The organism is Pseudorhodobacter aquimaris, assembly GCF_001202025.1.
Classification (GTDB): domain Bacteria; phylum Pseudomonadota; class Alphaproteobacteria; order Rhodobacterales; family Rhodobacteraceae; genus Pseudorhodobacter; species Pseudorhodobacter aquimaris.
This window is the reverse complement of record NZ_LGHS01000076.1, coordinates 57,672-114,003: the sequence shown is the minus strand read 5'-3', so window position 1 is coordinate 114,003 and position 56,332 is coordinate 57,672. Positions and strand designations below refer to the sequence as shown.

The 56,332-nt window shown below is 60.9% G+C and carries 54 protein-coding genes and 2 pseudogenes (2 of these 56 only partly in view); 17 read left to right on the top strand and 39 right to left on the bottom strand.

The genetic code is table 11. The annotated features are described in order from the left end of the window. Positions 1–584 carry the 3' portion of a cation diffusion facilitator family transporter gene (locus AKU94_RS17405; protein WP_050528518.1) on the top strand. Its footprint begins 298 nt before the window's first position, so only the last 584 of its 882 coding nucleotides appear in the window; its start codon lies beyond the left edge, outside the window; its stop codon occupies positions 582–584. An 85-nt stretch (positions 585–669) separates the two neighbouring features. Next, positions 670–915: a DUF6455 family protein gene (locus tag AKU94_RS17400; RefSeq protein ID WP_157056599.1), complete on the top strand. Its 246-nt coding sequence runs from the start codon at positions 670–672 to the stop codon at positions 913–915. 50 nt (positions 916–965) lie between these two features. Here AKU94_RS17400 and AKU94_RS17395 read toward each other — a convergent pair whose 3' ends face one another. From AKU94_RS17395 to AKU94_RS17355, 9 genes and pseudogenes are all read right to left on the bottom strand, one after another. Next, positions 966–1,445 carry an Hsp20 family protein gene (locus AKU94_RS17395; protein WP_050528731.1) on the bottom strand — a complete coding sequence of 160 codons (480 nt, stop codon included), beginning with the start codon at positions 1,443–1,445 and terminating at the stop codon, positions 966–968. Between the two features lie 138 nt (positions 1,446–1,583). Continuing rightward, positions 1,584–2,408: a trypsin-like serine peptidase gene (locus tag AKU94_RS17390; protein ID WP_050528730.1), complete on the bottom strand. Its 825-nt coding sequence runs from the start codon at positions 2,406–2,408 to the stop codon at positions 1,584–1,586. 72 nt (positions 2,409–2,480) lie between these two features. After that, the gene (gene glcF, locus AKU94_RS17385) at positions 2,481–3,770 is read right to left on the bottom strand and encodes a glycolate oxidase subunit GlcF (protein ID WP_050528516.1); all 1,290 of its coding nucleotides are present in this window, start codon (positions 3,768–3,770) and stop codon (positions 2,481–2,483) included. Between the two features lie 28 nt (positions 3,771–3,798). Continuing rightward, a complete protein-coding gene (gene glcE / locus AKU94_RS17380) occupies positions 3,799–4,911 on the bottom strand; it encodes a glycolate oxidase subunit GlcE (protein WP_050528515.1) in 1,113 nt (370 codons plus the stop codon). Positions 4,912–4,942: 31 nt separating this feature from the next. Continuing rightward, the gene (locus AKU94_RS17375; RefSeq protein WP_050528514.1) at positions 4,943–6,373 is read right to left on the bottom strand and encodes an FAD-linked oxidase C-terminal domain-containing protein; all 1,431 of its coding nucleotides are present in this window, start codon (positions 6,371–6,373) and stop codon (positions 4,943–4,945) included. Between the two features lie 55 nt (positions 6,374–6,428). Further along, on the bottom strand, positions 6,429–8,501 hold the full coding sequence (locus AKU94_RS17370; protein WP_050528513.1) for a hypothetical protein: 2,073 nt from the start codon (positions 8,499–8,501) through the stop codon (positions 6,429–6,431). Further along, positions 8,498–11,263 (bottom strand): DUF4159 domain-containing protein, encoded by a 2,766-nt coding sequence (locus AKU94_RS17365; protein ID WP_050528512.1) that lies wholly within the window; start codon positions 11,261–11,263, stop codon positions 8,498–8,500. The genes AKU94_RS17370 and AKU94_RS17365 overlap by 4 nt, the downstream gene beginning before the upstream one ends. After that, positions 11,263–12,135, bottom strand: coding sequence for a DUF58 domain-containing protein (locus AKU94_RS17360; protein ID WP_050528511.1), 873 nt, complete (start codon positions 12,133–12,135; stop codon positions 11,263–11,265). The genes AKU94_RS17365 and AKU94_RS17360 overlap by 1 nt, the downstream gene beginning before the upstream one ends. Beyond that, positions 12,132–13,153, bottom strand: a pseudogene (locus AKU94_RS17355) (AAA family ATPase). Before AKU94_RS17355 ends, AKU94_RS17360 begins: the two are co-directional and overlap by 4 nt. Positions 13,154–13,238: 85 nt before the next feature. On the opposite strand from AKU94_RS17355, the gene AKU94_RS17350 reads away from it, so the two are divergent. The 3 genes from AKU94_RS17350 to polA all read left to right on the top strand — a co-directional run bounded on the left by AKU94_RS17350 (position 13,239) and on the right by polA (position 16,944). After that, positions 13,239–13,817: a DUF1285 domain-containing protein gene (locus AKU94_RS17350; protein WP_050528510.1), complete on the top strand. Its 579-nt coding sequence runs from the start codon at positions 13,239–13,241 to the stop codon at positions 13,815–13,817. A 102-nt stretch (positions 13,818–13,919) separates the two neighbouring features. After that, a complete protein-coding gene (locus AKU94_RS17345; protein ID WP_050528509.1) occupies positions 13,920–14,102 on the top strand; it encodes a zinc-finger domain-containing protein in 183 nt (60 codons plus the stop codon). Between the two features lie 61 nt (positions 14,103–14,163). Then, positions 14,164–16,944: a DNA polymerase I gene (gene polA, locus AKU94_RS17340; protein WP_050528508.1), complete on the top strand. Its 2,781-nt coding sequence runs from the start codon at positions 14,164–14,166 to the stop codon at positions 16,942–16,944. 4 nt (positions 16,945–16,948) lie between these two features. Here polA and AKU94_RS17335 read toward each other — a convergent pair whose 3' ends face one another. After that, positions 16,949–18,055, bottom strand: coding sequence for a polysaccharide biosynthesis/export family protein (locus AKU94_RS17335; RefSeq protein ID WP_232295803.1), 1,107 nt, complete (start codon positions 18,053–18,055; stop codon positions 16,949–16,951). 87 nt (positions 18,056–18,142) lie between these two features. After that, positions 18,143–19,015 carry a LysR family transcriptional regulator ArgP gene (locus AKU94_RS17330; protein ID WP_050528506.1) on the bottom strand — a complete coding sequence of 291 codons (873 nt, stop codon included), beginning with the start codon at positions 19,013–19,015 and terminating at the stop codon, positions 18,143–18,145. An 87-nt stretch (positions 19,016–19,102) separates the two neighbouring features. Here AKU94_RS17330 and AKU94_RS17325 point away from each other — a divergent pair, with 87 nt between their 5' ends. Together AKU94_RS17325 and AKU94_RS17320 are read left to right on the top strand one after the other, a co-directional pair. After that, on the top strand, positions 19,103–19,705 hold the full coding sequence (locus AKU94_RS17325) for a LysE/ArgO family amino acid transporter (RefSeq protein ID WP_050528505.1): 603 nt from the start codon (positions 19,103–19,105) through the stop codon (positions 19,703–19,705). A 39-nt stretch (positions 19,706–19,744) separates the two neighbouring features. Beyond that, positions 19,745–20,650 carry a DMT family transporter gene (locus AKU94_RS17320; protein WP_050528504.1) on the top strand — a complete coding sequence of 302 codons (906 nt, stop codon included), beginning with the start codon at positions 19,745–19,747 and terminating at the stop codon, positions 20,648–20,650. Here AKU94_RS17320 and AKU94_RS17315 read toward each other — a convergent pair. Next, positions 20,647–21,435 (bottom strand): 3-deoxy-manno-octulosonate cytidylyltransferase, encoded by a 789-nt coding sequence (locus tag AKU94_RS17315; protein WP_050528503.1) that lies wholly within the window; start codon positions 21,433–21,435, stop codon positions 20,647–20,649. The two genes, AKU94_RS17320 and AKU94_RS17315, sit on opposite strands and share 4 nt — an antisense overlap. Before the next feature lie 12 nt (positions 21,436–21,447). Then, positions 21,448–22,404 carry a KpsF/GutQ family sugar-phosphate isomerase gene (locus AKU94_RS17310; RefSeq protein WP_050528729.1) on the bottom strand — a complete coding sequence of 319 codons (957 nt, stop codon included), beginning with the start codon at positions 22,402–22,404 and terminating at the stop codon, positions 21,448–21,450. Between the two features lie 165 nt (positions 22,405–22,569). On the opposite strand from AKU94_RS17310, the gene galE reads away from it, so the two are divergent. After that, positions 22,570–23,556, top strand: a complete 987-nt coding sequence (gene galE / locus AKU94_RS17305; protein WP_050528502.1) for a UDP-glucose 4-epimerase GalE — start codon at positions 22,570–22,572, stop codon at positions 23,554–23,556. A gap of 22 nt (positions 23,557–23,578) precedes the next feature. Here galE and AKU94_RS17300 read toward each other — a convergent pair whose 3' ends face one another. The 4 genes from AKU94_RS17300 to AKU94_RS17285 form a co-directional block, all read right to left on the bottom strand. Beyond that, positions 23,579–24,325, bottom strand: coding sequence for a YebC/PmpR family DNA-binding transcriptional regulator (locus AKU94_RS17300; protein WP_050528501.1), 747 nt, complete (start codon positions 24,323–24,325; stop codon positions 23,579–23,581). 80 nt (positions 24,326–24,405) lie between these two features. Continuing rightward, positions 24,406–24,753 carry a hypothetical protein gene (locus tag AKU94_RS17295; protein WP_050528500.1) on the bottom strand — a complete coding sequence of 116 codons (348 nt, stop codon included), beginning with the start codon at positions 24,751–24,753 and terminating at the stop codon, positions 24,406–24,408. Positions 24,754–24,765: 12 nt separating this feature from the next. After that, entirely contained in the window at positions 24,766–26,481 is a 1,716-nt protein-coding gene (locus tag AKU94_RS17290; protein WP_408633711.1) for an SLC13 family permease, read from the bottom strand. Positions 26,482–26,646: 165 nt separating this feature from the next. Beyond that, entirely contained in the window at positions 26,647–27,459 is an 813-nt protein-coding gene (locus tag AKU94_RS17285; RefSeq protein WP_050528498.1) for a TIGR00282 family metallophosphoesterase, read from the bottom strand. Positions 27,460–27,575: 116 nt separating this feature from the next. On the opposite strand from AKU94_RS17285, the gene AKU94_RS17280 reads away from it, so the two are divergent. Continuing rightward, positions 27,576–27,989, top strand: a complete 414-nt coding sequence (locus tag AKU94_RS17280) for a PaaI family thioesterase (protein ID WP_198144940.1) — start codon at positions 27,576–27,578, stop codon at positions 27,987–27,989. Here the strand turns inward: AKU94_RS17280 and folD are convergent. From folD to ruvC, 16 genes are all read right to left on the bottom strand, one after another. Beyond that, positions 27,986–28,876: a bifunctional methylenetetrahydrofolate dehydrogenase/methenyltetrahydrofolate cyclohydrolase FolD gene (folD, locus tag AKU94_RS17275; RefSeq protein WP_050528497.1), complete on the bottom strand. Its 891-nt coding sequence runs from the start codon at positions 28,874–28,876 to the stop codon at positions 27,986–27,988. The genes AKU94_RS17280 and folD overlap by 4 nt on opposite strands. Positions 28,877–28,879: 3 nt before the next feature. Further along, complete coding sequence (locus tag AKU94_RS17270) at positions 28,880–29,194, bottom strand: chorismate mutase (protein ID WP_050528496.1); 315 nt, start codon at positions 29,192–29,194, stop codon at positions 28,880–28,882. A 66-nt stretch (positions 29,195–29,260) separates the two neighbouring features. Next, complete coding sequence (locus AKU94_RS17265; RefSeq protein ID WP_050528495.1) at positions 29,261–30,937, bottom strand: formate--tetrahydrofolate ligase; 1,677 nt, start codon at positions 30,935–30,937, stop codon at positions 29,261–29,263. 394 nt (positions 30,938–31,331) lie between these two features. Beyond that, a complete protein-coding gene (gene ftsH, locus AKU94_RS17260) occupies positions 31,332–33,239 on the bottom strand; it encodes an ATP-dependent zinc metalloprotease FtsH (protein ID WP_050528494.1) in 1,908 nt (635 codons plus the stop codon). Between the two features lie 74 nt (positions 33,240–33,313). Continuing rightward, on the bottom strand, positions 33,314–34,555 hold the full coding sequence (gene tilS / locus AKU94_RS17255) for a tRNA lysidine(34) synthetase TilS (RefSeq protein WP_157056598.1): 1,242 nt from the start codon (positions 34,553–34,555) through the stop codon (positions 33,314–33,316). After that, positions 34,546–35,361 carry a tol-pal system protein YbgF gene (gene ybgF, locus AKU94_RS17250; RefSeq protein ID WP_157056616.1) on the bottom strand — a complete coding sequence of 272 codons (816 nt, stop codon included), beginning with the start codon at positions 35,359–35,361 and terminating at the stop codon, positions 34,546–34,548. Before ybgF ends, tilS begins: the two co-directional genes overlap by 10 nt. A gap of 5 nt (positions 35,362–35,366) precedes the next feature. Next, positions 35,367–35,888, bottom strand: a complete 522-nt coding sequence (gene pal, locus AKU94_RS17245; RefSeq protein WP_050528492.1) for a peptidoglycan-associated lipoprotein Pal — start codon at positions 35,886–35,888, stop codon at positions 35,367–35,369. Between the two features lie 81 nt (positions 35,889–35,969). Next, positions 35,970–37,301 (bottom strand): Tol-Pal system beta propeller repeat protein TolB, encoded by a 1,332-nt coding sequence (gene tolB, locus AKU94_RS17240; RefSeq protein ID WP_050528491.1) that lies wholly within the window; start codon positions 37,299–37,301, stop codon positions 35,970–35,972. After that, the gene (locus tag AKU94_RS17235) at positions 37,298–38,347 is read right to left on the bottom strand and encodes a hypothetical protein (RefSeq protein ID WP_050528490.1); all 1,050 of its coding nucleotides are present in this window, start codon (positions 38,345–38,347) and stop codon (positions 37,298–37,300) included. The genes tolB and AKU94_RS17235 overlap by 4 nt, the downstream gene beginning before the upstream one ends. A 9-nt stretch (positions 38,348–38,356) precedes the next feature. Continuing rightward, positions 38,357–38,824 carry a protein TolR gene (gene tolR / locus AKU94_RS17230; RefSeq protein ID WP_050528489.1) on the bottom strand — a complete coding sequence of 156 codons (468 nt, stop codon included), beginning with the start codon at positions 38,822–38,824 and terminating at the stop codon, positions 38,357–38,359. Between the two features lie 3 nt (positions 38,825–38,827). After that, positions 38,828–39,523: a protein TolQ gene (gene tolQ, locus AKU94_RS17225; protein ID WP_050528488.1), complete on the bottom strand. Its 696-nt coding sequence runs from the start codon at positions 39,521–39,523 to the stop codon at positions 38,828–38,830. 121 nt (positions 39,524–39,644) lie between these two features. After that, positions 39,645–40,037 carry a tol-pal system-associated acyl-CoA thioesterase gene (gene ybgC, locus AKU94_RS17220; protein WP_050528487.1) on the bottom strand — a complete coding sequence of 131 codons (393 nt, stop codon included), beginning with the start codon at positions 40,035–40,037 and terminating at the stop codon, positions 39,645–39,647. Next, positions 40,030–40,665, bottom strand: coding sequence for a hypothetical protein (locus AKU94_RS17215; RefSeq protein ID WP_050528486.1), 636 nt, complete (start codon positions 40,663–40,665; stop codon positions 40,030–40,032). Before AKU94_RS17215 ends, ybgC begins: the two co-directional genes overlap by 8 nt. Positions 40,666–40,692: 27 nt before the next feature. After that, a complete protein-coding gene (gene ruvB / locus AKU94_RS17210) occupies positions 40,693–41,721 on the bottom strand; it encodes a Holliday junction branch migration DNA helicase RuvB (protein ID WP_050528485.1) in 1,029 nt (342 codons plus the stop codon). Positions 41,722–41,724: 3 nt separating this feature from the next. Continuing rightward, complete coding sequence (gene ruvA / locus AKU94_RS17205; RefSeq protein WP_050528484.1) at positions 41,725–42,405, bottom strand: Holliday junction branch migration protein RuvA; 681 nt, start codon at positions 42,403–42,405, stop codon at positions 41,725–41,727. Beyond that, positions 42,402–42,920: a crossover junction endodeoxyribonuclease RuvC gene (ruvC, locus tag AKU94_RS17200; RefSeq protein WP_050528483.1), complete on the bottom strand. Its 519-nt coding sequence runs from the start codon at positions 42,918–42,920 to the stop codon at positions 42,402–42,404. The genes ruvA and ruvC overlap by 4 nt, the downstream gene beginning before the upstream one ends. 312 nt (positions 42,921–43,232) lie before the next feature. Here ruvC and AKU94_RS17195 point away from each other — a divergent pair, with 312 nt between their 5' ends. Next, on the top strand, positions 43,233–43,448 hold the full coding sequence (locus tag AKU94_RS17195; RefSeq protein WP_050528482.1) for a DUF1127 domain-containing protein: 216 nt from the start codon (positions 43,233–43,235) through the stop codon (positions 43,446–43,448). 114 nt (positions 43,449–43,562) lie between these two features. On the opposite strand, the gene AKU94_RS17190 is transcribed toward AKU94_RS17195, so the two are convergent. The 3 genes from AKU94_RS17190 to AKU94_RS17180 all read right to left on the bottom strand — a co-directional run bounded on the left by AKU94_RS17190 (position 43,563) and on the right by AKU94_RS17180 (position 46,199). After that, a complete protein-coding gene (locus AKU94_RS17190) occupies positions 43,563–43,907 on the bottom strand; it encodes a hypothetical protein (RefSeq protein ID WP_050528481.1) in 345 nt (114 codons plus the stop codon). A gap of 107 nt (positions 43,908–44,014) precedes the next feature. Continuing rightward, positions 44,015–44,893 (bottom strand): 50S ribosomal protein L11 methyltransferase, encoded by an 879-nt coding sequence (locus AKU94_RS17185; protein WP_050528480.1) that lies wholly within the window; start codon positions 44,891–44,893, stop codon positions 44,015–44,017. 52 nt (positions 44,894–44,945) lie between these two features. Beyond that, complete coding sequence (locus AKU94_RS17180; protein WP_083445120.1) at positions 44,946–46,199, bottom strand: MFS transporter; 1,254 nt, start codon at positions 46,197–46,199, stop codon at positions 44,946–44,948. Between the two features lie 119 nt (positions 46,200–46,318). Between AKU94_RS17180 and AKU94_RS17175 the strand changes: the two genes are divergently transcribed. The 3 genes from AKU94_RS17175 to AKU94_RS17165 all read left to right on the top strand — a co-directional run bounded on the left by AKU94_RS17175 (position 46,319) and on the right by AKU94_RS17165 (position 49,640). After that, positions 46,319–47,380: a YeeE/YedE family protein gene (locus tag AKU94_RS17175; protein WP_050528726.1), complete on the top strand. Its 1,062-nt coding sequence runs from the start codon at positions 46,319–46,321 to the stop codon at positions 47,378–47,380. Between the two features lie 71 nt (positions 47,381–47,451). Then, entirely contained in the window at positions 47,452–48,708 is a 1,257-nt protein-coding gene (locus tag AKU94_RS17170) for a D-amino acid dehydrogenase (protein WP_050528478.1), read from the top strand. Then, positions 48,705–49,640: a glycosyltransferase family 8 protein gene (locus AKU94_RS17165; protein ID WP_050528477.1), complete on the top strand. Its 936-nt coding sequence runs from the start codon at positions 48,705–48,707 to the stop codon at positions 49,638–49,640. The genes AKU94_RS17170 and AKU94_RS17165 overlap by 4 nt, the downstream gene beginning before the upstream one ends. Here AKU94_RS17165 and AKU94_RS17160 read toward each other — a convergent pair. Further along, on the bottom strand, positions 49,635–51,806 hold the full coding sequence (locus tag AKU94_RS17160) for a primosomal protein N' (protein WP_050528725.1): 2,172 nt from the start codon (positions 51,804–51,806) through the stop codon (positions 49,635–49,637). The two genes, AKU94_RS17165 and AKU94_RS17160, sit on opposite strands and share 6 nt — an antisense overlap. Positions 51,807–51,907: 101 nt before the next feature. Here AKU94_RS17160 and fsa point away from each other — a divergent pair, with 101 nt between their 5' ends. From fsa to AKU94_RS17140, 4 genes are all read left to right on the top strand, one after another. Continuing rightward, positions 51,908–52,561, top strand: a complete 654-nt coding sequence (gene fsa, locus AKU94_RS17155; RefSeq protein WP_050528476.1) for a fructose-6-phosphate aldolase — start codon at positions 51,908–51,910, stop codon at positions 52,559–52,561. Positions 52,562–52,719: 158 nt separating this feature from the next. Then, a complete protein-coding gene (locus AKU94_RS17150) occupies positions 52,720–53,412 on the top strand; it encodes a DUF484 family protein (protein ID WP_050528475.1) in 693 nt (230 codons plus the stop codon). Further along, positions 53,409–54,332 carry a tyrosine recombinase XerC gene (locus AKU94_RS17145; RefSeq protein WP_050528474.1) on the top strand — a complete coding sequence of 308 codons (924 nt, stop codon included), beginning with the start codon at positions 53,409–53,411 and terminating at the stop codon, positions 54,330–54,332. Before AKU94_RS17150 ends, AKU94_RS17145 begins: the two co-directional genes overlap by 4 nt. Before the next feature lie 29 nt (positions 54,333–54,361). After that, positions 54,362–55,054 (top strand): CDP-alcohol phosphatidyltransferase family protein, encoded by a 693-nt coding sequence (locus tag AKU94_RS17140; RefSeq protein ID WP_050528473.1) that lies wholly within the window; start codon positions 54,362–54,364, stop codon positions 55,052–55,054. On the opposite strand, the gene AKU94_RS20955 is transcribed toward AKU94_RS17140, so the two are convergent. Continuing rightward, a complete protein-coding gene (locus AKU94_RS20955) occupies positions 55,051–55,500 on the bottom strand; it encodes a methylated-DNA--[protein]-cysteine S-methyltransferase (RefSeq protein ID WP_050528472.1) in 450 nt (149 codons plus the stop codon). The two genes, AKU94_RS17140 and AKU94_RS20955, sit on opposite strands and share 4 nt — an antisense overlap. A gap of 43 nt (positions 55,501–55,543) precedes the next feature. Further along, positions 55,544–56,332: pseudogene (gene ileS / locus AKU94_RS17130) on the bottom strand (isoleucine--tRNA ligase) (it continues 2,099 nt past the right edge of the window).

Genomic DNA, 56,332 nt, shown 5'->3' with positions numbered 1-56,332 from the left:
GGGCTGCCCTGCGCCGCCTGATCCTGGCCCAGCCCGAACGCCTGACCGCCGAAGGATCCGGCATCGTCGCGATGGTTCTATCCGTCTTGCTGACCTTGGCGCTGATTGGTTGGCAAACACGGGTGGCGCGGATCACTGGCAATAAGGTCATCAAGGCGGACCGGTTGCATTATCTGGGGGATTTGCTGCCAAATCTGGGAGCCATCGCGTCACTTTGGGCCTCCAGCCGGTTTGGGCTGATCCAGATCGACAGTATCATGGCGCTGGCAGCGGCCGGCATGTTGGCAATTGGTGCGCTGAAAATCGGGCGGGCGGCGTGGGATGCGCTGATGGACCGCACCGCCGACCCCGAGGTCGTGGAAGGCATCGCCACCCTTGCGCGCAACTGGCCGGGGGTAGAGGGGTTTCACGACCTCAAGACCCGCATGTCCGGCAGCAAGGTATTCGTGCATCTGCATATTGAGCTGGACGGCGATCTCTCGTTGCGCGCTGCACATGACATCGGGGCCGGTTTGCGCCGGACCATCCTGCTGGCCTATCCGCAAGCGGATGTGATCATCCACAAGGATGTCGCTGATCGGTAACACTTTTTACGATTCTCAGATATAAGCTTACAAATTGTTAACCGCGGACGGGTTATCACTGTGCGGTATAACAAGGAACAGACACATGGCGTCGCAACTATCTCAACTTGCGCGACTTATGGGGCTTGATTTAGATCAGCTCGCAAAACGTGAAATTCTGCCCAAAGAAATTGCATTGAAGATGCAGGAGAAATGCGGTGGCTGCACAAAGCGCGGAGCATGCCAGAACATGCTGGACGCTGCGCCCGAAAACCTTGAGTCCCCCCCGAAATTCTGCCCGAACAACCGCTTTCTACGCTTCTTGCAAACAACGCTGATCAAAGACGAATAAGCCCGTCTTGCGTTTGGCGCACCCCCTTTGGGGGATGCGCCGGTCCGCGCTTAAACCTCAACCGTTTCCGCGTGATTGGTGATTTGCGGATTGCCCGGCTGCGCGGTTCCGCGCGCAATCTCGATCCGGCGTGGTTTCAGTGCCTCAGGCACTTCGCGCACCAATTCAATATGCAGCATGCCGTGTTCATGCAAAGCGGCCGTCACCCGCATGTGATCGGCCAGCGCAAAGCGCCGCTCAAAGGCGCGGGTGGCAATCCCACGATGCAGGAAATGGCGATCCGCATCGTCTTCGCCACGGCGCGCGGCGATCACCAATGTGGCCTCCTTCACCTCTACCGTCAGTTCGTCAGGGGAAAAACCGGCCACGGCAACAGAAATACGATAGGCGTTTTCATCGGTCTTTTCAATGTTATAAGGGGGGTAGCTGGGTTGGTTGACATCAGTGGTCAAAACCCGGTCCATCATATCGGCGATCCGGTCAAAGCCGACAGTTGCACGGTAAAGCGGTGCTAGGTCAAAAGTTCGCATATCATCCTCCGTAAAGCGATGTTTCATCGGCCCTCCGATCAGGACGGGCCGCAGTGTCAACACGTCGGGCCCATTATGGCACCCGACCCAATAAATTTGGGAAGCCCCCTGCGGGATTTCAAGCCCTCAACGGTCGGCTTATGGTTTGATGAACTTCGCCGAATTGCCGGCACCGGCCTCTATCGCGCGCTGGCTCGGGTCCGACTTTTGGAAATGGCTGCTCTCGGCGGCAAGCGAGGCCCGCAGGGTTTGCAGCGGCCCTTGCAAAATCGTGCCAAGCGCCACATCGCGCCCGCCGAAATCGGCCTTGGAAGAGACCACCGAGACAACCCGAGCCACCCCGCCACGCACCGAAAAAATCGGCGCCCCCGAAGAACCGAAATCAACCGAGCAGGACAGGACCAAAAGCGCGGCCTCACGATTGAGCACATGGCACAGCTCTTGCAGGCTGGGGGCCTCGGCGCGATCCTTGGCATAAGAGACAACGCCAACCTCTGCCCCCTCAACCGGCAGGAAATCCGTTTCAAACGGGTGGATAGAGGGCAGGCGGATCGGCCGTTCCAGTTCCAGCAACGCAAGGTCATAGGACACGCGGGTCAGCTTATCGCCGCCGCCAAAGATATATTGCGGATGGGTCACCGTCCGCTTGATCCGACGATAGGCCGCGGCGCGACCATTGCGCCATCCCGCCAGAAACTCGATCTCTCCGGCGTCGATTCGCGCGCCGGTCGTGCTGTCGAACAGGCAATGTGCCGCCGTCAGCACAAGATTCGGCCCGATCAGGGCGCCGGTGCAAAAGCTGCTCTGCCCCATGTTCAACCGGCCCACAGCATCCCAGCCCCGGCTTTCATCGCCGGTATCAAGACGGCGCAGGTCCGATTCCTCGGCCATCGCCCCGCTGTATGTGCCCAAGGCAAGGGTCATCCCCATAGCCGCGCGCAAAAGGATAGGTAGAACAGGCATGAGACCTCCGAACATCGCAGTGATTGCGATAACGGGGCTTTTAGGCAGCTTTATGACGTTGCGCCAGCTTTATTAACCTTTGTTAATGGATGCCGGTTTCGGCCCGCCCGTGGCCCAATCCAGAAGTTCCACCGTATGCACCATCGGAATCTCGGTCCCCGAGCCGATCTGCATCATACAGCCGATATTGCCCGCCGCGATGATATCAGGGGTTTTCGCCTCTAGCGTCTTCACCTTGCGCGCCTTGAGCTGCTGGCTGATCTCGGGCTGAAGCAGGTTATAGGTCCCCGCCGAGCCACAGCACAGATGGCTGTCGGCAGGCTCCACCACCGCAAAACCAACCCGTTTCAGCAGGTCTTTGGGATAGGTCTTGATCTGCTGGCCGTGTTGCAGGCTACAGGCCGCGTGATAGGCAACCTTGATGCCCTTATCCGCGCCCTCGGGCAGGCCGATCTTGACCAAAAGTTCGGAAATATCCATCGCAAGGCCCGAGACCTCTGCCGCATCTGCCGCCAGCGGGTCATTGCGAAACATATGGCCGTAATCCTTCACGGTCGTCCCGCAGCCCGAGGTGTTGATGACCACCGCATCAAGCCCCCCTGCCCGTTTCTCGGCCATCCACGCCTTGATATTGGCCGCAGCCGAGGCGTGGGATTGATCGGCCTTGCCCATGTGATGGGTCAACGCCCCGCAACAGCCCATCCCCTTGGCCACCACCACCTCACAGCCCAAACGCCGCAAAATGCGGATCGTGGCATCGTTGATATCGGTATTCAGCGCCTTTTGCGCACAGCCGGTCATCAATGCCACACGGCACTTGCGCTCTCCCATCGGGGCAAAGCTTTGCGGATCATCGTTGCGGCTAACGGGGGGGATGGATTTCGGCGCCATCTCCAGCATCGCGCGCAGGCGTGCATCGGGCATCAAAAACGCAAAAGGCCGCCCGATTTTCGCGCCCAAAAGCGCCAGCCGGAACCGTGTCGGATGCGGGATGATTTGCGCCAACATCCAGCGCAGCACGCGGTCCGTCCATGGGCGCTTGTAGGTTTTCTCGATATATTCCCGTGCGTTATCGACCAGATGCATATAATGCACCCCGCTTGGGCAGGTGGTCATACAGGCAAGGCAGGACAGGCAGCGGTCAATATGTTTGACCGTCTTTTCATCCGCAGGCCGCCCGTTTTCCAGCATATCCTTGATCAGGTAAATCCGGCCCCGCGGGCTGTCGGCCTCATCGCCAAGCACCTGATAGGTGGGACAGGTCGCGGTGCAAAAACCGCAATGCACACAGGCGCGCAAAATCTCGTTGCTGCGCGCGATTGCGGGATCTTTGAGCTGTTCTGGCGTAAAACTGGTTTGCATCTTATTCTCCGCAACTGGCGCTTTGGGATCAGCCCATCAAGCCGGGGTTCAACAGGCCGCGCGGGTCAAATCGGGCGCGCAATCCGGCCGCCAGAACGGCCAGCTCGGGTGGTTCCGGCTGAAAAGCTGGCACTCGGGCATAGGTTTCATCGGACGCGCGTAGCAAGGTTGCATGCCCGCCGATCTGCGCCAAAAGCCCGCGCAATGCGCCTGCCATCACGTCCCCCTCTTCGGGAACCCGCGCCCAGATCAATCCACCGCCCCAGTCGCAAACCGTATCCGTGCCGACCAGTGCCAGCACCTTTGGCATATCGGACGGCTTGACCGAGACACGCCATACCGCCCCCGCCTGCCCGACCAAGGGATTCACATCGCGTAATTCGGCCCAAAGCGCAGCACTTTGCCCGGCCTCCGCCACATCCCAACCGGCCCCAAGCAGCTTGCCCAAGGCCGAGGTCCGATAGGCGACCGAGCCCGCCATCCCTTCGATCCGCAGGCGTAGCTGCCCGGCGACATAGCCCGCACCCGTCACCTGAAAGGGCGATCCCAGCGCCGCGGCCATCGCCTGCACGGCCTGCTCCGGCGTCAGGTCTGATTTAACCAAGGTGGCCTCCACCTCGGGGCGCGGCAACACCTTGAAGGCCACTTCGGTCAAGACCCCAAGCGTGCCATGCGCCCCCGCCATCAGCTTGACCAGATCATAGCCGGTGACATTTTTCATCACCCGACCGCCGTTTTTCACCACCGTGCCGGACCCATCGACAAAGCGCACGCCGATCAGGCTGTCGCGGCAGGCCCCCGCCTGAATGCGCCGCGGGCCAGAGGCATTGGCCGCAACCACCCCGCCAATCGTCGAAGCCCCCTCGCGCCCCAAAAGCGCACGCAGATCCGGCACCTCAAAGGGCAGGCGCTGCCCCTCTGCGGCCAAGGCGGCCTCTACCTCGGTCAGTGGGGTGCCCGCACCCGCAACAATGGTCAAGGCCCCCGGCTCATAAAGCGAAATGCCCGACAGCCCGCCGGTTTGCAACAGATCGCCCTTGGGCTGCGGCCCAAACCCGCGCGCGCCACCGCCGACAATGCGCAAAGGGCCGGTTGCCGCGCGGATCATCTGTGCCAGTTCCAGCTCACTCACAGGCTTCATGACCTTGGCCCTTTCATCTTGGGAAACACATTCATCCACGCCGAGAGGCCGTGACATCAAGCGGAAACACTTTGGCGGCATTCAAAAGCCATTTCGGATCAAACACATCCTTGACCCAAAGCTGCGCCTCCATATCCTCGGGGGCGAATTGCACCTTCATCAGATCGCGCTTTTCTATCCCCACGCCATGCTCGCCCGTCAGGCAGCCGCCGACCTCGACACAAAGCTTCAGGATATCGGCACCAAAGGCCTCGCATTTTTCCAATTCGCCTGGTTCATTGGCATTATAGAGGATCAGCGGGTGCATGTTTCCATCGCCCGCATGAAACACATTGCCCACGCCCAGCCCGTATTCCTTGCTCATCTCACCGATCCGGCGCAGGACATAGGGCAGGCTGGACACGGGGATGGTGCCATCAAGGCACATATAGTCATTGATCTGCCCCATCGCGCCAAAAGCGGATTTGCGGCCCAGCCAGATGCGTTTGGCCTGATCCTCATCGGCGGCGCGGCGCAGTTCCACCGGATTGTGGCGATTGGCGATCTCGATGATCAGGGCAAGCTGCTCGTCGATCTCTTGCTTTGAGCCCTCAACCTCGATGATCAGCAGCGCCTCACACATCGGATAGCCCGCCTTGGCAAAGGCCTCGGTCGCCTCGATGCAGGGGCGGTCCATGAATTCGATCGCCACCGGCAAGACACCCGCCTTGATGATGTCGGACACGCAGGCACCAGCCACCTCATTACTGTCGAACCCGATCAGGACCGGAAGCGCGCCTTCGGGTTTGGGCAGGATCCGCAAGGTCGCCTCGGTCACAACGCCAAGCTGGCCCTCGGACCCGCAGATCACCCCCAACAGATCAAGCCCGCCTGCATCCAGATGCGCGCCGCCGATATTCAGCACGGTGCCATCCATCTGCACCATCGTCACGCCCAAAAGGTTGTTCGTCGTTACCCCGTATTTCAGGCAATGCGCGCCGCCCGAATTCATCGCGATATTGCCCGCAATCGCACAGGCAAGCTGGCTGGAGGGGTCAGGCGCGTAGAAAAACCCGTCCTCCTCAACCGCGCCGGTCACCGAGAGATTGGTGCGCCCTGATTGCACGCGAATAAAACGGTTGGGGTAATCGGTCTCAAGCACCTCATTCATGCGGGCCACGCCAAGGATCACGCAATCACCTGTGGGCAACGCCCCGCCCGCAAGGCTGGTCCCCGCCCCGCGCGGCACCACAGGCACGCCCATCTGATGGCAAATGCGCAAAACGGCGGCGACCTCGGCGGTGCTGCGCGGCAGAACCGCGGCAAGCGGCGGGCAGCGATAGGCCGTCAGCGCATCGCATTCATAAGCGCGCACCTCGGCCTCATCAAAGATCACCGCATCGGCGGGAAGCACCTCCTGCAAGGCCGCGACGATGGCAGGTTTTTGTGCGACAATGGCCGCATCACTCTTTGGCATTTCCATAGCACGCCTCCCACAGCCTGATTTGGTAAGTTTATATAACCAATTCTGCCCTCGATCAAGGATTTGCTGTGCGCGCCCGCCTACCTTCGACCAACCAGCCCGTCAATGTCAAACCCGCCGCCATGAGAAGCCAGAGCCAAGCAGGCAGAAGGGCCGCAATGCGAATATCCTCTGTGACATAAGCCTCACGCGGGGTGATGCCGATCCAGCCGCGCCCTGCGGCCACGCGGCCCATGCCAACGGTGCGGATATCGGGGGTGCCCTCTTCAATCCGCAAGATACCGCCGCGCATGGGGGTGACAACGGGTTGCAGCTTGTCAGCGCTGGCGATGGTTTCCTCAAACTCTTTGGGGGCCGAGGGGCCAAGCGCCATAACGGTCGAAAGATCGCCCTGCGTCAGCTTGTAAAGCCCCATCTCCGGCGCGTCCCATCCTGCGGAGTAGCGACCGGGGGCGACCTCGGGCAGGACCAGCTCCGAGGTGGTCCCGTCGGGGGCGGTGATGGTCACGGGCGGCGGCGCATCAAGGATGGTGCGGCGCGTCACGGTCAAACGCTGGCCGTTGGCGGCGGCGACAAGGGCCTCCTCCTCCAGATCTGGCTCTTTCATCATCCAATGCGCAAGCCGGCGTAGCAATTCCAACTGTGGCCCGCCGCCCTCAAACCCGCGGCCCCAAAGCCACATGTGGTCCGACCCCAGCACGGCAATCCGGCCCTCTCCGACCCGGTCGAGCACCAAAAGCGGTGCGCCGTCGATACCGGTCATCACCAATTGCCCCGCGATCTGTTCCAGCCCGATCTGGCGGAACCAGCGGCCCCAGCCCCCTTGCGGAGCCAGCTTTTCCAGCCCTTCGGTCACCGGATGACGTTTGCCCAGATCGGTCAGCGCGGGGGTAAACCCCTGTTCAAACACGCGGCTGGTGGCGGTCACGGGCATGATTTCGCCCAAGGACGACCGCCAGAGGCTATCAGCAGAGCCGAACTCCGGCCCCGCGGCGACCAGCACCGTGCCGCCCCGCTTGACGTAATCACGCACATTATCAAGATAGGCATTGGGCAAAATCCCCCGTAGGCGGTAGCGGTCAAAGATGATCAGATCGAACTCGTCGATCTTTTCCACGAACAGCTCACGCGTGGGAAAGGCGATCAGTGACAACTCGGATGCGGGGATGCCATCCTGTTTTTCCGGCGGGCGCAGGATGGTGAAATGCACCAGATCCACCGATGGATCGGATTTCAAAAGGTTGCGCCAGACGCGCTCGCCCGCATGGGGTTCGCCCGACACCAGCAACACACGCAAACGGTCGCGCACGCCGTTGATCTGCACCACGGCACCGTTGTTACGATCGGTCAGCTCTCCTTCATTCACCTCGACCTGAAATTGCAGCACATTCATCCCGCCATGCGGCAAGGTCACCGGAAGCTCCAGATCCTCCCCCACCGGCACGCGGTAGGATTGCATCTCCCCGCCGTCGATGGCGATGGAGATATTGGCGCTGCCCGCGACATCGGCAGGGACAGCGCCCTGATCATCAATGCGCAGGGTCAGGGTAACCGCCTCGCCAAGAATGGCAAAGCCGGGGGCGTTCTTGATCACCAGACGGCGGTCCCAATCCTGCGCCTGACCTGTCAATAGAACATGCAGGGGCGCGGGCAGATCAGGCGTAAGCCCGATATCATGGGCCTGACCATCGGTGATCAGAATGGCCCCTGCGATACGGGCGCGCGGCTCTTCGGCCATCGCCTCGGACAGGGCGAGCATCAGCTGGGTGCCGCTGTCGCCCTCACCATCGCCAAGACGAATGATGCGCAGCTCGGTATTGGGCAGGGCGGCGATCTCATCCTCGACCCGAGCAAGGGCGGCGGCGGATTGATCGGGCCGCACCCCGATACGCTGGCTGGCGCTTTCATCGACAACGGCGATCACGATATCGGACAGGGGCGCGCGGTCCTCACGCTGTAACGACGGGTTGGCAAGGGCCGCCAATAGGGCAATCGCCGCCAGCCCGCGCAAGGCCCAACCCGCAAGCCCGCGCCAAAGCCCGTAGCAGATGGTCACCACCGCGACGGCCCCAAGCGCATAAAGCGCCAGCATCGGGATCAGCGGATCAAGGATCAGGTTCGCGGTCATTCGCCCAGTCTTTCAAGCAATGCAGGCACATGGACCTGATCGGATTTATAGTTTCCGGTCAGCACATGCATGATCAGGTTGATCCCGAAACGGACCGCGATTTCGCGCTGACGCTCCCCGGTATAGCCGCGCCCGACCGGAAACATCGGTGCACCGCGCGCGTCCAACGCCCAAGCGGCGGCCCAGTCATTGCCGCCGATCACCACCGGCGTCACCCCGTCATTAAGGTTGCGGAACGGCATGCCCTCGGCCAGCTCGGCATCGGGGGGGCTTGCCTCAACCCAGACCTCACGGCTGGTGTGGCGACCGGGGAAATCCTGCAACAGATAGAAGCTGCGGGTCAGCACATGATCACCCGGCAAGACCTCTAGCGGCGGAATGTCCAAGGGGGCGGCCAGCAATTGCAAGCGCCGCGCCTCGGCGGTTTGCCCGCCCGACATATCGCCGTCGCGGGTGTCGAACAGGATCATCCCGCCCGTGCGCAAATAGCGGTTCAGCTTGGCATAGGCCGCAGCTGATGGCGCAGGCTGATCCACGGTCACCGGCCAGTAAAGGAAGGGGAAAAACACCAGATCATCGGCCTCAAGATCGACCGAGAGCGGGGCGTCGGGTTCAATCGTCGTGCGTTCATACAAACGCTGGCCAAGGCCGCGCAGCCCCGCCTGCGACACCTCGTCGACACGGGCATCCCCGGTCAGGACATAGCCAAGCCGCACGGCGGTTGTCGCCTCGATCGCACGCAGATCCTCGGGGGTTTGCGCGTGGGCGGTATCGGGCAAGGCCAACAGACACAGCCCCGCAACCAGCACGGCCGTATTGCGCATCCCCCCCAAAAGCCGCCCCGAAAGCGCCAATGTCGCCAGCACATCCACCAGTAACAACCCCAAGGCAACCATCAGCGCCGCACCTTTAAAGGACCGCTCATCCTGCATCTCCAACCCTTCACACATCACCGTATCGGGCCAGCTTGCCGGGGCCAGCGCGGTCTCGGCACCGATCACATTCAGGGCCACGCGGCGCTCATCCCCCGCATAAAGACCGGGCGGAAATGCCGCCGAAGGGCCGGTGGCCAGTGCCTGCGCAAGCGCCTCGCCCTCAACGCCCGCCATCTCACCGGCATCGCCCAAGCGGCCAAAGCCGTCAAGCGCCACCTGCGGCACCCAGACCTGCCTCGCCAGATCCGCCGCATCCGGCGCCACCGGACGGCTCGACACGGCCAGACGTTCCAACATCTGCATGAAAAGCCCCGAAAGCGGCAGGTTCGACCATTCGGCATTGGCGGTGACATGGAACAGCACCACCTGCCCCTGCCCGACCGTTTTGCGCGTCACCAAGGGTGTGCCATCGGCCAGCGCCGCAATCGTGCGCGCGGCCAGATCCGGGTCCGGCTGGGCCAGCACCTGTGCCGAGACGGTCACATCATCCGCAATCGGCAACCCGTAAAAGGGCGAGCCATCGGCAAAGGGTGCCAGCGCCTTCGGCTCTCCCCAGCTCATCGCGCCGCCGACATTGCGCCCGCCGATGCGCAGGCGGACGGGCATCAGGTCATCCTCGGTATCGCGGCTGATGTCAGAGGCCGCAAGCCGCGGACCGGCAAAACGCAAGAGCAAGCCCCCCGCATCCAGCCAGTCCCAGATCACGGTTTCCTCATCCGGGGAGAGCGTGGCGACATCGGCCAGAACGATCACATCGGGATTGGCCAGCACCACATCGGTCAGGCTGCCGTCGATCAGCTCGGCCACAGGTTCCAACGCCTGACGCAGGTAATGGGTGGGCGACAAGAGTTGCAGGCTTTCGGCCCCGCCCGCCGCAGAAATCAGCGCGACCTTGCGGCGTTTCAGGCTGTCGTCCGTCAGGCTGACGGCACCGGCGGAGCGGACGCCCACCAGTTCAAACCTTGAGACACGGTTGCGCAATTCGGGCGGCAGCGACAGTGCGGTTTCGGCCTCGGTCTCACCTGCCGCGAAACGCATGGTCACACGGGCAAGCTCTCGCTCTATGCCCGAGGGGTCAAGCCCGCGGGCGGAAACCTCAATCTTGGCCGGATCGGGGTTTGGCAGGCGGGTGGCGGCAAGGGCAATCACCCCATCCTTAAAGTTGGCGGGACGCAGGGCGACCACGGGGCGCGCGCTCTCGAATACTGTAACCGGTCCCCGCGCCTGCAATGCGGACAGCAGCGCGCCACGCCCCGGATGATCCAACCCGTCCGAGAGCCAGAAGCTAGAGAAATCGCCATCGGGCAAGGCATTGGCCCATGCCGAGAGCCTCGGCGCCCAAGGTTGCGGCAGGGTGCCACCCATGGTTTGGGCCACGGCATTGGCCGCCTGAAAAACGGTCTCGCCGGGCGCATCCGTCAGCCGAACCAACGCCACAGGGCGGCCCGCACGGCCCGCATCCGCGACCAGTGCCGCCGCCCGGTCAAGCCTGCGCGGCCAGTCGCGCGCATCGGCCCAAGAGCCGTCCATCAGCACCAAAAGCGGGCCGGTCGCGCCTTCTTCACGTTGTTCAGGGTTCAGCACCGGACCGGCAAAGCCGATGATCGCCGCCGCAACCGCCGCCATGCGCAACAGCAAAAGCCACCACGGGGTTTTATCGGCCTCGGGCTTGTCATCCGTCAGGCCCAGCAACAACACCACACCCGGAAAGCGGCGGCGCAAAGGGGCGGGCGGCACCGCGCGCAGCAACAGCCAAAGCACCGGCAACAGGGCCAGCCCCATGAGCAAAAGCGGGGCCGTAAAGCCCAAAGGCCCGACCATAAACATCAGCGCCCCCGTTCCAATGCCGCATAAAGCCACAGCAGCGCCGATTGCGCCGGCTGGCCGCTGTGATGACACAGGTAATGCCAGCCAGAGGCGCGGGCCATGCCCTCTAACCGGCCCTTGCGTTCGGCCAGACGGTCAAGGTAACGGGCCCGCAGATCACCGGCGCGCAGGGTCTCATGGCGCAGGCTGCCGCCCATGGATTCAAAAATCGTGCGCCCGTCGAATGGGAAGCTTTCCTCAACCGGATCAAGCACTTGCACCAAGGCACCGCGCACCCCGCGATCCGAGGCGATGGCAAGGGCGGTTTCCACCTCTTCGGGATCGCCAAGGAAATCGGAAAAGAACACGGCCCGGCTGTGGCCGCTCAGGTTGCTGACATCGGGCGCGCCGTAATCGGCACCACCCTCACCCGTCATCCCTGCAAGCAGATGCATGATCTGGCCCCGCCCCCCGCGCGGGCGCGCAGCGTCGCCGGTCAGGCCCACACGCTCTCCGCCGCGCAGCAAGAGCACCGCCAGCGCCAGCGCCAAAAGCTGTGCGCGATCCACCTTGGGCGGGCGCGACGCATCGCCGGAAAACTGCATGGACCGTGAGGCATCCACCCATAAAGAGACTGTCTGCGCGGCCTGCCATTCGCGTTCCCGCACAAAGCGCGCTTCGGATTTGGCCGAACGCCGCCAGTCCACCTGCCCCGCCGGATCCCCCGCCATCGCGGGGCGGTACTGCCAGAACTCATCGCCCATACCGGCCCGACGCCGCCCGTGTTCGCCCAGAACCACGGTCGCGGCCAGATGTTCGGCCTGCGCCAAGAGCGCGGGCAAAGCGCCGCCAAGCGCCTCGGACCTTGCACGCAGATCAAGGCCTTGGGTCACGCTGCGGCCTCTAGCCCCAAGGTGCGGGTCACGGTGGCATCGATCAACCCTGCAAGGCTTTCGCCCCGCGCCCGTGCCGCAAAGGAAAGCGCCATACGGTGGATCAACACAGGGCGCGCAAGGGCGGCCACATCGGCCACCGAGGGCGCCAAACGCCCGTCCAAGAGCGCCCGCGCGCGAACTGTCATCATCAAGGCCTGTGCCGCACGCGGACCGGGACCCCATGACAGCAACCCGCGCAGGGCCGCGCCCTCTTCCTCTTCGGGACGGCAGGCACGGACCAGATCGAGGATCGCCTCCACCACCTGCTCACCCACCGGCATCCGGCGCAAAACGGCCTGCGCATCCAGCAATTCCTGCGCGGTAAAGACGCCGTGAACCTGCGCATCCTCGGCCCCAGTGGTGGCCAGCAGGATATCACGTTCGGTCGCACGGTCCGGATAGGCCACATCGACCTGCACCAAAAAGCGGTCCAGCTGCGCCTCGGGCAAGGGATAGGTGCCCTCTTGTTCAATCGGGTTCTGGGTCGCCAACACATGGAAGGGGGCGCCGAGGGGGCGATGCTGCCCCGCAATCGTCACCTCATGTTCCTGCATCGCCTGCAACAGCGCCGATTGTGTGCGCGGCGAGGCGCGGTTGATCTCATCGGCCAGCAACAACTGGCAAAAAATCGGCCCCTCGATAAAGCGGAACGAACGCGCGCCATCCGCCCCGTCCAAGACCTCGGAGCCCAGAATATCGGCGGGCATCAGATCGGGGGTGAACTGGATACGGCTGCCCTCCAGCCCCATCACGGTGGCAAGCGTATCAACCAACCGCGTCTTGCCCAAGCCCGGCAGCCCCACCAACAGCGCATGCCCCCCGCACAGCAATGAGGCCAGCACCAGATCAACCACCTGCCCCTGACCGATAAAACGCCGGTTGATCGACGCCTTCGCGCCCCCAGTTTTTGGCCAAGCACTTCAATCTTGGCGACCAGTTCATCGGCATTTTGGGGCGTTGGGGCGGCGTGGGGCATGACATTCCTCAGACACGGGTTATACTGGGCCTATTAGAGCGATTTATGGCGCCGGGTACAAACGGCAAAAGCAGGATTTGGTCAATTGAGCGTGAAACCGACAGCAGAAGGCATCATGGCATCCGTACAGGCCGCCGGAAAAGGAGCGGGCCCCGCGCCGGTCCACCTGTGGAATCCCGATTTCTGTGGCGATCTCGATATCCGCATCGCGCGCGACGGGACATGGTTTTATCTCGGCACACCGATCGGGCGCCCGGCGCTGGTAAAACTCTTTTCCAATATCCTGAAGCTGGAGGACGGGAAGTATTACCTCGTCACGCCGGTCGAAAAGGTGGGAATCACCGTGGATGACGCGCCCTTTGTTGCGGTGGATTTCACGGCATCAGGCGACGGAGAGGCGCAATCGCTGCGCTTTGAAACCCAGGTGGGCGATTTTGTGACCGCAGGCCCCGACCACCCCATCCGCATGGCCCGCGATCCGCAAACAGGTGAACCCTCGCCCTATGTCATGGTGCGCGCGGGGCTGGAGGCACTGATTGACCGCAAATCCTTTTACCGTCTGGTCGAATTGGGCGCCCACCGCGACCATGAGGGCCAAAGCTGGTTCGGCCTGTGGTCGGGCGGTGTGTTTTTCCCGCTGATCCTATCCGCGGAATTAGGGTAACAGGGACCGCGCTAATTTGCGCACGGGTCTTGCCGCGCCGCGCTGGATCGCTATCATGCCGCCACAAACACAAACGCGCTGCTTTAGCTAGAAAGACCCGCCATGACCGCACCTGTGCCGGAAACCAAAATCGTATCCCAATGGAAAATCGCTTGTGACGGTGACGGGCCTGCCTTGGGCCATCCACGTGTCTGGCTGACCATCCCCCATGATACGGGCTATGTCGAATGCGGCTATTGCGACCGTCGCTATGTCCATGAAAGTTTTGCCGACACGGTAAAATAACGCGCCACTGGACCCGCGCCCCCGTCCATGCGATGAAGGCCAAAACAGCGGAGCGCACGGGATGAGCGATACTTTCGGCAAGGGCCACCACCTGCATCTGATCGACGGATCTGCCTATATTTTCCGCGCCTATCACGCGCTGCCGCCGCTGACGCGGAAATCGGACGGCTTGCCCGTGGGCGCGGTTGCGGGGTTTTGCAACATCCTGTTCCGCTATCTCAATGGCAATAAAGGTGACGATGCGCCGACCCATGTGGCGGTGATCTTTGACCATTCGTCCAAGACCTTCCGCAATGACATCTATCCCGAATATAAGGCCAACCGCCCCGAGTTGCCCGAGGATCTGCGCCCACAATTCCCGCTGACGCGTGAGGCCACCCGCGCCTTCAACATCGCCTGCATTGAAACCGAGGGCTATGAGGCCGATGACATCATCGCCACCCTGTCATGCCGTGCGCGCGATGCAGGCGGACGGGTGACGATTATTTCCTCGGATAAGGATTTGATGCAGCTGGTCGGGGACGGGGTTGGCATGCTCGACCCGATGAAGAACAAGCTGATCGGGCCGGATGAGGTATTTGAAAAATTCGGCGTGGCCCCAAATCGCGTGGTCGATGTGCAATCGCTGGCCGGTGATTCGGTCGACAATGTGCCGGGCGCACCGGGGATCGGCATCAAGACCGCAGCCCTGCTCATTCAGGAATACGGCGATCTGGAAAGCCTGTTGGAGCGGGCGGACGAAATCAAGCAACCCAAGCGCCGCGAGACCCTGATCAACAATGCCGAACAGATCCGCATCTCCAAGCGACTGGTTCAGCTTGATTGCGACACCCCGCTTGATGTCGGCTTTGACAGCATGGCCGTCACCCCGCCCGAGGCAGAGCCGCTGCTGGGGTTCCTCAATGAGATGGAATTCCGCACCCTGACCAAACGCGTGGCCGACAGCCTGAAGGTAGAGGCCCCCACCCCGCAAGCCGTGGTTGAGAATGCGCCCGATCTGCCCTTTGACCATGCCAAATATGAAAAGGTCAGCACGGCGGATGCCTTGCAAACATGGATCGACCGCATCTATGCGCGCGGCTATGTCGCGCTGGATACCGAGACCACCAGCCTGGACGAGATGCGCGCCGAACTGGTCGGGATCTCCCTTTGTGTTGAGGCCGGGCAGGCCTGCTACATCCCACTCGGGCACAAGCAAGGCGGCGATGATCTGTTCGGCTCGTCGGACCTTGCCGAGGGGCAAATGCCGATGGCCAAGGCGCTGGAAATGCTGCGCCCGATGCTTTGTGATGCGAGCATCCTGAAAATCGGCCAGAACATGAAATACGACGCAAAAATCCTTGCCCTTGAGGGGGTTGAGGTTGCGCCGATTGATGACACCATGCTGATAAGCTCGGCGCTGAACGCGGGGCTGCACAATCACGGCATGGATACGCTGGCCGATAAATACCTCGGCCACACGCCGATCCCGATCAAATCCTTGCTTGGCACCGGAAAATCCCAGATCACCTTTGATCTGGTGCCCGTCGATGAGGCGGTGAAATACGCGGCCGAGGATGCCGATATCACCCTGCGCCTGTGGAAATTCTTCAAGCCACAGCTTCACCGCAAATCCGTCACCACCGTCTATGAGACGCTGGAACGCCCGCTTGTGCCGGTTCTGGCCAAAATGGAGATGACAGGCATTCAGGTGGACCGTGACACGCTGTCGCGCATGTCCAACACTTTCGCGCAGAAAATGGGCGCGCTGGAGGCCGAGATCCAGGCCCTTGCGGGGCGGTCCTTCAATGTCGGCTCGCCCAAACAGCTGGGTGAGATCCTCTTTGACGAGATGGGCCTACAGGGCGGCAAAAAGGGCAAAACCGGCGCCTATGCCACCGGCGCCGATGTGCTTGAGGATTTGGCGACCGAGCATGAATTGCCGGGCAAGGTCCTTGATTGGCGACAGCTTTCCAAGCTGAAATCCACCTATACCGATGCGCTGCAAGACCACATCAACCCCGATACAGGGCGCGTGCATACGTCTTATTCGCTGGTGGGCGCGGTCACGGGGCGGCTTTCGTCAACCGATCCGAACCTGCAAAACATCCCCGTGCGCAGCGAGGAAGGCCGCCGCATCCGCGAGGCATTTGTCGCCCCCGAAGGCCGCGTGATTGTCAGCCTCGACTATAGCCAGATCGAGCTGCGCATCCTTGCCCATGTCGCGGATATTCCGGCGTTGAAACAAGCGTTCAAGGACGGGATCGACATTCACGCCATGACCGCCTCGGAAATGTTCGGCGTGCCCGTTGAGGGGATGGACCCGATGGTACGCCGTCAGGCCAAGGCGATCAATTTCGGCGTGATCTACGGCATTTCCGGCTTTGGTCTGGCGCGCAACCTGCGCATCCCGCGGGCCGAGGCGCAGGGCTTCATCGACCGCTATTTCGAGCGTTTCCCCGGTATCCGCGAATATATGGACGCGACAACCCAATTCGCCAAGGATAACGGCTATGTCCAAACCCTGTTCGGTCGCCGTATCCACACGCCTGAAATCAACGCCAAAGGCCCCGCCGCAGGCTTTGCCAAACGCGCCGCCATCAACGCACCGATCCAGGGGACGGCCGCCGATATCATCCGCCGCGCCATGGTGCGCATGCCCGATGCCACCCGCGATCTGGATGCCAAGATGCTGTTGCAGGTCCACGATGAATTGATCTTTGAGGTGGCAAAGGATGCCGTAGATCCGCTGATCAAAACCGCGCGCCGGATCATGGAGGGTGCGGCCCTGCCCGCTGTCCATCTGTCGGTGCCGATCACCGTGGACGCGGGGCAAGGCGCGAATTGGGCCGAGGCGCACTGACGCGTTATTTCACCGCGTTGTTCAATCCGACCAAAGAGCCGATCAGACCAAAAACGGTGCCAGCAGCCGTCATCGACGATTCCGTTGCCAAAACGCTGTCCTTTGGGTTGATCTGGAAGTTGCGGGCAGCAAACAACCCGTCCGCCGTCGTCAGGTCAAAGGTAAAGACGACATGGCGCATCTGCGGCCCCTTGAGACCATCGGCGCGCACGGCCTTGGCTGGGTATTCGCGCAGGACCAGCACCCCCTTGGGATTGGCGCGCGCGTCCGCGATGCCACCGACCAGCGACATCGCCTCCAGCGCCGTAATATTGTCCTTCTCGAACCGGATCAGGCTTTCGGTGCCCGTCGCCCCGAGGGCGGTGAAATACCGGTCATCCTCACGCACAATTACCTTGTCGCCACCGCGCAGGACGGTGTTCATGCTTGCCTCGGCCAACAGCCGGTCGGCGCGGATTTCATAGGTATTGCCCGCACGGATCAAACGCACCAGCGGGTTTTTAAGCGTCGGCGCAATGCCGCCCCCCGCCGCCAGCAGGCTTAGGATGGAATAGTTGCGATCGGGCAGCGGATAGCTGCCGGGTTTGCCCACGCCACTGACCAGATCGACAGAGTTGCGTACCCCCGCCATCACCGACAGCTGCACCTGTGCGGATGGGGCGATCGGTTCCATCGCGCTTTGGATCTGGGCGCGGGCGGCCTCGGCGGTTTGACCGTTGACCACCACATCCCCCAGATAGGGCACAAAGATTGTCCCCGCCGAAGATACCTTGGTCGGTGGCAAAAGCGCCGTTTTGCTGGACACATCCGCCAGCAAGGAATTGTCCTGACTGTCCCAGATAACCAGATGCACCGTGTCGCCGCTACTGATGACCGCGCTGTTCGGCCCGCTTTTAGCTGGGATCCAGTTATAGCCACCGCGCCAGCCCGTCACCGGCCAACCGGCCAGACGGTCCACATTGGCCCTGTTCACCGGTACCACGCTGAATGTCGGCTCTTTGGCATTTTCTTCGCGCAACACCTCGGCTGACAGCGCGGCACCACGCGGAACGGAACAACCGGAAAGGGCCGCTCCGGCGATTGCGAGGACGCAGAGGAATTTCAGGCGCAAAACATGACCCCAACAAGACAGAATTAACCAGCTTTAGCGCTTGGCGGTTTCGCGCGCAACATGTCACATCCGCAGCGGTTGTTAAACTTAGCGCAATGCGAGTGCCGCCGAACGGGTGATCGCGGCGGTCAGCGGCGCGATGGCGGGGCCGGTCAACCGCGCAAATTGCCAATAGAGCGGCACATCAAGCGCGCTATCAGCCACCAGTTCGACCAAGCGCCCCGCCTCCAGATGCGGAACTACCAAGGGTTCAGGGTTCATCCCCCAGCCCAAGCCCAGCAAAGCCGCCTCGACAAACCCTTGCGATGAGGCAATCCGGTGCGTCGGAAATGCAAACCCCGCGCCGGTGCCAAATTGCGCCGCGATCCAGTCACGTTGCAAGCGGTCCTTATCCGAAAACGTCAATGCGGGGGCGCGGGCCAAGGCTGCCCGCCCTGCCCCTTCGGCCATCCAGCGGTCCATAAACGCGGGCGAGGCCGTGGCACGATACCGCAGCGCCCCCAGCGCCACCGTATCACAACCTTGCAACGGGCCCGCATGGCTGGTGATCGCCGCCGAGACCTCTCCGGCGCGCAAAAGACCCTGACTGTGGTCTTGGTCGTCAATAACCAGATCGAACAGCATCCCCTCGACCTGCGCCAAGGCAGGCAGCACCCAAGTCGCCAGACTATCGGCATTCACCGCGATCCGTATCGTTGCAGGGTTCTGCGCAGGCAGCCCCTCGGTCAAGGCGGCCTCAAGCAGCATCACATCCTCAAAATGCTGGATCAGCCGCAACCCCGCCGCCGTTGCCACACAAGGCTGCCCCCGCCGGATCAGCAAGGTTCCCATCCGTTCCTCCAGCGACTTGAGCCGCTGTGAGATCGCCGAGGGCGTCAGCGACAAAGATGCCGCCGCCAGATCAAACGACCCGCGCCGATGGACCGCCGCAAGGGCCGCAAGTTGGGCATAGTCCAGCATTAGCAGTCCTAATCTTGTCTAAATATCTTTAATTTGCCTGATGCCTTCCCGCGCATTAGTCAAGACCGGAACAACAGGAGAGCACAGATGATAGAGGCGTTGATTGCGGGATATCTGGTATCGCTAAGCCTGATCGCGGCCATAGGCGCGCAGAATGCCTTTGTGCTGCGCCAAGGGATCCGTCGGGAACATGTGGGCTGGGTTTTGCTGATCTGTGCCGGATCGGATGCGGTTTTGATGACGGCGGGGATTGCAGGATTTGGCGCCGTCTCGGAACAAGTGCCATGGCTCGCAGATACAGCCCTTTGGGCCGGGGTTGCGTTTTTGCTGGTCTACGGCGCGCTGCGGTTTCGCGCCGCGTGGCAGGGGGGCGCTGCCTTAGTGCCTGCCGGCAATGCCCCCGTGGCGCGAGGGCGGGTTCTGGCGATCTGTCTTTTGCTGACATGGGCGAACCCGCATGTCTATCTTGATACCGTGGTGTTGATCGGCGCAATCTCGGCGCAATATGCACCTTACGGGTTGGCCTTTGGGATCGGCGCGATTTCCGCCTCTGTCAGCTTTTTCACTGCCCTCGGGTTTGGCGCGCGGCTGCTGGCCCCGGTGATGGCGCGGCCAGGTGCATGGGTGGTGCTGGAGGTGCTGGTGGGCGCAACAATGTGGGCAATCGCGGCGGCGCTCGCCTTTGGCTAGACACTTGTTATACCGGCCAAAGTCTGGCCATGTAAGGGCATGAACGAATCCTCTTCCATAAATCCGGTTGCCGGTGTTCTTTGGATGCTTGCGTCAGGCTTGCTCTTTGTCGTTGTCACCGGGATTGTGCGCTATTTGGGCACTGATCTGCCCTCGGCGCAATCGGCATTTTTGCGATTTGGCTGGGGGGTTTTGATACTTGTGCCGTCGCTGCTGTCACTGACCCGCTCGGGTATTCCGCAAGGACTTGGCACAACTGTTTTTTTTCGCGGGGCGTTCCATACGATCGCGGTGGTCATGTGGTTTTATGCAATGGCGCGGATCCCCGTGGCCGAGGTGACGGCGATCGGATATCTCAACCCCGTTTGCGTAACCATCGGGGCGGCGCTGGTCTTTGGCGAAAGGCTGGCGGCACGGCGGTTGATCGCCATCGCCATTGCCATTGTCGGTGCCCTGATCATCTTGCGCCCCGGCATCCGAGAGGTGGAGCCGGGCCATTGGTCACAATTGGGCGCTGCCACCTGTTTTGCCATATCCTATCTTTTCGCCAAGAGCCTGAGCGGCAAGATGCCTGCGGGGGCGATTGTCGGGCTTATGTCTTTGACGGTGATGCTGGGGCTTTTGCCCGTCGCAATCTGGGTCTGGGTGCCGGTCAGCTTGGTGCAGATCGGCTGGCTGGGCATGGTGGCGCTGGCGGCAACGGCGGGGCATTACTGCATGGCGCGGGCCTTTGCCACGGCCCCGCTCTCGGTCACGCAGCCGGTGGTTTTCCTGCAACTGGTCTGGGCGGCGATGCTGGGCTATTTCGCCTTTGGCGAAAGCGTGGACCCCTTTGTCATGCTGGGCGGCACCATAATCATCGGCTCTGTCAGCTATATCACATGGCGCGAGGCACAGCTGAAACGCCGCGCGGTGACACCGGGACTTGGGGCCGCGAAATACTAAGGCCGGTCCTTGGCCAGCACACTTTCGATCCGTTCCACATCGACGGGGTTGTTCAGCTCCCAGAACACACGACCCTTGCCGTCCACCTCGACACAGGCCATCTCCATCCCGTTTTCCAAAAAGCGAAGCTGCTCCAGCCCTTCCATCCGTTCCAAGGTGCCCATCTTCCAGCCCTGATAGGCCGCAAGCGCAGCTGGTCGGTAGGCATAGATGCCGACATGGTGAAAAACCGGGATCGGGTCATGGTCGCCCTCGGGGGTGTAGGGGATCACCTCTTTGGAGAAATAGAGCGCGCGCATATTGTTATCGAACACCGCCGTCGTGCCACCAACGCGGCCATGGCGGCGGTCCTCGCGGAAATGGCTGACGGTTTGCGCATCACAGCGCACCACAGGGGTCGCACAAGCGGCCGGTGATGTCTCCATCGCCTCGGCCAGGGCCTCGACAAACCACGGCGGGGTCAGGGGCGCATCGCCTTGCAGGTTGATGAACAAATCCGCCTGAAGCCCCGCATTGGCCACTGCCTCGGCACAGCGCATAGTGCCGTTTTCCGCATCAGAGGATGTCATGATCACCTCGGCCCCAAACGCCCGCGCGGCATCGGCAATCCGGTCATCATCGGTGGCGACATAGACCTCGGCGATGCCGCGCGCCGCCTTTGCCGCCTCCCAGCTGCGCTGGATCAGGGGTTTGGACACACCATCCGCCCCGCGCAAACCCACCAAAGGCTTACCCGGATAACGGGTGGAGGCATAGCGGGCGGGGATAATGATAACCGTTTTCATGGGGGTCAAACCTTATTGTACGCCCGCGCGCAGGCAGTCATGGATATGGAGGATGCCAAGGGGATGTGCCTCGGCGTCAATGACGAAAAGCATGGTGATCTTGCGCGCATTCATCAAGGCCACAGCCTCGGCGGCAAGCATATCAGGCGGCGCGGTCAGGGGGGTGCGGGTGGCAACATCAATCGCCTGCTTGTCCATCAAGCCGGCCATATTACGCCGCAAGTCACCATCGGTGATCACACCGGCCAAACGCGGGCCGTCCATCACGCCGGCCGTGCCAAAACCCTTTTGCGTCATCACCAGCAAGGTTTCCGCCATCGGCATCTCCATCGGCACCAGCGGCAAGTCGTCAGAGCGCATCAACTGCCCCACCCGCGCCAGACGCGCGCCAAGGCGGCCGCCAGGGTGGAAGGTGCGGAAATGCTCCGGCTCAAACCCGCGCCGCTCCATCAAGGCCACAGCCAGCGCATCGCCCAAAGCCAGCGCCATGGTCGTGGATGTGGTCGGTGCCATGCCCAAGGGGCAGGCCTCAGGGGCCGGGGGCAGGATCAGGCGCAGATCGGCGGCCAGTGACAAGGTGCTACCCGCCTTGGAACACAGCGCAATCAGCGGGATCGAGAACCGTCGGGTATGGGCGATCATATCCCCCAGCTCGGTCGTCTCGCCGGAATTGGACAGGGCAAGGACGATATCGGCGGGGGTGATGGTGCCCAGATCGCCATGTGACGCCTCGGCGGGATGCACGAAATAGGCGGGCGTTCCGGTAGAGGACAGCGTCGCTGCGATCTTGCGCGCAATATGGCCGGATTTTCCGATCCCCGCCAGGATCACCCGCCCCTTGCAGTCCAGCAAAGCCTCAACTGCCGCGCCAAAATCCTCCGGCAGGGCGGCGGCCATTGTCAAAAGCGCCTCGCCCTCTATGCGCAGAACGCGGGCGGCGGCATCAAGCGGGTTGGGGGCATCGGTCATGGGCACCTCGGATGGATCATTGCCCCCGTCATACAGCGGAACGCCTGCAATCAAAAGCCACAAGCGGCGCGCCGCCGTAATTCCCTGTCCTGCCTTGACTTTAACTGCCGCTTTGGGGGATTTGAATATAAGTCCAACAGTGCAATTAATAGTGAAAGCGGTTCAATGCAAAAACACATTCTGGTCACCGGGGGCGCAGGCTATATCGGATCGCATGCCTGCAAGGCGCTGAAGGCGGCGGGCTATGTGCCGGTTACCTTCGACAATCTGGCGACCGGCTGGCAAGAGGCGGTGAAATTCGGACCGTTTGAACAAGGCGACCTCTTGGACCGTGCGCGGCTGGATGAGGTCTTTGCCAAATGGTCCCCCGTGGCGGTGATGCATTTCGCGGCCCTTTCGCAGGTGGGGGAGGCGGTGGCCAAACCCGGCCATTATTGGCGCGTCAATGTCGGCGGCTCACTGAACCTGATCGAGGCGGCGGTGGCGGCCGGTTGTCAGAACTTCGTCTTTTCCTCGACCTGTGCAACCTACGGCGATCACGACGGCGTGGTTCTGGATGAGGACACCCCCCAACGCCCGAGTAACCCCTATGGGTCATCGAAACGCGCGATCGAAGAGATCTTGCGTGATTTCGAGGTCGCCCACGGGCTGCGCCATGTGATCTATCGCTATTTCAACGTGGCAGGCGCGGACCCAGAGGGCGAAGTGGGCGAATTCCACCGGCCCGAAACCCATCTGATCCCGCTTATGCTGGATGTGATCAGCGGCAAGCGTGCCGCCCTGACCCTGCATGGCACCGATTACCCGACACCGGATGGCACCTGCATCCGCGATTATGTCCATGTCTCGGACCTTGTGGATGCGCATGTCCTGGGGCTGAAATGGCTGGAGGATCAACGCGGAAGCCGCGTGTTCTGTCTTGGCACCGGTGCCGGCTTTTCGGTACGCGAGGTGGTCAATGAGGCCCGCGCCGTGACCAATCAGGATGTGCCGATGAACGAAGGCCCTCGCAGGCCCGGCGATGCGATCCAGCTTGTCTCGGGCTCGGCGCGCGCGGTTCGGGAGTTGGGCTGGACGCCCGAACGATCATCCTTGAAACAGATGATCGCGGATGCCTGGCGCTGGCACGAAACCGGCCATTACGATAAATAAGGGGGCCGCAAAGCCCCCCGTTTTATTCTTCCAGCTGTGCGGCGACATCCTCGGGGATGTCAAAGTTATGGGTGACGTCTTGCACGTCGTCATCCTCTTCCAAAGTGTCGATCAAGCGCATCAGCTTTTGCGCGGTTTCCAGATCCACCTCGGTCAGAACCTGCGGTTTCCAGATCAGCTTGGACTCGGTGGATTCGCCCAGATCTTTTTCCAGCGCCTCGGAAACCTCGTTCAACGCATCCATCGCGCAATAGATCCAGTGACCGTCCTCATTGCTTTCCACATCATCGGCACCGGCCTCAAGTGCGGCCATCATTACGGTGTCGGCGTCGCCTGCCTCAACCGGATATGAAATCTCGCCCACGCGGTCGAACCCGTGGCTGACCGAGCCGGTCTGCCCCATGTTGCCGCCGCATTTCGAAAAATAGCTGCGCACATTGGATGCCGTGCGATTGAGGTTATCGGTCATCGCCTCAACGATAATCGCGATGCCGCCGGGGCCGTAACCCTCATAGCGGATCTCGGTATAATCAGCCGCATCCCCCGCCTGCGATTTCTTGATCGCGCGATCGATCACATCCTTGGGCATCGACAGCGATTTCGCCGCCTTGACTGCCAAGCGCAACCGCGGGTTTTTATCCGGATCCGGCTCCCCCATCTTGGCAGCTACGGTGATTTCCTTGGACAGCTTGGAAAACATCTTGGAGCGTATCTTGTCCTGTTTGCCCTTGCGGTGCTGGATATTCGCCCATTTTGAATGGCCTGCCATAAGCCCTGTCTCCGCTGTTTGAAAGTTTATCTATGGTTTGCCTATACACGCGCGCAGGTCTTTTTTGCAACCCCGTGCGGCTATTGCGCGGGATCGGGGGGCGGTGAAACAAAACGGTACTCCCGCCCCGCGTCATCCGTCAGCGTCACCACACCCATCGGCGCAAGCACACCGCGCATACCAAGGGCCCCAAAAGCACCCTCCATAAACGCGCGCAAGGCGTTCGGGTTTTGCACCAACTGCACGCGGTAATCAAACCCAGCCCCACAAAGCGGCATCCGTCCAGCCCCGACCGGCGCGCTGCAATGGGATCCATCCGACATCACCAGATCAAAGTGCTCCGCCCCCAGCCGCGCAGATTGCGGGACCGGTGCCACATTCCCGCAAGCCAGCAGCAAAAGGCAGGGCAGAAGCTTGGCATATGTCATCAGAACCTCGTCTCAAAAAGGAAAGAAAAACGGGATAAGCGCGCTCATCACCACCATCATCAGCAGGTTCAAAGGCACCCCGATGCGCAGGAAATCGGTAAAGCGGTACCCCCCCGGCCCGTAAACCAGCGTATTGGTCTGATAGCCGATCGGGGTCGAGAAACTGGCCGAGGCGCCGAACATGACCGCCACCACCAAGGGCCGCGGGTCCACACCCATCGTCGTGCCAAGGCCGATGGCAATCGGTGTCAGGATCACCGCCACCGCATTATTGGAGACCATCTCGGTCAGGACAGAGGCCAGCGCATAGACCACAAACACCAGCATATAGGGTGGCAAATTCAGCATATAGGGCGCAATCGCATTCACGATCAGCGTCACCGCACCGGAATGATCCAAGCCCAGACCCACCGCCAGCATCGCAAAGATCAGCGCAAGCAACCGCCCCTCGATAAAGGCAAAGGCCTCATCGGCATCAATGCAGCGGGTCACCAGCACCACGGCCACACCGATCAGCGCAAGGATCACAATCGGGGCGGCATTGATCGCGGCCAACCCGACAATCGCAACCAAGGTCGCGACAACAATCGGCGCATGGCGGCGGCGAAAGGCGCGCTCTGACGGTTGGGCGATATCGACCAGCTCCATATCGGTGGCAAGCCGCTGGATATCGGCCGCACCCCCCTCCAACAGCAACGTATCACCCACCTGTACCACAACATCATCAAGCTGGCGCCCGATATTCTGGTTCCGCCGGTGCATCGCAATCGTATAGACCCCGTAACGCCTGCGCAACCGCAACGAGCCAAGCGAGCGGCCCACCATCTGACAGCCCGGCGTGATCAGCGCCTCAACCGTCTCGGTCTGCACCGAAGAGAGCTTGTCCACCTGCCGCAAATCCTTGCTGTCCTTGAGTGCAAGCACCTCGGACATCGGCGTGCGCAGGATCACACGGTCCCCGGCGGCCAGTTCTACACCCGCCAGCGCGCGGCGCAAACTTGCATCGCCCCGCAAGACATCAACCACACGCATGGAATCACGCTTGAACAGATCGACATCCAGAACCTTCTGGCCAACCAGGCCGGAATCCTCGGGCACCGCGACCTCGGTAAAAAACTTCATCTTGGCGCGGTCACCCAAAAGCATCCCCATGCTGTCACGATCGGGCAGAACCTTGCGCGCAAAGAAAAACAGATAGCTCACACCGACCAGCGACATCACAATCCCCAAGGCCGTGATGTCAAAGATACCGAAAGGCGCCATCCCCATCTGTCGTGCAACCCCGTCCACCAAAAGGTTGGTCGAAGTGCCGATCAGCGTGATCGTGCCCCCGAAAATCGCCAGATAGGACAGTGGGATCATTACTTTGGAGGCAGACATCTTCAACTGTTTGGCAAGGCGCATGAACACCGGGATCATCACAACCACGATCGGCGTGTTGTTCATAATCGCCGACATCACGATGATCGCCACCGTCAGCGCGGCAAGCGTCACCACCGGCCGCGCCTCGACGTTGCGAACGGCAAGCCCTGTCACCCAGTCAAGCGCGCCGGTGCGCACCAAGGCCCCCACGATCACGAACATCGCGGCAATCGTCCAGGGCGCGTGGTTCGACAGCACCGCCATTGCATCCTCTTGCGGTAAAATCCCGAGGATCAGCATCAAGGACGCACCCGCCAGCGCGGTTACCTCAACCGGAAAGACCTCACGCACGAAAAGCCCCAGCATGCCGACAACAATCGCAATCGCGCAGTAGGCCTGCACTGTCTGGCTCAGATCAATTCCGAACACGGATTTATCCCCTTATGCGGCACGTACCATTCTTGTCGAGGCACCGCGCAAGGGCAAGCCCCGCCCGCCAAACCTCTGACGTCAAGCATTAGCATGCCGAAATCACGGGCGCGCTTCTTGCAAGCGCCCGCCGATACGGATCATGGCCACACGGGTCGCGCGCCCCGTGGCATCATCGGTTTCGACATAAACCCCCGAAAGGGTGGCCGGACCTGCGGCAGGCTCAAACCGTGCCTTGGGCATGCCGGTGATGAACCGGCGCATCGGCTCCAGCTTTTCCATGCCGATCACGCTGTCATAATCGCCGCACATGCCAGCATCCGATTGAAAGGCACAGCCCTTGGCCAATATCTGCGCATCTGCTGTTGGCACATGGGTATGGGTGCCCACACAAAGCGAAGCACGCCCGTCGCACCAATGACCCATCGCCATCTTCTCGGATGTGGCCTCACAATGCATATCGACGATTGTTGCACTGACCATCCCGCCCAATGGATGCGCGTTCAGCACCGCCTCCACGGCCGAGAAGGGATCATCAAAGGGGCGCTTCATGAACACCTGACCCAAGGCCTGCACCACCAAAACCTTGCGCCCGTTTTGTGCGGTAAACACCCGCGCACCCTTGCCCGGCGCACCCTTGGCATAGTTGAGCGGGCGTATGATCCGCGGCTCGGTCTCAATGTATTGCAGCATGTCCTTTTGATCAAAGGAGTGATCGCCCAGCGTGATGCAATCGGCACCCGCATCCAAGATGCCCTTGGCATGCGCCCCCGTCAGCCCCATACCGCCGCTGGCATTCTCGCCGTTCACCACGACGAAATCCAAGCCCCAATCGGTCCGCAAGCCCGGCAACCGCTGCGTAATAGCAGCGCGCCCAGCCCGGCCCATCACATCGCCTAAAAAGAGTAATTTCATACTGTTTGAATAGGCGGCGGCGCAAGAAAGGGCAAGTAAAAACAGGGCGTTTACCAAGGATCGGTCGTGGGCTAGCCTTGGCGTCACCCGCTCCCCTTTGTGACAGGATCCTGCCTATGACCGACCAACGCATCCGCGACAGCTTTGCCAGCCAAGGTCTGATGACCACTTTGGACGCAAACCTAACCCATATCACGGCCGGAGAGGTGCATATATCCGCGCCCCTGCAAGCCGCCAGCAGCCAACAACACGGCGCGGGCCATGCGGGGCTTACCTTTGCACTGGCCGATACTGCTGCGGGCTATGCCGCGCTGACACTGATGGAGACAGGACGCGAGGTTATGACGGTCGAGGCCAAGATCAACCTGATGGCCCCCGCAATCGGCGAGGCTTTGATCGCGCGCGGCAAGGTTACTCGTGCAGGTCGTCGCCTGACTGTGGTTCAGGCAGAAGTTTTCGCGGTAAAGGGCGACACAGAAACCTGTATCGCCATTCTACAAGGCACGATGATTCCGGTTGATCCGGCCTAGACCGTCAAGCCTTTCGGCTCAGGCAGGTCATTGGCGCGGCAACAGGCCGTCAGGGTATTGGCCAGCAAACAAGCAATCGTCATCGGCCCCACGCCGCCCGGCACCGGCGTGATCGCGCCCGCAACCTCGGCACAGCTTGCAAATTCCGCGTCACCCACCAGCTTTTTCTTGCCGTCCCGCTCAATCCGGTTGATGCCGACGTCAATCACCGTGGCACCGGGTTTGACGTAATCGCCGGTGATCATCTCGGGCCGCCCTACGGCCGCCACCAGAATATCCGCCCCCTGACATACGGCCTTCAGGTCCTTGGTCCGGCTGTGCGCAATGGTGACCGTACAGCTATCGCCCAGCAACAGCTGCGCCATCGGTTTGCCGACGATATTGCTGCGCCCGACGACGACCGCATTCAACCCCGACAGATCGCCATGATGATCACGCAACATCATCAAACAGCCCAAAGGCGTGCAAGGCACCATGCTTTTCTGTCCCGTGCCCAGCAGCCCGACATTAGAGATATGGAACCCGTCGACATCCTTGGCCGGATCAATGCTGTTAATCACCAGTTCGGAATTCAACTGTGCGGGCAAAGGCAGTTGCACCAAAATCCCGTGGATCTTGGGGTCGGCATTCAACTGCGCGATCAGCGCCAACAGATCGGCCTCGGGCGTATCCTCGGCCAGACGGTGTTCGACCGAGTGCATGCCGACCTCAACCGTCATCTTACCTTTGGATTTAACATAAACCTCGGAGGCCGGATCGGCGCCGACCAGAACCACTGCAAGCCCCGGCTGGATGCTGTTTTCCTCGGCCAGACGACGAACGTGCTCGGCCACCTGCGCCCGCACACCGGCCGCAAAAGCCTTACCGTCGATGATTGTCGCCGCCATTTGTCAGTCTCCTTTTGCCGTGTCAGTCTTGCCCAAAACCACCTCTTCGCGGGCGATGGACCAATCAATCAGCTGCCGCCAAAGCGTTTCCGCCAGATCGGGATCCAACCCGTCGGCCTGCGCCTTTATGCGCACGTTATCCACCACCTGCTCTACCCGGTCAACGATCAGGGCGGGCAGTCCAGTGCGCGCCTTTACCCGTGCCGCGGCCTCGATATATTCCGCGCGTTCGGCCAGCAATCGAACCAAATCTGCATCCAGCCGATCAATCCCTGACCGGACATCTTGCATGGTTTCACAGTCCTTCGGGCGTTTCATCACACTCTCCCCTTGTCCGTTGCGCCTCGGAATGGACCGAAGCCGCGCGCGGGTCAAGGCGATGTTTCAGAACAGCCCCTCGACATCGCCGTCCGCGTTCAGGCGGATCACCTCGGCCGAGGGTGCCCGTGGCAGGCCCGGCATGGTCATGATCTCGCCGCAGATCACAACGATGAACCCCGCCCCCGCCGACAGCCGTACCTCACGCACCGGCACCGAAAACCCTGTCGGCGCGCCGCGCAAGTTCGGATCCGTGCTAAAGGAATATTGCGTTTTCGCCATGCAGACCGGCAGATGGCCATAGCCCGCCTCTTCCCATGCCTGCAACTGTGCATGCACCGCCTTATCGGCCGTTACCCCATCGGCATGATAGATCTTTGCCGCAATGGTTTCGATCTTTTGCATCAGGGGCATATCGTCAGGATAGATCGGCGCGAAATTGGCCGCACCGCTTTCGGCCAGCTCCACCACCTTATGCGCAAGGTCCTCCACCCCCGCCGAGCCATGCGCCCAATGCTTGCACAAGACAGCCTCCGCACCCTGAGAGGCGACATAATCCTTTACCGCCTGCACCTCGGCATCGGTGTCGGTCACGAAATGGTTGATCGCGACAACGACCGGCACGCCGAAACTTTTGACATTGCCGATATGGCGGCCAAGGTTGGAGCAGCCCTTTTCCACGGCGTCCACATTCTCATCCGCCAGATCGGCCTTGGCGACGCCGCCGTTCATTTTCATCGCGCGCACCGTGGCCACCAGCACCACCGCATCCGGCGCGATCCCGGCCTTGCGGCATTTGATGTTCATGAATTTCTCGGCCCCCAGATCGGCACCAAAGCCCGCCTCGGTCACCACAAAATCAGCCAGCTTCAGCGCGGTTTTCGTGGCGATGACCGAATTACAGCCATGCGCGATATTGGCGAAGGGACCGCCATGCACAAAGGCGGGATTGTTTTCCAGCGTCTGCACCAAATTCGGCTGCATCGCATCCTTGAGCAGCACCGTCATCGCGCCATCGGCCTTGATATCGCGGCAATAGATCGGGGATTTGTCGCGCCGATAGGCCACCACAATATCGCCAAGCCGTTTTTGCAGATCCTCCAAATCATTTGCCAGACAAAGAATCGCCATCACCTCCGAGGCCACAGTGATGTCAAAGCCGGTCTGACGCGGGAAGCCATTGGCCACACCGCCAAGGTTGACCACCGTATCGCGCAAGGCCCGGTCGTTCATATCCATCACCCGCCGCCACACCACACGGCGCGCGTCGATGTCCAGCTCATTACCCCAATAGATATGATTGTCGAGCATCGCCGCCAGCAGGTTATGCGCCGATGTGATCGCATGGAAATCGCCGGTGAAATGCAGGTTCATCTCCTCCATCGGGACCACTTGCGCATAGCCGCCCCCCGCAGCCCCGCCCTTCATCCCGAAGTTCGGCCCCAAAGACGCCTCTCGGATACAGATCGCCGCATTCTTGCCGATACGGTTCAGCCCGTCGCCCAGCCCCACGGTGGTTGTGGTCTTGCCCTCACCCGCAGGGGTGGGGTTGATGGCGGTTACCAATATCAGCTTGCCATCCTTGCGGCCTGCCAAAGAGGCGATAAACGGCTGACTGATCTTTGCCTTGTCATGGCCGTAGGGCAAGAGATGCTCTGACGCGATGCCCAGTTTAGCGCCGATTTCCATGATCGGGCGTTTCTTGGCCGCGCGGGCAATCTCGATATCGGTCTTATGCGCCATCTTTTCCTCCTCCTGCTTGGATAATCCTTATCCGGTTTCTCTTTGGTCTAGCCAAGGCCCCGGCACCGAGAAAGATCAATTGCGACCCATTTCGACGCAAATTAACCAGCCCTTCAGTTTCTGCTGCTTTGAGCCGGATTTGCGCAACAAATGCCACAATCTCTGGGCAGGTTTTAATCGAACGTAAACCAATTGGGGGTGTTAATGGAAAAATATCCTAAAAAGGAAACGAAAATGCCCAAAGCAGCCTTTGCAATCCTCTTTAACTCGGCGCTTGGCATTGGCATGGCCATATCAGCCGGCGTGCTTGCCTGGCTTTAGACAGCCTGCGCAGCCCAAACAATAAAAAACGCCGCGGAATAATTTCCGCGGCGTCAAGTCAACTCAACAAAGTTCAGGCAGAGGGTTCAGGCTCAGGCTCACCTTTTGGTCCCCGTGGCTTCGTCTTGGGAATGGCCACCACCGAGGATGTCTCCCCACCCGACGGCTTATCCTCATCGTCATCCCGGCCAAGCTTTTTGCCTGCGATGACTTTCTTGATCTCATCGCCTGTCAGGGTCTCATATTCAAGCAAACCCTGTGCAAGCCGTTCAAACTCGTCGGCTTTTTCCGTCAAGATATTGCGGGCAAGGTCGTAGCCCTCATCGATCAGACGTTTCACCTCTTCCTCAATCAGGTTCTTGGTATCAGCCGAAACAGAAAATCCGCCGGTTTGCCCCTGATAGCCCTGATGCGCCTCGGCGTAATCAATATTGCCGATTTTTTCCGACATTCCCCAGCGCATAACCATCGCCCGCGCCAGACCGCTGGCCTGCATGATATCGCCGGAGGGGCCGTTAGACACACCTTCTTCACCCCATTTGATAATCTCGGCGGCCTTTCCGGCCATCGTCATCGCAATGCGCTGTTTGCACTGGTCCTTGTGCATGTTCAGCTGGTCCATTTCAGGCAGGCTCATCACCATACCCAAGGCACCACCGCGCGGGATAATCGTGGCCTTATAGACCGGATCGCATTTCGGCAGGGCCATACCCACAATCGCATGGCCTGCCTCGTGATAGGCGGTATGCTCTTTTTGCTCGGCGGTCAGCACCATAGAGCGCCGCTCCGCCCCCATCATGACCTTGTCCTTGGCCTGTTCAAAGTCGTGCATGGTCACAAAGCGGCGACCGACACGGGCCGCCATAAGCGCCCCCTCATTGACAAGGTTGGCAAGGTCCGCGCCCGAGAAACCGGGGGTGCCGCGTGCGATGATCCGCAAGTCCACATCCGGGCCGATCGGCACCTTGCGGGCATGCACGGTCAGGATCTTTTCGCGACCTTTGATATCAGGATTAGGCACCGTCACCTGACGGTCAAAACGGCCGGGACGTAGCAAGGCCGGGTCAAGCACGTCTTTGCGGTTGGTGGCCGCGACGATGATCACACCCTCATTGGCCTCAAAGCCGTCCATCTCCACTAGAAGTTGGTTGAGGGTCTGCTCACGCTCATCATTGCCGCCGCCCATACCAACGCCACGGGCGCGGCCAACGGCGTCAATCTCATCGATAAAGACGATACAAGGCGCGTTCTTTTTCGCCTGTTCGAACATGTCGCGCACGCGGCTTGCACCGACGCCAACAAACATTTCGACAAAGTCTGAACCCGAAATCGTAAAGAACGGCACGCCCGCCTCACCAGCAATCGCCCGCGCCAGCAAGGTTTTCCCCGTACCGGGGGGGCCTACCAACAGCGCGCCCTTTGGGATCTTGCCCCCCAGACGGCTGTATTTCTGCGGATTGCGCAGGAATTCGACGATTTCTTCCAGCTCTTCCTTGGCTTCATCAATGCCCGCGACATCGTCAAAGGTCACGCGACCGTTCTTTTCGGTCAAAAGCTTGGCCTTGGATTTTCCGAATCCCATAGCACCGCCCTTACCGCCGCCTTGCATGCGGTTCATAAAGAAAATCCAGATGCCGATCAGCACAAGGAACGGCAACCACAGCGACAAGAGGCTGAAGAATCCCGATTGCTCCTGCGGCTTGGCGACCACGTCGATCTCTTTGGCCATCAGCCGGTCGGTGACATCCTCACCCTGCGGCTTGATGACAGAAAAATCCTGACCATCCTTGCCACGGGCCTGAATCACCTCACCGTCCAGCGTTACGCTGTCGATTGCGCCCGCATCAACCTGCCGAATAAATTCAGAATATGACATGCTGCGCGACGACATCGCCGACTGCCCGCCGCTGAACAAGTTAAACAAAGCAAGGATCAAGACCAACAGGACGACCCAGAATGCGATATTTCGTGCATTTCCCACGAAGATTCTCCTTCACGTGCCGGCCAAAAAGAGACAACGGCTTTGCGTTTAAAATAGACATAAGTTTCAACTGTTCAATGCGATACTACAAATTGGTTGAAACCTGCGGCGATACGCGCCTGAAAATCTGATGAAAATCCGGCCAAAGGGGCCGCGATCAATGTGCCATCGTGCCATACCGATGGGCTGACGAGCAAGACATCCCGCGCAATCCCCTGATCTCTCCATCCCTCCAGCTGCCGCAAACCATCCGCCCCCAAGGCCCGCAACTGGTGGCCCGCAGCAAATGGCCCTGTCACCCGCCAGCGACCATCCCACAGCGCCTCAGGCTCACAGGCAAGGCCCGCTACGGCACGAGCCTCGCGTATCAGGCGGAACCCTTGCTGGCCCATGCGCAGGCGCACCCCCCAAAGCGTGGCATCGCGGCGCTCTGAAATGGCACGCAGAACCCGTGCAACGGCATCAGCCCGCGGCGCATGTTGCGCGGTCGACACCCATAAAATACCCGCCAGCAGTAATCGGCGCTGAACTTCGGGATTAAAATCGGACCATCGCGCCAGATCGAAATCCAGACTTCCAGCCCTCTCGCAGCAAATTACCGCTGCCGCATCGGCAACAGTCTGACGCACCACATCTTGGGTTGCCGAAAGATTGGAAATCACCGCCGTCAGCCGGTCCACCGTGATCCCCGATGCGCGCAACTGCGGCAGAAGTTTGCGCATCCTGATCCGCGTAAACCGTTCGTTTTCATTGCTCGGATCATCGATCCACGCGATGTCTTTGGCCGTCAAATAGCTGCGAAGCCGCGCGCGGGGCACAGCCAGAAACGGGCGCGCGAACCGTACCGCCCCATGATGCCACCCCGCACGCATCCCCGAGAGCCCGTCAAGCCCCGCACCGCGCGCAAGCCCCATCAGAAAGGTTTCGGCCTGATCATCCGCCGTATGGCCCAACAAAATATGGGTTATGCCCGTATTTTTTGCCCAATCCGCCATCAGCCCATAGCGCGCCTGACGGGCGGCCTCCATCAGGTTTCCCGTCACCGTGCCATGCTTCCAGACAAGGGTGTCATGTGCGATCCCCAGATCGGTACAAAACCGGAATACCCTTCGGGCCTCCTCGGCCGATTCCGCGCGCAGGGCATGATCAACCGTTACTGCCTGCACCGTGCCAAAGGCCTGCAATGCCAGATGGAGGGTGGCCATCGAATCAGAGCCGCCCGAAACAGCAACCGCCACCCGCGCAGAGGTCAGATCACCAACCACTCCGCGCGCCGCCATGACAAGATCCGCCTCGGGCCAGTCTTTTACTGGCACCCCAGCCCCAAAGCAGCCGTCGACGCCTGGGCCGCAGCCGGATCACCCGGAAAGCGCACGCCAACCTCTTGCAGGGTCACACAAGCCTCGGGGCCCTGACCCAATTCCGCAAGCGCCTGCCCCACCTTATAAAGCGACTCTGCCGCCCGCGTACCAGTCATATCGCCCGAAAACGCTTCAAGCCAAGCACGTGCCGCATCCGATGTCTGCCCCAGATTTGACAGCGCCTCACCGCGATAGTAATGCGCCTCGGCGGTCAGGGGCCCACCGGTATAGGTCTGGGCAAAGGTCGCAAAGAGGTCCGCGGCGGTGCGAAAGTCACCTTGACCGAGCACCTCCTTGGCCCGGTCAAAATCCGCCTGTTCATTGGTGGCAAGGGACGCATCACCCGATGTCGGCGGCGGCAATGTCGGTGCCACAACGGCGCCCGTATCACCGCCCAAGGGGGGCGTCTGCCCAATCGCACCCAGATCGCCGCCTTCCAGCTCCACCAAACGGAACTCGAGGTCGCCAATGCGGTTGGTGCCATCAGAGACCACCTGATTGATCCGGAATTCCAGCGATTCGGTTTTCGCCGTCAACTGTGACAACGCCGCCTCGATGGCATCCACACGCTCCAGAATAGAGCCACCAAAAGCACCCGCACCGGGGCCGCCGGTGGTAGAAAGCTCGCGGCGCAGCCCCAGAACGCTGGTGTTTAAAACTGTAAGTTCCTGCCGGATATCGGCAAGGGTTTGCGCGCGGTCTTGCGCAAACCCTGCCAGCGGCACCACCGCCAGAACGATTGCCATAACGCCCGCGCGCATCATCATCAGCTACCTGCGCCCATTGACAGGACCGTCACGGCCCGGCGGTTACGGCTATAGCAATCCTCGGTGGAACAAACCTCAACCGGACGCTCCTTGCCATAGGACACGGTGCGCAGACGGCTGGGGGCGATCCCTTGCGAGATCAGGAAGTTCTGTGCCGCAGAGGCCCGACGTGCACCCAAGGCAAGGTTGTACTGTCGTGTCCCCAGCTCATCGGCGTGACCCTCGATAATCACGGCGTAATCGCTGTTTGTTTGCAACCATTGCGCTTGGCCTGCGAGGGTCGTGCGCGCCTCGGCGGAAAGGGTGCTCTGATCAAGGCCAAAGAAAACACGGTCGCCCAGAGTTTGCTGGAAATAAGCAACCGAGGTCGGGTCATTCACGCCGCCCAGCCCCTGGCTGTCGATGCCGCCCGCACCGCCCATGCCGCCCGCACCTGCACCCGCCCCGAACCGGTCAGGATTATTACAGGCCGCAAGACCCAGTACCGCGACCAAAAGCGCCGCTTTCATTAGATAAGACATGTGTTCGTCCTTTGTGAGTTGGCCCATCATGGCCAGAGTAACAGGTTTGAACTGCCCTGTGAATCGGGCAATCCTCAATTTTTACGGCAACAGCGGCGACCACGCCGGATCCGATGCCGCACCATTTGTCGGCACCGGCCGCAGGTTACGCCCCGTAATATCAACTGAATAAAGGGATGACTGTCCCGCCGCCCCCGAGGTTTCGCGCGCAAACATGATCACGCGACCATTGGGCGACCATGTCGGCCCCTCATCCAGAAAAGAGGCCGTCAGTAAACGCTCCTCAGAGCCGTCAACCCGCATCACACCGATATGGAAACGGCCCTGATGCTGTTTGGTAAAAGCAATCATATCGCCACGCGGGCTCCACACCGGGGTCGAATAGCGGCCCGGCCCGTTGGAAATACGCCGCGCCTCGCCGCCGCCCGCAGGCATCACATAGATCTGCTGGGTGCCCGAGCGGTCGCTTTCGAACACGATGCTTCTGCCGTCCGGGCTGTAATCGGGCGCGGTTTCGATAGAGGGCGCGTTGGTCAACCGCGTTGAGGAACCTGTTGCCGTGTCCACGATGTAAAGGTCGCTATTCCCGCCCTGCTCCAGACTATAGACCACCGTGCGCCCGTCGGGCGCAAAGCGTGGCGCAAAGGTCATGGTGCCCGGCTGATCCGCCAAGGCACGCGCCTGAACCGATGCCACATCCATCAAATAAATCTTTGGAAAACCGGAGACATAAGAAGTGTACAAGATCCGGTCTCCCGTCGGGCTAAAGCGCGGAGCAAGCACCAAAGACCGGCTGTCGGTCAGGAACTGCACATTCGCGCCGTCGTAATCCATCACCGCCAAGCGCTTGGCACGCTCGTTCTTGGGGCCGGATTCGGAAACGAAAACCACACGGCTGTCGAAATAGCTGCCCTCACCCGTGATCCGGCTATAGACCGCATCGGCCACCTTATGCGCCATGCGCCGCCAGCTTTGCGGGGTGCCTGCAAATTGCAGCCCCTCGCCCATCTGCTGACCGGAATAGATGTCGAACAGGCGGAATTTCACCACGATCCGGTCACCGCTGGCACTTACAGCCCCCGTAATCAGGGCCTGCGCATTGACCGCCTTCCAGTCGGGATAAGAAACCGGCGCGTCAAAACTGTCGACGCGGCCCACATGTGCGCTGGCCGGAATTTCGCGGAACAATCCGGTGCCTGCCAGATCGGATGCAACCACCCTTGCGATGTTTTTCGCATGATCACCCGCCGCGCCGTTCTCGGCCACAAAATCGGGCACAGCAAAAGGCAAAGGCTCAATCACGCCTTCGGTGATTTCCAGACGAAGCGGGCCGTTTTGCGCGACCACAGGGGCGGCAGAACCCAAGCATAGGGCAAGCGCAATGATAATGCCGAAGGGGCTGCGATAGGTCATTTGATCCTCATTCTCTCCGGGTTGAATACCAGTTCCAAGTTACGCCATTCTTCATATTTTTCAGCAGGAAGATTAAAACCATTGGCCCCGCAGCGGATTACCGCGCGGCGCGCCGCCTCAAACGCCTGACGGGCGGCGGCCTGTGATCCGCCTTCATATTCCGTCATCGTGACGGATCCCGCATCCGGCTTGCCGTCCTGCCCGAGGGCTACGGCCACGGTCACCGTAACCATCAGCGCCTCGGATGAAAGCGATCCGACGTTCCAGCAGGCTTGAACAGCAACCCGCAGCGCATCCTTTTCACCCGCCGACATTGGCGGGCCGCTGGATCTTGTCGCCTCCGGTGTGCTGGTCGCGGCTGTCGCGGCGGCAAGCGCCTCGGCGATTGCATCACGGGTCGCTTGGGTCGTCTCGGGCGCCCGGGCGGGTGTTTCGGCAGGGGTCTCTACAGGCTCCTCTGCGGGCGTGGTTTCGGCACGCCGCGCCGGTTTGGGCCGTGGCCGCGACGAGCTGGAGGGTGCCAGCGGCTCGGCCTTATTGGCCTCGGTTGCAAGCTCGGTTCCCGCCTCTTGTGGTGCGGTTTCGGGCAGCTCCTCCTCGACCACCTGCGCCTCGGGGGCGGGCTCGGGGGTGGTTGCAGGGGTCGCCACCGGATCGGGGACGGCATCGGGGGCCGGTGCCTCAGTCGGCACGGGGGCCACGCGCTCTGCCGGTTTGGGGCGCGGACGGTCACTGATATCGGGCGCCTGAACGGGTGGCTCCTCAAGGTCTATCGGGCCGGGGGTTTGCTCATCCGGCAGATCCGGTGCGGCTTCGGGGGCGACCTCATCAACATCAGGAGATGTTTGCGGCGCGGGTTCGGGCCGCGCAACCTCTGGCATCGGTACTGCGGCCTGCATTGCCTCAAACTCGGCACTCGACACCAAGGAAACCTCGGTCATCGCGACCTCTTGCACCGTGTCATGCCGGATAAAGAACCCGCCAATGAACACCCATGCGATCAGGCCCGCATGCCCCAGACCTGAAAAAAGAGTACCTTTGTCCATCACGTCAGCCTAGCCGCCGCTTGCGCCAAAAGAGGGGCCATCGGTATCCGTAACCAACCCGATATTGCGAAACCCGCCAGAGTTAAGCGCGCCCATCACCTGCGCCACCCGGGAATAAGGGATAGAGCCATCTGCCCGCAGGAAAATCTTGTCGCTCGTCCGCTCGGACGCGACGGCCCGCAGTTTCGGGATCAGATCACCGTCCGCGACATCCTGCGACTGGATCAGAATGCGGCCATCGGCGGTCAAGGTTACGGCCAAAGGCTCCTCTTGCTCGGTCGGCAAGGCGCTGGCCGCGGTTTCCGGCAGCTCGATCGGCACGCCCACCGTCAGCATGGGGGCGGCCACCATAAAGATGATCAACAACACCAGCATCACATCCACAAAAGGTGTGACGTTGATCTCGGACATCGCGGCGGATTTTCCCCGCCGCCGCCCGCGCCGCCCTCCGGTTTTATGTTGCACCCCGGCACCCATGGCTCAGGCGTCCAACTGGCGCGACAGGATGGTGGCAAATTCATCGGCAAAAGCCTCATAGCCGCCAATGATATGTTCGCTATCGGCATTCAGCTTGTTGTAAAACACCACCGCCGGAATGGCCGCAAAAAGCCCGATCCCTGTGGCCAGAAGCGCCTCGGCAATACCGGGGGCGACAACGGCAAGGTTGGTGTTCTGGCTGATTGCGATTTGTTCAAACGCGTGTTTGATGCCCCAGACCGTACCGAACAGCCCGATAAACGGCGCCGTAGAGCCGGTGGTCGCCAAAAAGGACAAGCCACTGTTCAACCGCTCGCTTTGCTTGGCAATCGCGACATCCATGCTGCGGTCGATCCGCGCCTGCGCGCCGGCAATAAGGCCGCCATCATCACGGTGGCTGCGCCGCCATTCCAGCATACCGGCGGCAAAGATCTTCTCCGATGCGCCCTGCGGCTCTGGCCCCACCTTTTCAAACAGATCGTCCAAAGGCTCACCGGACCAGAACGCCTGATCAAAGATGCCCGCCTCGCGCCGCGCAAGGCGAAAGGCGATATGTTTGCGGATGGCAATCGCCCACGACCAAAAGGACATGAACAACAACAACAACATAACCAGTTTTACTGTGAGGGTCGCGCGCGCAAACAGCGCGATCAACGAGAAGTCAATCTCCTGCGCCGCCGCAAGGGTTTCCGTTTCCATATCGCCTGCTCTTTATTTATGGGCCGTTTGCCGACCTCGGTATTTTCCGATTCTAGCCGACTTTGACGACAGATGCCAATAGATCATCGCAAAACCGCGCAACATCCCGCCAGTTCCGACGTCACGTTCCCGTTAGCGCCGCCCGCGCAGCCGCAGGGATCCGCGCCGCCCGCCCCGCAAGCGTCAGGCAAACCAATGTGACCTGAGCCTCGAACAACATATCATCCCCGCGCCAGACCGATTGCGCAAGGCGGATGCGGGCGCCGGTGATCTCGGTCATGGTCGTGCGCACCTCCAACAGGTCATCATAGACCGCGGGGCGCAGATATTCCGCCGTCAGATGGCGCACGGCAAAGACGATGCCCGCATCCGCGCGCAAAGCCGCCTGATCCACACCAAGGCTGCGCACCCATTCGCTGCGCGCCCGTTCTATGAATTTCAGGTAATTCGCGTAATAGACGATGCCCGCAAGGTCGGTATCCTCATAATAGACGCGCAGCTCGAACCTATGCACCCGTGCCTCCGTTCACCGCCAGCCGCGCGGCCAACCGCAAGGCGTGGCTGGGATCACCTGCCGCAACAGGCATCACCCGATCATAGCCAGCACGGATCAGATCCCCGACATCGGGGCGCAGCACCACTGCCTCGCCCGCCCGAGCCAAAGGCGAGCGCGCGGCAAAGGCCCGATCCGACCAGAGCAAAATCACCTGTACCGCCTGGTTCAGCGCAAGCACCTCGGCGGGCAGTGCCGAAAGCTCATCATCCATACGCAGAAAAACAAAAGCAGCCTTGATCGCGCCGTTTTCCTCAAAGCGAAACGCGCGGTACTGGTTCGCACCGGCCGCCTCCAGCCGATGGGTCAGGGCCTCAAGATCGGGGATCATCTCGCCCAGACGCGGCACCTCGCGCAATTCCCCCCAATCGCTGAAGAAGAAGAACATCAGGTTTGCGCCCAGCTCGGGGTCGGTCTCGGCCATCTTGTGACCGGCAAGCGCCACAACCGCCTCTACCGCGCCCTTGACCACGGTCAGGGTTGCGTCATCGACACCAAAGACCACCGGCACGATCGGCCGCGCCCAGCGCGCAAAGACATAATCCCCTGTACCACGGGTGAACATTGCCTCGATCTCGCTTGCCTGCATGGTTTGCGCTTGTGTGTCCTGCACTGCTTACTTTCCCTCAAACATATCGGCCTGTCCCGGCGGGCGCGGCGCCTCCAGCCCCAGATGCCGCCATGCGCGCGGGGCCAGCATGCGCCCGCGCGGGGTACGCTGCACAAGGCCCTGTTGCAAGAGATACGGCTCAATCACTTCCTCCAGCGCGTCGCGCGCCTCCGATAGCGCGGCGGCGATGGTTTCCACACCCACCGGCCCGCCCCCGTAATGTTCCGCCAAGAGCATCATATAGCGGCGGTCCGCCCCGTCGAGGCCGATATGATCCACCCCCAGTCGCGTCAACGCCCGATCGGCAATCGCCTGCGTCAGACGGCCGTCGCCCTCAACCAGCACAAAGTCGACCACACGGCGCAGCAAACGCCCCGCAATACGCGGTGTGCCGCGCGCACGTTTGGCGATCTCGCGCGTGCCCTCGGGGTCGGTCTTGATCCCCATCAGCTTTGCCCCACGTGTCACGATCAGGTCCAGCTCATCCTCGGTATAAAACACCAGCCGTGTCGGGATGCCGAAACGGTCACGCAAGGGCGTGGTCAAAAGCCCCAGCCGCGTCGTCGCCCCCACCAGCGTAAAGGGTTGCAGGTCGATCCGCACCGTGCGGGCGGCAGGCCCCTCACCGATCACCAGATCCAGCGCGAAATCCTCCATCGCGGGATAAAGCACCTCTTCGACCACAGGCGAAAGGCGGTGGATCTCATCAATGAACAACACATCATTGGGTTCGAGATTGGTCAGGATCGCCGCCAGATCGCCTGCCTTGGCCAAAACGGGGCCAGAGGTCATGCGAAAGCCCACACCCAATTCCCGCGCCATGATCTGTGCCAGCGTGGTTTTCCCCAAACCGGGGGGGCCGTAAAACAGCGTGTGGTCCATCGCCTCACCGCGGATCTTGGCACTTTCGATGAAAACGCGCAGATTGGCGCGGGCCTCGGCCTGGCCTACGAATTCCTCCAACACCTGTGGGCGCAGCGCACGGTCGGCATCTTCGGGCAGGCCCTCGGGGCGCAGGGTCGGGTCCGGTTGCATCGCTTATCCTTTCGGGGCCAACAGCTTGAGCGCGGCACGGATCAAGGTGCCGGTCACAGCATCAGGGGCCTCGCCCGCCGCTTGTGCCACCGCCTGCGCCGCATCGCCATGCGCATAGCCCAGGTTGATCAGTGCCGAAAGCGCCTCGGCATTGGCAGCAGCACGGCCCGCAGCGGCGGAATTATCCGGCTTGGCAGCTTTTTTGGGGGCAGAGGTCGGCTCTATCACGTCGTCCTCAACCGCGCCGGCCGTGCTTGCGGGATTGGCCCCCATCGCCATTACTGCGGGCGCTTTGGATTTCAGCTCCAAGACCACACGTTGCGCGATCTTTGGCCCAACGCCGGGGGCGGCCTGAATGGCCTTGGCATCGCCCAAGGCAATCGCGCGGGCCACACCTTCCGGCCCCAAAGTGCCCAAAATAGCCATTGCCGCCTTGGCGCCCACCCCTTGTACCGTCACCAACAGACGGTGCCATTCCTTTTCCAGCATCGTGGGAAAGCCGAAAAGTTGCAGCAAGTCCTCCCGCACCAAGAGTTCCGTGAACAGTGCCACAGCCCCGCCCACCGCGGGCATCGAAGCCAAAGTCCGGTCCGAGACATGGACGATATAGCCGACACCGCGCACATCGACCAAAACATGATCCGACCCGCGATAATCCAGCCGCCCTGCGATTTTGCCAATCATCCCGCCGCCCTTTTCAATGCCGCATCCAGCCGCCCCGCCGATTGCACATGATGCGAATGACAAATTGCAATCGCCAAAGCATCAGCCGCATCCGGCCCGTTGATCTCTACCCCCGGCAGATGGATGCGCACCATATGGTCAATCTGCGCCTTGGCGGCATGGCCCACGCCGACCACGGTTTTCTTTACCGCATTGGGGGCGTATTCGCCAACCACCAACCCGAACTGCGCCGGCACCAAAAGGGCGATTCCCCGCGCCTGCCCCAGCTTGAGCGTGGCGACCGCATCTTTGTTCACGAAGGTATTTTCCACCGCCGCCGCGTCAGGCGCATATTGGCGCATCACCTCGGTCAACTGGCTGTGCAGGCTCAGCAGCCGTGACGCCAGATCGCCCACCCCCTCACCCGGGGCCGAATGACAAATACCGTTCGCAACATGGCGCAGCCTTGTGCCAATTACGTCGATCACCCCCCAGCCGAGGTTGCGCAACCCCGGGTCGATGCCCATTACCCGCATAAACGCCCCTCTTTTATCGTTGCAAAGCGGATAGCACGAAAAGAGAACACCCGCCAAGTGCTTTGCGTGGGGCAAGGAAAAAGCGCCGGTCCCATGCTGCAACTGCACGGTAATCAATGACTTACGGCCAGAAACATCGTTGTTTCAGTACAATCCTTAAAAATAAGGAAAATTTATGGGGAATAGCCATGCAGAAACTGCATCTCAGCCATGTCATTTAGACGCATTGCTTTGCGACTGCAGCAAGCCTATGTGGAGCGTATCGGAACACACGCTGAAATTTTCAGCGGAAAATGAATAAGGATTTGAACCATGTCCGCCTACCAGACGACCCGCACCGCACCATTCGGCGCAATCTCGACCTACAGCTTTATCCGCTTTGTCAGCAATATCGGTGCCAATGTCACCGCTTGGAACGATGCACGCGTTACACGCAACTCGTTGAACAAACTGTCTGACCGTGAGCTTAACGACATCGGCCTGACCCGTGGCGAAATTGCCAATGTCGCACGTCAGTCGAGTTTTTGATTTTGGGCGGCAGGGCAATCCCCCCAACATCGACTCGATATAAAATTAAAAAGGCCGCCTCCCAGATTGGAGAGCGGCCTTTTTAAATGTGAAACGCCAACCCTGTCACAGGACCTACATCTGTGGCCGTGTTGCCCAGCCGATGACCCCGGCCAGAAATTGCGTTAGCGGATCTGCGGATAGAAATTTCTCTGACACCGCCGCATCCAATGGCAGGCCAGCCACCCGATCAGCAAAATTCTGCGCGCCAAGAACGTGATAGGCCGTCGCTTTGATCCCAAACCCGACGGACACCACAAACAGCAGTACCATGAGCGGTCGCATCACCGAGATGCGCTTGGGCCGCCGATAATAAGAGCGCCCGCGCAGGCCCTCGGCCTCAAAACCGAAACCCTGTGCATGGGCCTTGTTCAAACGGCCCACCCGCTCATAAAAATCCTGAATATTCGGATCATACATACATCACCCCGGTTCAACCTTCTATCCCGACAGTTAATCGGAATATTGAGGCAAAACTGGGACGAATTTAGAGAAAATTGAACCTAAATTCGATATTTAACGGTGCATTAACTACGCCGCAGCACCAATGCAGACCATTCACCAAGATCTTCGCGGGCAACGGAAACAAAGCCCTGCGCGTGATAGGCGGCCTCTATCGACTCGGCTTGTACCACCAACAGGCCCGACAGGATGCAAAGCCCGTCTTGGACGATGTTTTTGGCCATATCGGGGGCCAGTTCAACCAAGGGGCCTTTGAGGATATTGGCGAAAACCAGATCAAAGGGGGCGGCCTCACGCAAGCGGGGGTGATCGAAACCGGCGGCCTCAAAGCACTCCACGCGGCCGTCCAGCCCGTTGATTTCCATATTGGCGCGGGCAACATCCACGGCAACCTGATCGATATCAGAGGCGATGATCAGCGCATCGGGCAAGACCCGTGCCGCCGCCAGCGCCAGCACGGCCGTCCCGCAACCGATATCGGCCACACGCGCAGGGGCAAAGCCTTGGTCCAGCAGCCGGTCAAAAGCGCGCAAACAGCCCAGCGTGGTGCCGTGATGGCCGGTGCCAAAGGCCACCGTCGCCTCGATCTGCAGGGGGATACGGCCCGTCTCGGTCGGGACCTTATCGGCATCATGACTGCCGTAAACAAAGAAGCGCCCCGCCTCGACAGGGGCCAATTCACGGCGGACATGGGCGACCCAGTCAATTTCCGGCAGTTCCGACAGCGCAAAAGGCTTGGCATCAAAGGCCACCGCCAAAAGTTCCAGCGTCACCTCGTCAGGCGCCTCGAGGAAATAGGCGCCCACTTCCCACAGCCCGCTATCGTCTTCGATCTCGAAAACGCCAACGCCCGTTGGCTCCGGCTCCATCCGCTCCATCGCTTCGGCAAGCGCTTCGGCGGCATCCTGGCCTATGAGTGTGGTCAAGGCGGTATAGGTGGGCATGCTGGAACCTCATGTTTTGATGGATGCGGCCTAGCCCCCGCACCGCGCCACGTCAAGCCGAGAGCTTGCCCGCAGAACCCGGAACCACGCGGCGCGCAGCGAAAATCGTCTCATTCCCCGGCTCGGGATGGCGCGGGATCAGCAATGACAGCAAAAGCGACACAAGCGCCATCGCCGCCGCCAGCACAAACACCGCCTTTGGTGATATCACCCAAAGATAGCCAAGCCCCGCCGGCAAGAACACCGCCGCGATATGATTGATGGTAAAGGCCACGGCCGCCGTGGGGGCAATATCGGCCGGATCCGCGATTTTCTGAAAATAGGTCTTGATCGCAAAAGCCATAGAGAAAAACAGATGATTGATGACATAAAGCGTCGCGGCCACATGCCAATCCCACTCAAAGACATAGAGACAACCGTAGGCCACGAAAACCGCCGTCAGCCCCGCATATTCCAATATCAGCATCCGCCGCTCACCAAAGCGGCCAATCCAGCGGCCGATCAGCGGTGCGATCACCATATTTGCCATGTAATTGATCAAAAACAACGCCGTCAGCGCCTGCACATCCATGCCAAAACGTTCGACCATCATAAAGGCGGCAAACACCACGAAAATCTGCCGCCGCGCGCCAGACATGAACTGCATCAAGTAATAGAGCCAGTAGCGTTTGCGCAGCACCATACGTTTGTTTTGCGGATGTGGCGCCTCAAACTGCGGAAAGGCAAGGATCGCATAACCCGCAATCGCGATTGTCACCAGGCCCGCGGTCATGAACACCGTATTATAGGACAGGTCAAAAACCTTCCACGTCAGCACGATCAGCCCGTAGGCAACCAATGACGCCCCTGACCCCACCGCAACAATCCAGCCGATAACCTGCGGCGCGCGTTTTTTTTCAATCCATTGCAATTGCAGGCTTTGGTTCACCGTCTCGAAATAGTGAAACCCGATGGAGGACAGCAAGGTGACAAACAGCAGGCCGCCAAAGCTGGGGAACCATGCGGTAATCGCCGTGGCCACCCCCAACAGCAGCAAGGAAACCAGCGCCAGCACCTGTTCGCGCATCACCAAAAGCACGGCGATCACACCGACAGCCAGAAACCCCGGGATCTCGCGCACGGTATGGAGCCAGCCGATCTCTACGCCGGTAAAACCTGCCGCCTCGATCACGAAGTTGTTCAAAAGTGCGGACCAAGTGGCAAAGGAGATCGGCATCGCCGCCGCCATAAGGCACAGCAAAAACACGGGCCTCCGCCAGAACGGCAGGCCAAGTGTATCGGCAAGAGGCATCATACGCGGCGACATAATGCAGCATTAGCCATAATCCACTGCCGAAAGCTACTGCGAAAACCTACCAATGTGATCTGAATTACTGTATAAGTATTCGAATACCACAATATGATCTCATGGTTTTGGAGAGTGGCATGGACCTTGTCCCCCTGATCGACCATATCGGAGAAGCCCCGACTGCAGCCTTGTTTGGCCTGATAACAGGTCTGCTTTTCGGCGTCGCGGCACAACGCAGCAGGTTTTGCCTGCGTGCTGCAACCGTGGAATTTGCCCGCGGGCGGATGGGCGACCGTGTCGCGGTCTGGTTGCTGACATTTTCGACGGCGATGGTCTGGGTGCAAGGCGCGCAATGGCTGGGCCTGTTCGACAGTGCGGATGCGCGGATGATGGCGGTTCCGGGAACTTGGTCGGGCGCGGTTATCGGCGGGCTTTTGTTTGGCGTTGGCATGGTGCTGGCGCGCGGGTGTTCGGGTCGGCTTTTGGTGCTGGCGGCCACCGGGAACCTGCGGTCCATCGTGTCGGGGCTGATCTTTGCGGTCGTCGCCCAGATGAGCCTGCATGGCTGGCTTGCCCCGTTGCGCGACTATTTGGCGCGGCTTTGGGTGACACCCGGCGGACGCAATGTGGACCTTGCCGCGGCGTTACGCCTACCCGATCAAACCGGATTGGTGATGGGCATTGCCCTTGCGGCCTTGGCACTTGCCGTGTCCCTGCGCAACAAGATATCTTACCGCACGCTGGTCTTTGCCTCGGGCGTGGGGTTTGCGGTGGCGGTCGGCTGGGTGCTGACCTTCTCGCTGGCGCAGGTCGCGTTTGAGCCGGTCTCTATCAACTCCGCCACATTCTCGGGGCCGTCGGCCAATACGCTGATGTTTTTTCTGACACCAAACCCCGTGCTGGAGTTTGACATCGGCCTGATCCCCGGCGTGTTCATTGGCGCTTTTCTGGCCGCTCTTTGGGGGCGGGAACTGAAATTTGAAGGTTTCGACAATGCAGGCAATATGCGACGCGCAATGATCGGGGCGGTGCTGATGGGGTTTGGTGCGATGCTGGCGGGGGGCTGTGCGATCGGCGCGGGCGTTACCGGCACCTCCATCCTGACCGGAACCGCTTGGCTGGCGCTTTTTTGCATGTGGGTCGGGGCGATGCTGACCGATTTCGTTGTCGATCAGTCAGGTCGGCACGCTTTGGCATGACAGCCGCTTGAGTTGGCCTGTTTATCCGTGCATGGTTCGCCTGATGAATCGGATAAGCAGGGGAAAACAAGATGAAAGTCGTCGTGATGGGTGCTGGCGTAATCGGCGTCACCACCGCCTATTACCTTGCCAAGCAAGGTGCCGAGGTAACAGTCCTTGACCGCCAGTCCGGGCCCGGCCTCGAGGCAAGTTTCGCCAACGCCGGAGAGCTTTCTTATGGCATGACCTCCCCTTGGGCCGCCCCCGGCATCCCGCTCAAGGCTGTGAAATGGTTGTTCATGAAGCGCCGCCCCCTGTTCATCTGGCCGCTGATCAGCCCGACGATGTGGAAATGGTGCTATTCGATGCTGCGCAACTGCAATGAGGAAAGCTATCGCATCAACAAAAGCCGTATGGTGCGGATTTCCAACTATTCGCGCGACGTGATGCCCGAATTGATTGCCGAAACCGGCATCGAATATGACGGCCGCGCGCAGGGCACATTGCAGCTTTTCCGCACCGCCAAGCAAATGAGGGATTCCAAGGCCGATCAGGATATCTTGGCCGAATATGACAGCCCCTATGAGGTACTTGGCCGCGACGCCTGTATCGGCGCCGAGCCTGCGCTGGCAGAGGTGCGCGATAAATTCGTCGGCGGGCTGCGCCTGACAGCGGATCGGACCGGCGATTGCCAGATGTTCACCACTGCGCTGGCACAAAAATGCGTCGAGATGGGGGTGGATTTCCAATACGGCAAGAACATCCGCAGCATCGCCGTCGAAGACGGGCGTATCGCAGGGGTGGATGTTGAGGTGGCGGGCCGCATTACCGGTGATGCCTATGTCTGCGCGCTTGGCAGCTATGGCCCCGGCGTTCTCAATCCCATCGGCATCAAGCTGCCGGTCTATCCGGTCAAGGGCTATTCCGTCACCCTGCCCGTCACCGATGATGCCTTTGCCCCACAATCGACCATCATGGACGAAACCCATAAGGTCGCCATAACCCGCTTGGGTGACCGTATCCGCGTGGCAGGCACCGCCGAGATTGCCGGATATTCCAACCGCCTTGGTCCCCATGCCACCGATACCGTGCGCCATGTTATCAGCGATCTGTTCCCGCGGGGTGGTGATTTGACCCAGGCCGAGGGTTGGACCGGCCTGCGCCCCATGACCCCCGACGGCACCCCCGTTTTGGGTGCCAGCCGTTATGACAACCTGTTCCTCAACACTGGCCATGGGACCTTGGGCTGGACAATGGCCTGCGGATCAAGCCGTGCTGTGGCCGATGTGGTGATGGGCAAAACGCCGGAAATCTCATTCAACGGGCTGACGGTGGAGCGTTACGCGTGACCAATGCCATCGCCCTTTGCTGTGACAGGAACTACCTTCCGATCAGTTGCTTTTTGGCCGATCAGATTGCCAACCAGAACCCCCATGCGCCCTTTGATATCTGTATCTGTTCCTCGGAAAAGATGCAGATACCAACCGATCTGGCGGCAAAGGGCGTAAAGTTCCTGCATCTGGACACAGGGCCGGCGCTTGCCAAGCAAAAATCGGTGCACCTGCCTGTCAGCACCTATCTGCGCCTGTGGCTGCCCGATCTTTTGGGCGATACCTATGCCAAAATCCTCTATCTCGATTCCGATATGATGCTGGAGGGCGGCGATCTGGCCGATCTCTTTGCGGTCGATATGCATGGCCGTGCGGTGGCCGCCGTCCGCGATATGCAACAATGGCTGCGCCCCGAAAAACACATCCGCGATTTTCGGCATGCGGGGCTGCCCCCTGCCCCCTATTTTAACGGCGGGGTGGAGCTGTTCGATGTTGAGAAATTCCGGGGTGATCAGATCTTGGAAACCTGCCTGCATCTTGCAAAGGCGCATCCAGACGCCGTGGTGCATCACGATCAATCCCTGCTCAACATCGCGCTTCATCGCAACTGGACAGAGCTGAGCCCCGTCTGGAACTGGCAATGGGCCGGTAAACGGCCTTTGTTCGGGTTGACTGTTCCGCTGCATATTTCGCATTTCGCGGGGGCGGCCAAGCCTTGGGTTGACCCCGACGGCATTTGCCCGCCGCGTTATCTGGAAATGCTGCGCCCCTATCTTGACCGGTATTTCCCCGATTGCGGGCTACTGGGCACCATTGCCCCGCCAAACAACGCAGTGCGAGGGTCGTTCTTGCGCAACACGCTGGAGCATTTTCTGATCATGCGCCGCATACATGCCTATCACGAGCGTTTCGACGGCCCACAGCACAGCATTCCCGTCTCGGCGCTATAAAAAGCTCTGCGGGTCGATATCCACCGCAAGCCGCACGTTATTGGGCAGACGCACCTGCGCGATCCACTCCGATATGGCGGCCTGAAGGGGGGCGTTTTTCTCGGCCTTGATCAACAGGCGCACCCGATGCCGTCCGCGCACGCGGGCGATGGGTGCAGGCGCAGGGCCGAACACCTGCGCGCCGATCTTGCGCAACGGCCCGTCGCGGCGCGCCAGATCCGCGCCGACGTCAAACACCGGCCCCACCTCTGGCCCCGACAGGATAATCCCCGCCATACGCCCATAGGGTGGCACACCGGCCACGCGGCGCTCCTCGGCCTCGGCCTCCCAGAAGGCCTCTTCATCGCCGCCCAGAATGGCGCGGATCACGGGGTGTTCGGGCTGAAAGGTCTGCATCATCGCAACGCCTGGCTTGTCGGCACGCCCGGCCCGCCCTGCAACCTGTCGCATCAGCTGGAACGTACGTTCCGCCGCGCGCAAATCCGATCCGGTCAGCCCAAGGTCGGCATCAATTACCCCCACCAAGGTCAACAGTGGAAAGTTATGCCCCTTGGCCACGATCTGCGTGCCGATGATGATATCGGCCGCCCCAGCGGCGATCTCCTCGATCTGCTCCTTGAGCGCGCGGGCCGAGCCGAACAGATCCGATGACAGCACCGCCACACGCGCCTCGGGGAATAGGGCGATCACCTCTTCGGCCAGACGCTCTACCCCCGGCCCGACAGGCGCCATCTTGCCCGCCACTTGGCATGAGGGGCAGACTTCGGGCATCGGCCGCGTCGCGCCGCATTGGTGGCACATCAGGCGGTTCTGGAACCGGTGTTCCACCATACGCGCATCGCAATCGGTGCAGCTGACCTGCTCACCACAGGCGCGGCACAAGGTTACGGGGGCATAGCCGCGCCGGTTGAGGAAAATCAGCGATTGTTCCCCCGCCGCCACCCGCGCCCGCACAGCCCGTTCCAACGTGGGGGAAATCCAGCGGTTCGTGGGCAGCTTTTCGGCGCGCATATCAATCGCCCGCATATCCGGCATTTCCGCCGCGCCAAAACGTGCGCCCAGATCCAGCCGCCCGTATTTGCCGGTCTTCGCATTGACCCATGATTCCAGCGAGGGCGTGGCCGAGGCCAGAACAATCGCAGACCCCGCAATCGCCGCGCGCAGCACGGCCATATCGCGGGCGTTATACAAGACCCCTTCCTCTTGTTTGTAAGAGGTATCATGTTCCTCATCCACCACGATCAGGCCCAGATCCTGAAACGGCAGAAACAGTGCCGAGCGCGCCCCCGCCACAAATTGCGCACCGCCATTGGCCGCCATCCGCCACAGCCGCCGCCGCTCGGTCATCGTCACGCCCGAATGCCATTCCGCAGGGCGCGCGCCAAAGCGGGCCTCAACCCGGTTGATGAATTCCGACGTCAGCGCAATCTCCGGCAGTAACACCAGGGCCTGCCGCCCTTGGCGCAGACATTCGGCAACCGCCTCCAGATAGACCTCGGTCTTGCCCGAGCCCGTGACACCCTTAAGCAATGTCGCGGAATAGCCGCCCATCGCCACTGATGCGACCAAAGCATCCCCCGCCGTGACCTGATCGCCCGCAAGCCGCACCACCATCGCCGCCGGATCAAGCCGCGGATAGGGCAGATCGCGGGGGGCGTCCTCCTCTAACACCACCCCTGATTTCACAAGGCCCTTGATGACCGAAGGCGTCACCCCCGCCTGATCGGCCAGCTCTTTCAGGGTAAACGCCAGCCCGCCGTATTCGCGCAAGACCTCCAGCACTTTGGTGCGGGCCTCGGTGGCACGGGCCGGCTCCCCCTGCCCCAGCCGGTAAACACGACGGGTAGAGGGCGGGCTGTCCAGCCCCGGCGCGCGGGTGGCAAGGCGCAGCATCGCCGACAAGGGCGTCAGCGTGTAATCGGCCGCACGGGTCAGAAAGGCGCGCATCTCATCGCGCATCGGCGGCACATCCAGCACACGGTAGGCGCTTCGCAATTTGGCCGGATCAACCCCGCCCAGACCAGCCCCCCAGACCACGCCCAAAATCTTGCGCGGGCCAAGCGGCACCTCCAGAAAATCACCCAAGGCGCAACCGCCCTCGGGCGCGCGGTAGTCAAGGATCGGTCCCAGCCCGCGGCCAAAATTCTCGGTCACGGCAACGCCAATCACTTCACCTGCTTGCCACTCCACGCCTTGCCCTTTCTTCGGCTCTTGCTTTGCGCTAATACACCCCCAAGCCTAGCTGTAACACCCAAAGGACACCTGCCATGAAATTCTTTGTCGATACCGCCGATGTGGATGCAATCCGCGAACTCAATGATCTGGGCATGGTGGATGGTGTCACCACCAACCCCTCGCTGATCCTCAAATCAGGCCGCGATATTCTGGAAGTCACCAAAGAGATTTGCAGCTTTGTCTCTGGCCCTGTCTCGGCCGAGGTTGTCGCGCTCAAAGCCGACGAGATGATCGCCGAAGGCCGCAAGCTGGCCGAAATCGCACCCAATATCGCCGTCAAGGTGCCGCTGACATGGGACGGGCTGAAAACCTGTAAGGTGCTGTCGGATGAAGGCCATATGGTCAATGTGACCCTGTGCTTCTCAGCCAATCAGGCCTTGCTGGCCGCCAAGGCGGGTGCGACCTTCATCAGCCCCTTTATCGGGCGTCTGGATGACATCAACCTTGACGGGATGGACCTGATTGCCGACATCCGCGCGATCTATGACAACTACGGGTTTGAAACCCAGATCCTTGCGGCCTCTATCCGTACGGCCAACCATGTGGCGCAATGTGCGCTGGTCGGCGCCGATGTGATGACCGCCCCGCCAAGCGTGATCAAATCGCTGGCAAACCATGTGCTGACCGACAAGGGCTTGGACCAGTTCATGAAAGACTGGGCCAAGACCGGCCAGAAGATCATCTGAACCAGCGCGGTTCCAGTAAAAGGCCGGGTGCATCGCGCGCCCGGCCTTTTGCATTGCAGATTTGCCCCAATCGCCCGCTGAATTCCCCTGCGGTTAAAAAAACATGCGAAATTGCGGGAAAACGCTGATAACATGCGCCAAAACAATAAGGCAGCAGTATGATTGAACAGGATATGCGCGACCGCATCCTCGCGGCACCGGAAACGCTATTAGACGATCAGGATGTGATGCGCGCCCTGATTGCCGCGAATGAGCGCGCGATGGGATCGAACATCGTGGACCTGCGCGGCATCGCGATGGAACGCTTGGAGGGTCGGCTGGACCGACTCGAAGATACCCACCGTTCGGTGATTGCCGCCGCCTATGAAAACCTTGCCGGCACCAATCAGGTGCATCGCGCCATCCTGCAAATGCTGGACCCCTTGGGGTTTGAGGAGTTTTTGCAAAGCCTTGGCACCGATGTTATGCAAACCCTGCGGGTTGATAGCGTGCGTCTGGTGCTGGAATCGGTGCAGGGCAAGGATGATCCGGCGCTGCGCAAGCTGGGCGAGGTGCTTTATGTGGCCGAGCCGGGCTTTATCGCGGAATATATCTCGGGCGGGCGCAATGTCTCGCTGCGGCCCGTGACCTTGCGGCCGGTCCTGATTGCCTCCGACACGCTTTACGGCGAACAGGCCGAGGCTATTCGTTCTGAGGCGTTGATGCGGCTGGACTTTGGCGCGGGGCGTTTGCCGGGGATGCTGGTGCTGGGCGCCGAGGACCCGCATCAGTTCAAACCCACACAAGGCACCGACCTTCTGGCATTTTTCGCCGGTGTGTTTGAGCGGACAATGCGCCGCTGGCTGTCATGAGCCTTGCCATTTCGCCCGCCGCACGCGCGGCCATGGCGGAGTGGCTGGCCCATCTGCGCGCGCTTAACGGGGCGGCGGAGAACACGATCACCGCCTATGCGACAGATGTGAGCGGCTATCTTGCCTTTATGGCACAGCACCGCGGCGGGACCGAGGGGCTGACGGGTCTTGTCACCCTGCCCCAAGCCGATATGCGCGCCTGGATGGCACATGAGCGCGGGCGCGGTGTCAGTGCGCGGTCGCTGGCGCGGGCGCTCTCCTCGGTCAAAGGGTTTACCGCTTGGGTTGCCGACCGCGAGGGGCTTGACGCCACCGCCGCCCTGTCCACCCGCGCGCCGAAATTCCGGCGCAAGCTGCCGCGTCCCTTGGCCGAGGATGCCGCCATGGATGTGCTGGCCACCATTGGCGATGATGCCCGCGAGGACTGGATCGCCGCGCGCGATACCGCTGTGATCACCCTGCTTTATGGCTGCGGGCTGCGCATATCCGAGGCTTTGGGCCTGACGGGTGCCGCCTCCCCCCTGCCGGATGTGTTGCGCATTCACGGCAAGGGCGGCAAGGAACGTCTTGTCCCCGTCCTGCCCGCCGCAAAGCAGGCCGTTGCGACCTATGCCGCCTTGTGCCCCTATGACCTTACGCCCAATGCGCCGCTGTTCAGGGGCGCGCGCGGTGGCGCCTTGAATCCGCGGCTGATCTCCGGCGCGATGGAGCGGGTGCGCGCAAAGCTGGGCCTGCCCGCCACGGCCACGCCACATGCGCTGCGCCACTCTTTTGCGACCCATCTGCTCAGTGCAGGCGGGGACTTGCGCACCATTCAGGAATTGCTTGGCCATGCATCCCTTTCCACGACCCAAGCCTATACTGCGGTTGATACTGCCCGCCTGATGGAAGTATACGCAAAAGCACATCCACGCGCCTGACACCAAAAATATCGGAAAACACCTCATTTATGTCCCTAAAAATCAAAGCTCTTTTGGTGCACCTGTTCACAGCAACCGGTGCCGTTCTGGCAATGCTGGCGATGCTGGCGGCAGTAGATGAAAACTGGAGCCTGATGTTTTGGTGGCTGGTCATCGCCTTGGTGGTGGATGGAATCGACGGACCGCTGGCGCGGCGCTATGACGTCAAAACCAATTTCCCCACCTATGACGGCGTGCTGCTCGATCTGATTATCGACTATCTGACTTATGTGTTTATTCCGGCCTTTGCGCTTTTTCGGTCGGGGTTGCTGCCCGATTGGACCGGCTGGCTTATCATCATCGCTATCACCTATGGGTCGGTGATCTATTTCGTCGATACGCGCATGAAAACAAAGGATTGCTCCTTTGCAGGCTTTCCCGGATGCTGGAATATGTTCGTGCTGGTGATGTTTGCCCTGCAACCTGGATATTGGGTCATTCTGGGCCTTGTGATCGCGCTGACGATTGCAATGTTCACCAACCTCAAGTTCATCCACCCGACACGGACAAAGCGCTGGCTGCCCTTGTCACTGTCGATGGCTTTGGGCTGGACGTTCTTTGCGGGCTGGGCCACATGGGTGGATTTCCATCCCGAAAGCTGGGCTATCTGGGGGCTGATTGTTACTTCGTTTTACCTGACATTCGCAGGCATCGCGCAACAGATCATCCCCGAACGCGCCTAGATCAAAAAGCCGCCCGCCCCTTCCAGTTTCAACAAGGCGATCTTGGTTTCCACGCCCCCCGGCGCGGAAAACCCGCCAAGCCCACCGGCCCCAAGCACACGGTGGCAGGGGATCAGGATCGGAATCGGATTGGCCCCGCAGGCCTGCCCGATGGCCTGTGCCGGTCGGCCCAACTCCTTGGCCAGATCGCCATAGCTGCGGGTCTCGCCATAAGGAATGGCCGCCAGCGCCTTGCGCATCTGTTCCTGAAAACCGCTGCCAAAATCAAGCGGCAACTCGAACGCCTGCCGCTCTTTGGCGAAATACTGGTCAAGCTGGCGGCAGGCCTCACGCAGCAAGGGCGTCGGGTCTGAACGACGCGCAGCCCAGTCGATACGGGTGATGACCCCGCCCTCTTCGACCACGGCAAAGGGACCGTAGGGGGAATGGTAGACCGCCTGTTTCATGCCTAACCCCTTGCAAAAAGGGGGCGCGAACGCCCCCCGTATATCAGCCGAGCGCCGCGTTACAACGCGCACAGGTGCCGGGGTGTTTATGGGTGCCGACATCGGGCAGAATCTGCCAACAGCGCACGCATTTTTCACCCGCGGCCATCTCAAAAACCACGGCCACACCGGGTACTTCGGGCAACGAAACGCCTCGGCCGGGGCCGGATCACTGGTCAGCTCCACACCCGAGGTGATGCTCAGTTCCGCGAAATCCACCGATTTCATTGCTGCCAGCAAATTGGGGTCTTCGACATGCACCACAGGGGCCGCCTCAAGGCTGGCACCGATCACCTTGGCGCTGCGCTGCACCTCAAGGGCTGCAATCGTGGCACGGCGCGCCGCACGCAGCCCGACCCATTTCGCCGCCAGTTCGGGGTTGAGCCAATCATTCGGCGTCTCGGGCATATCCTGCAAATGGACAGAGCTATCCTCACCCGGAAAGCGCGAGAGCCAGACATCTTCCATCGTAAAGACCAGAATCGGCGCAAGCCATGTGGTCAAACGGTGGAACAACAGATCCAGCACGGTACGCGCGGAACGGCGCCGCAGGCTGTCGGCCGCATCGCAGTAAAGCGCGTCCTTGCGCACGTCAAAGAACACCGCCGAAAGATCGGTCGTCGCAAAGGTGAACAGCTTTTGGAACACGCCCTGAAAATCAAACGCGCCATAGCCCTTGCGCACCTCGACATCCAGCTCGGCCAAACGGTGCAGCACCCATTGCTCCAGCTCGGGCATATCCTTGACATCAACCCGTTCGGCATCGGTAAAGCCCGCGAGATTGCCCAGAATA

What these genes read in the sequence shown, in the direction of transcription:
- AKU94_RS17330 (WP_050528506.1), bottom strand. Translation starts at nt 19,015, where the DNA reads ATGCTGGACTATGCCCAACTTGCGGCCCTTGCGGCGGTCCATCGGCGC.
- AKU94_RS17265 (WP_050528495.1), bottom strand. Translation starts at nt 30,937, where the DNA reads ATGGCGCATAAGACCGATATCGAGATTGCCCGCGCGGCCAAGAAACGC.
- AKU94_RS17365 (WP_050528512.1), bottom strand. Translation starts at nt 11,263, where the DNA reads ATGTTTATGGTCGGGCCTTTGGGCTTTACGGCCCCGCTTTTGCTCATG.
- AKU94_RS17215 (WP_050528486.1), bottom strand. Translation starts at nt 40,665, where the DNA reads ATGCAGGCAAGCGAGATCGAGGCAATGTTCACCCGTGGTACAGGGGAT.
- AKU94_RS17325 (WP_050528505.1), top strand. Translation starts at nt 19,103, where the DNA reads ATGATAGAGGCGTTGATTGCGGGATATCTGGTATCGCTAAGCCTGATC.
- AKU94_RS17145 (WP_050528474.1), top strand. Translation starts at nt 53,409, where the DNA reads ATGAGCCTTGCCATTTCGCCCGCCGCACGCGCGGCCATGGCGGAGTGG.
- AKU94_RS17310 (WP_050528729.1), bottom strand. Translation starts at nt 22,404, where the DNA reads ATGACCGATGCCCCCAACCCGCTTGATGCCGCCGCCCGCGTTCTGCGC.
- ruvB (WP_050528485.1), bottom strand. Translation starts at nt 41,721, where the DNA reads ATGCAACCGGACCCGACCCTGCGCCCCGAGGGCCTGCCCGAAGATGCC.
- galE (WP_050528502.1), top strand. Translation starts at nt 22,570, where the DNA reads ATGCAAAAACACATTCTGGTCACCGGGGGCGCAGGCTATATCGGATCG.
- AKU94_RS17235 (WP_050528490.1), bottom strand. Translation starts at nt 38,347, where the DNA reads ATGGACAAAGGTACTCTTTTTTCAGGTCTGGGGCATGCGGGCCTGATC.
- glcF (WP_050528516.1), bottom strand. Translation starts at nt 3,770, where the DNA reads ATGCAAACCAGTTTTACGCCAGAACAGCTCAAAGATCCCGCAATCGCG.
- folD (WP_050528497.1), bottom strand. Translation starts at nt 28,876, where the DNA reads ATGGCGGCGACAATCATCGACGGTAAGGCTTTTGCGGCCGGTGTGCGG.
- AKU94_RS17395 (WP_050528731.1), bottom strand. Translation starts at nt 1,445, where the DNA reads ATGCGAACTTTTGACCTAGCACCGCTTTACCGTGCAACTGTCGGCTTT.
- AKU94_RS17270 (WP_050528496.1), bottom strand. Translation starts at nt 29,194, where the DNA reads ATGAAACGCCCGAAGGACTGTGAAACCATGCAAGATGTCCGGTCAGGG.
- AKU94_RS17400 (WP_157056599.1), top strand. Translation starts at nt 670, where the DNA reads ATGGCGTCGCAACTATCTCAACTTGCGCGACTTATGGGGCTTGATTTA.
- AKU94_RS17320 (WP_050528504.1), top strand. Translation starts at nt 19,745, where the DNA reads ATGAACGAATCCTCTTCCATAAATCCGGTTGCCGGTGTTCTTTGGATG.
- fsa (WP_050528476.1), top strand. Translation starts at nt 51,908, where the DNA reads ATGAAATTCTTTGTCGATACCGCCGATGTGGATGCAATCCGCGAACTC.
- AKU94_RS17390 (WP_050528730.1), bottom strand. Translation starts at nt 2,408, where the DNA reads ATGCCTGTTCTACCTATCCTTTTGCGCGCGGCTATGGGGATGACCCTT.
- AKU94_RS17370 (WP_050528513.1), bottom strand. Translation starts at nt 8,501, where the DNA reads ATGACCGCGAACCTGATCCTTGATCCGCTGATCCCGATGCTGGCGCTT.
- AKU94_RS17190 (WP_050528481.1), bottom strand. Translation starts at nt 43,907, where the DNA reads ATGTATGATCCGAATATTCAGGATTTTTATGAGCGGGTGGGCCGTTTG.
- AKU94_RS17150 (WP_050528475.1), top strand. Translation starts at nt 52,720, where the DNA reads ATGATTGAACAGGATATGCGCGACCGCATCCTCGCGGCACCGGAAACG.
- AKU94_RS17345 (WP_050528509.1), top strand. Translation starts at nt 13,920, where the DNA reads ATGACCGCACCTGTGCCGGAAACCAAAATCGTATCCCAATGGAAAATC.
- AKU94_RS17295 (WP_050528500.1), bottom strand. Translation starts at nt 24,753, where the DNA reads ATGACATATGCCAAGCTTCTGCCCTGCCTTTTGCTGCTGGCTTGCGGG.
- AKU94_RS17280 (WP_198144940.1), top strand. Translation starts at nt 27,576, where the DNA reads ATGACCGACCAACGCATCCGCGACAGCTTTGCCAGCCAAGGTCTGATG.
- polA (WP_050528508.1), top strand. Translation starts at nt 14,164, where the DNA reads ATGAGCGATACTTTCGGCAAGGGCCACCACCTGCATCTGATCGACGGA.
- pal (WP_050528492.1), bottom strand. Translation starts at nt 35,888, where the DNA reads ATGTCTTATCTAATGAAAGCGGCGCTTTTGGTCGCGGTACTGGGTCTT.
- tolB (WP_050528491.1), bottom strand. Translation starts at nt 37,301, where the DNA reads ATGACCTATCGCAGCCCCTTCGGCATTATCATTGCGCTTGCCCTATGC.
- glcE (WP_050528515.1), bottom strand. Translation starts at nt 4,911, where the DNA reads ATGAAGCCTGTGAGTGAGCTGGAACTGGCACAGATGATCCGCGCGGCA.
- tolQ (WP_050528488.1), bottom strand. Translation starts at nt 39,523, where the DNA reads ATGGAAACGGAAACCCTTGCGGCGGCGCAGGAGATTGACTTCTCGTTG.
- AKU94_RS17285 (WP_050528498.1), bottom strand. Translation starts at nt 27,459, where the DNA reads ATGAAATTACTCTTTTTAGGCGATGTGATGGGCCGGGCTGGGCGCGCT.
- AKU94_RS17375 (WP_050528514.1), bottom strand. Translation starts at nt 6,373, where the DNA reads ATGGAAATGCCAAAGAGTGATGCGGCCATTGTCGCACAAAAACCTGCC.
- AKU94_RS17170 (WP_050528478.1), top strand. Translation starts at nt 47,452, where the DNA reads ATGAAAGTCGTCGTGATGGGTGCTGGCGTAATCGGCGTCACCACCGCC.
- ybgF (WP_157056616.1), bottom strand. Translation starts at nt 35,361, where the DNA reads ATGCGCGCGGGCGTTATGGCAATCGTTCTGGCGGTGGTGCCGCTGGCA.
- AKU94_RS17175 (WP_050528726.1), top strand. Translation starts at nt 46,319, where the DNA reads ATGGACCTTGTCCCCCTGATCGACCATATCGGAGAAGCCCCGACTGCA.
- AKU94_RS17185 (WP_050528480.1), bottom strand. Translation starts at nt 44,893, where the DNA reads ATGCCCACCTATACCGCCTTGACCACACTCATAGGCCAGGATGCCGCC.
- ruvC (WP_050528483.1), bottom strand. Translation starts at nt 42,920, where the DNA reads ATGCGGGTAATGGGCATCGACCCGGGGTTGCGCAACCTCGGCTGGGGG.
- tolR (WP_050528489.1), bottom strand. Translation starts at nt 38,824, where the DNA reads ATGGGTGCCGGGGTGCAACATAAAACCGGAGGGCGGCGCGGGCGGCGG.
- AKU94_RS17315 (WP_050528503.1), bottom strand. Translation starts at nt 21,435, where the DNA reads ATGAAAACGGTTATCATTATCCCCGCCCGCTATGCCTCCACCCGTTAT.
- AKU94_RS20955 (WP_050528472.1), bottom strand. Translation starts at nt 55,500, where the DNA reads ATGAAACAGGCGGTCTACCATTCCCCCTACGGTCCCTTTGCCGTGGTC.
- AKU94_RS17180 (WP_083445120.1), bottom strand. Translation starts at nt 46,199, where the DNA reads ATGTCGCCGCGTATGATGCCTCTTGCCGATACACTTGGCCTGCCGTTC.
- AKU94_RS17300 (WP_050528501.1), bottom strand. Translation starts at nt 24,325, where the DNA reads ATGGCAGGCCATTCAAAATGGGCGAATATCCAGCACCGCAAGGGCAAA.
- AKU94_RS17140 (WP_050528473.1), top strand. Translation starts at nt 54,362, where the DNA reads ATGTCCCTAAAAATCAAAGCTCTTTTGGTGCACCTGTTCACAGCAACC.
- AKU94_RS17290 (WP_408633711.1), bottom strand. Translation starts at nt 26,481, where the DNA reads ATGCTGGGGCTTTTCGTGCGTGAGGTCTTTCCGGTTGAGGTAACCGCG.
- AKU94_RS17195 (WP_050528482.1), top strand. Translation starts at nt 43,233, where the DNA reads ATGTCCGCCTACCAGACGACCCGCACCGCACCATTCGGCGCAATCTCG.
- ruvA (WP_050528484.1), bottom strand. Translation starts at nt 42,405, where the DNA reads ATGATTGGCAAAATCGCAGGGCGGCTGGATTATCGCGGGTCGGATCAT.